Source organism: uncultured Microbulbifer sp. (assembly GCF_947504145.1).
Lineage (GTDB): Bacteria > Pseudomonadota > Gammaproteobacteria > Pseudomonadales > Cellvibrionaceae > Microbulbifer.
Genome location: NZ_CANNGQ010000005.1, coordinates 173,015 through 230,685, shown reverse-complemented (window position 1 = coordinate 230,685; position 57,671 = coordinate 173,015). Strand labels below are relative to the sequence as shown.

Here is a 57,671-nt window from a genome sequence, read left to right as displayed (position 1 = left end):
GGTTTTGGAGCCCTTGATGGTGGGCCACTGGGGAGTAAGGAAGACATCCTTAATGGCAACGGGGACACCGTCCAGCAGGCCCTTGGGATTGCCCTGCTGATAGCGTTGTTCGGATTCACGCGCATAAGCGAGGGTGGTTTCCTCGTCTACAAGGTTGTAGGCATACACCACCGGGTTGCATCGGGCTATCTGCGCCAACATGGCCTGCGTGGCTTCCACCGGAGAAAATTGCTTGTCTTGGTAGCCCTTGAGCAACTCCAGTGCAGACAGTCGAATCAAGTCGTTCATCGGCGTTATTCTCCGGTTTGTGCCATCGACTAGGGATTTTTTGTGGTCTTTTTGTGACGCTACCCCCTAATGTAGACCTAATTGACGCCGTTTCGACAAAATACGCGTCGAACAACCCGCCCCGATTCCATCTACACCGCCACCGTTAATCCCGGTTGAATTGTCCCGCAGCGCGAATCCGGCTCATTACCGGCGATACTCGCCGCGCGGTGACTTCCGGCACTTCCATCCGGAAGACTTTTCGGTCCCGCTTGCGAATCCCCCAGAGTACGCGCTGTGCGCTGCTGCGATCCCAGGCAATGCCCTGTCCGTGGATCTCCGGTGCCATTACCGTCGCGACCCAGCGCAACTCTGAACCCTGTTCAGGAATTTGCATCACATAAATCTCTGGGTGGTCATGACCCGTAAGGTAGAGGTAGCCATCAGGCCCCCAGCTACCACCAGAATTGCTCATTGGCGCAATGCGTTCCAGTACGCCCCTGGGTAATGTCCAGCGCGCCAGCACACGGAATTGATCATCCATTTTGACCACCTGGGTCTTCTCGGTTGCCCCGTAAGACTCCTGTTGGCCTTTCTGTACCTTGTCGTAATTGCCGAAGGCACCCCACCAGAATCCTTGATAGCGGTCCAGCCAGGTAAATGATCCGAGCTCAATACCAAAACTATGGCTGGCCACATGCTCCATGGTTTCCGTATCCCAGACCTCTACAGAACTGGTCATGGGCCAATGGGGATAGTTGGAATGCGATGCGTAGAGTCTGCCCTGCCACACCGTGCCGCTATCCATATGTACCAATGGGCCCTCTTCACTGACCCCATCCCACTGCAATACCGGAGTACCATCCTCCTTGCGATGCTTGCTGATGCGGAAATTATTCACCGCATAAAAATACTGCGTATCAACCGCAATACCCTGCCGTGCGTCGAAGGTATCGAACGTATCCAGTGTTACCGCGCGAACCGGCTCCGCTGCGTTCAGGGGAAGCGCGGCGAAAATCCCGAGCACAAGGAACACCGTTGTTCCGATGCACCGTGTAAATGTATTGAGTAACCAATGTGTTGCTATTTTCATGCCAACTACCCACAAATCGAAAACATAAAAAAGCCCTCCGCAAAGAGGGCTCAGGCTTTGAAAGATAAAATTCAGAAGGCGTAAGTCGCGCCCAGGTAGTAAGTGGACCCTACGTACTCATATTCCGTATTCCAGCTTTCTTCCCCACCCTGAAATTCTGTAGTGGGCTCGTTGTTCAGGTTGTTGATATCCAGATAAACAGAAAGGCTATCCGTCGCCGCGTAAGACGCGCGGAAGTCCCAGCGGCCAAATTCACCCTGATCCACATCATCGGCCATATTATCCAGACTGTTCAGATCTGTGAGGAACGATGCGTTATAGTTGTAGGTCAGGCCGGCATAGAATCCGTAATTTTCAAAGAAGAGTGTCAGGCTTTGAATCTCTTCCGGCTGCCCTTCCAGCTTGCGGTTGATTCCCAGATTGCTATCGAAGAAGCTTGCATCGATACCGGTGTAGGAATAGCTGGCTCCCAGACCACTGAACGCGCCGGGAAGGTCAACAAACTGGTGTTGCACATTGAATTCGTAACCGGATATTTCCGCCGTATCCGCATTTTTTACGGTGCGTACTGTCAGCTCTTCCACACCGTAATCCGACCCCAGATAAACACCGCCATCAATTACCTGTTCGTCGTTTACGATGATGTTATCGATGTCTTTGCGGAACCAGGCCAACGAGACCACACTGGACTCGCTTGGGTACCACTCCATGGAAAGATCGTAGTTATCTGCCTCGTAAGGCAGCAGATCCGGGTTGCCGATGGAGAGCACCGCATCGCCATCGTCGTTGATTCCGAACTGGGAGCTGGCACTGATATCGGAATAGTTCGGGCGCCCAAGGCTGGTAGTGAAGGATGCCCGGGCGATCAGGTCATCACGGATCAAGTATTTGGCCACCAGCGAAGGGAGCAATACGTCACTATCACCCTCAACAGAGATGGTGGAGTAATTACCTTCCGCATCAAGCTGGGAAGCGCTGGAAGTCACGTCGGTCTGCTCATAGCGTAAACCGGCAATCACGTCCAGGCGGTCAAAACGTACAGTATTCATCACATACGCGGCCGATGTGGTTTCTTCCACAACGCGATCACTCGCCACCAAGGCTGCCGCATTGCCACTGTCTGCTTCAAACAGCTGCGGATTGTCAGCAAACAATCCGTTGAGCGCATCCAGATCGAACCAGAGGTTATCCCGATCCATACCGTCCACGTCATTTTGGAAGTGGCCGTCGGTCACGGGGTAACCACTCATGGTGTCCCGAACGACATCGTAACTGCGGTTATTGAAGTCGAACTGCTTCTCGTTGGCGGTCACCTTCACCCCGAACTTTACGCTGGAATCGGCACCGGCCATGCTGTAAAAGTGCTCCGCGTCAAAGCGCGCTGTCTGGATATCCTGCTCTGCGCGATCATTCTGATACCCCACTGAGTCGAATCGCAGGTTTTCTGCCAAATTGTGTACCGCACCACCGGGGTTAAATTCCACAACACCTTCACCGTTCAGGGTAAAGCTATCCGGCCCCATGACAACATCATCGTCCTGGCGGAAAGACCAGTCCGAGTTGGTTTCATGCAACTCACTGCGGCTCAGGTTTACGCCATAATCAAACTTCCAGGTATCGAGATCGGTATTGCCGACGAGACTAACGTTCGCCAGCGCTTTCTCAACATCTTCACGGCGCAGGTCTGCGCGAATATAGGTCGCACCTTCAGCCATGTGAACGGTGTCGCCATCAACACTCACAATTGAATCGGCATCCTGGTCAATGCCCTGACGGAAGCGATTTCGATGCTGAAATTCTTCAAAATTACTATAAAAACCCTGCGCAAGAATATCCGTGGTTTCATTGACACGATATTCGAGCCCACCGATCAAAGTGACCCGATCGCGACCAATCACGTAGTAATTGTTTTTGGTTTGTTCCGGGAAAAATAATCCGTCGACTTCCGCCCAGTCATCCTGATAGATTCCTTGCGCCAGGTACTCCCGCTCGGTGGAAGATGCACCGAGATTCCAGCCCAGTTTTTCGGAGATCTTTCCGGATACCGCAAGGTCAATATTTTGCGGGTTTTTGCCGCCGTAATAGGGATTATCCTGATCCGCTTCTTCCAACCCCATGCGCACGTTGGCCGTTGCGTTGAAGTCGTCTCCCTCCAGCGGGCGTTTGGTCACGATATTGATCGCGCCGCCGATGCCCTCCCCATCCATATCGGCGGTTTTCGCTTTGTATACTTCAACACGCTGCAACAGCTCCCCGCCCAGCAGGTCCAGTGGCATCGAGCGGCCGCTGCCATCTTTTTCCGGCGACCCGGTGACAAAACCATTCACATTTACCCGGTTCCAATCCGGTTTGATGCCACGAATGGAAGCGAAACGGCCCTCTCCCTTTTCGATCAGAATAGAAACACCCGGCAGGCGGTTCAGGGACTCCGCCGCGTTTTTATCGGGAAGCCGTCCCAGGTCATCGGTCGCCAACGCATCCATCACTACCGGCATATCCCGCTTGATATCCAGCGCGCGGGTCCGGGACAGACGCTGGCCGGTTACGGCGACCTCTTCCAGCGCGGACGATTCAGATGGAGATGCCGGCGCTTCCTGCGCATTGGCAACATTGGTACCGGCAAGGATTGCCAGTGCGAGCGTAGACAACGGAAAAGTTTGACGGAAAGACGCCATGTTTGCCCCCAGAGAGTGTGTCGATGAAAGGTCGACGGGGTCTCATGGCCCCGCCGTGTAGTTGGCAGCACCATACGGGGGTAAAATGACAGGGGCGTGCCAGTTACATGACGTATCGATGGCTAAAAAGTTACGGAATGCGGGTAGCAAATCTCATGTATTGAGAACAATTTTCAGCTCCCGAATTCGTCCGGCATCCGCACCGCATATTCCTGAGCCAGCGCTTTCAAGTCTTCCTCGATGGTCGGGTACAAGGACACTCCGTTGGCCATCTGATCGCGGCGCAAAGCCCAGGCGCGCTTGCCTGGTACCCGCGCAGGCGCACCATCGTCCGTTTCACAGGACTCCCACAGGTGAGTCAGCGCTGCGGTCTGTCGCCGGAAATTCTGCTCGCTGCCGAAGGCCTCGGGGTCAATGATCTGCAGAAATACGGAGTTGGCTTCGTCATCTTCCACCACAGAGTCCGCGCGGCCGTATCCACCGAGGCCCATAGACAAGACTTCCAGCATCGCAGACAGAGCCGCGCCTTTATAGCCGTGATCGGCGCCACCTACCGGCAGAATACTGCCGCCGTTGGCAAAAGCCGCGGGGTCGTCAGAAAGCTGGCCATCACGATCTTTCAGGTACTCTGCTGGCAATTTCTTACCTTCGCGCTCGGCGCGCGCCACGTAGCCGCCCGCTGTGACCGACATACTGATATCAAACAGTAACGGGTAATCCGCAGCGGGTGCACAGAAAGCGATGGGGTTAGCGGAGAACACCGGTGTTTTACAGCCTTGTGGCGACACGGTCTCTTCCGCCGGTGTCGAGCAGGTCAGAATCCCCACGCAATTGCGCTCGACAATCTTGGGCAGGTACGCGGCGAGGCATGCAATATGCTGGCTGCGGCGAATGGTCGCGGTCACCGCGCCCTGCTCGCTCACCCGTGCCAACGCCTGGTCGATGGCCTGATTGACAATCCAGGGACCGGGCAGAAAGTCCGCATCCCAGTTAAAGCAGTTCCCGCGATCCGACAACACGTTGGGTTCACCTTGCACGCGGGATGCACCGCTCTCAAGCCATTTGAGGTTACTGGCAACACGGTGCATCCCGTGGGTGGTAAAGCCCATCAGGTCCGCCTGCAGGAAGGTTTCCGCCATCACATCCGCACGTTCGCGGGCGAGGCCGGTGGAGGCAAATAAATCGCTGGCAAATTGCTTGAGGTCCTGGGCGCGGTAACGTGTGGACATCGGTACTCCTTTTCGATTGAGGACGGAGGTGGACAGTAAATAAGAAACGAGCTAGTGATCGGAAACTTTTCCGCGCAGGGATTTCACTTTCCCCCGGCGGGATTTGTGCTGTAAGCGGCGCTCTTTGGATCCCCGCGTGGGTTTGGTCGGAACCCGAGCTTTCGGCGGCTTAGCTACACTGGCAACCAGTTCCTGTAACCGCTCGAGCACATCTGCGCGGTTTTTTTCCTGTGTGCGGAACCTCTGCCCTTTTATTACAACAATACCGTCCGCGGTAATCCGCTGATCGCGCAGGCCTAGCAGGCGCTCTTTAACCACCGGGGGAAGACTGGATGCCTGCACATCAAAGCGCAAGTGGATCGCGGTGGATACCTTGTTGACATTCTGCCCCCCGGCGCCGCCGGATCGCATTGCATGCATCTCCACTTCTTCAAGGGAAATTTCGATACTTCTAGAAATTTTCAACATATCAAGAGGCAGCGTTATGAGCTGAGTTAATAAGACAAACTTTCGTCTATGCTATGAGCAAAAGGCGCAAAATTATACCACCAGCGAATGCGACATTCCGGGTACCCAGGCCATGGCTGACTCCACCAACGAAACCAACGAGCAACCGGCGCACTTCAATCCACCGGTATTCTACTCCGCGACGGCCGTGTTGCTCTTGATGGTCGCCTATGCGGTGCTCGCGCCCGACAATGCCACGTCCACGTTCAAAGCACTGCAAGCGTGGATTGTGTCGCACATGAGCTGGTACTACGTACTGACCGTTGCCATCATTCTCATCGGCACCATTGCCATCGCCATGTCACGGTTTGGTGAAATCAAAATGGGGCCGGAACACGCGGAACCAGATTACGATTTCACCTCCTGGTTTGCCATGCTGTTTTCCGCAGGCATGGGCATTGGCCTGCTATTTTTTGGTGTCGCCGAGCCGGTGATGCACTACCTCAATCCGCCAGTGGGCGAAACCGGTACGGTATTTGCCGCCCGTGAGGCCATGGTGATTACCTTTTTCCACTGGGGGTTTCACGCCTGGGCCATTTACGCCATTGTGGCGTTGATACTCGCATATTTCAGCTATCGACATAAACTGCCATTGACGCTGCGCTCCGCCCTCTACCCGATGATTGGCGAGCGTATCTACGGGCCCATTGGGCACGCCGTGGACGTATTTGCGATTGTCGGCACGGTATGTGGTGTGGCCACGACCCTGGGTTATGGAGTACTGCAGATCAATGCCGGGCTCAATCACCTGTTTGGTGTACCCGTCGGGCAGATGGTCCAGGTCATACTCATTATCGTAACCACCATTCTGGCAACGATTTCCGTGGTAATGGGCCTGGACGCAGGCATCAAACGCCTTTCCCAGCTCAACATGATCCTCGCCGCAGCATTGCTGATTATGGTGTTGATTCTGGGTAGCACTGTCTACCTGCTGCAAGCGTTTGTACAAAACTTTGGCAGCTACCTTTCAGAAATCGTCAGCAAAACATTCAATCTGTTTGCCTATAAACCCACCGACTGGCTCGGCGGCTGGACCATCCTCTACTGGGGCTGGTGGATGTCCTGGTCGCCCTTTGTCGGATTGTTTATCGCGCGTATTTCTCGCGGTAGAACCATCCGGGAATTTGTGATCGGCGCCATGCTTGTGCCCGCACTCGTCACCATGCTGTGGATGACGTTTTTTGGTAACTCTGCCATTCACATGATCCTGAACGAGGGACTGACGTCCCTTGCGGAAAGCGTCGCCAAGGATCAGTCCGTGGCCCTTTTCCAGTTTTTGGAGCAATTCCCCTTTTCCTCCGTATTTTCGTTTGTCGCCGTGATCATGGTGATTGTATTCTTCGTTACATCCGCCGATTCTGGCGCACTGGTCGTCAACATGCTCTCGTCTTACGGGAAAGATGAAACACCACTGTGGCAGCGAATTTTCTGGTGTGCGCTGATTGGCGTGGTGGCCATCGCGCTGCTATTGGCTGGGGGCCTTGGCTCATTGCAGACAGCGGTCATCGCCAGTGCACTGCCTTTCTCCGCCATATTGCTGATTTCCATGTACGGACTCATCAAAGCGCTGCGAACAGACTCCGTCAAACGTATCGCTCAGTCCGCCATCGTTGCACCAATCAGCGCCCGTAATCCCGTGGTATGGCAACGCCGCCTGAAAAATGCCCTGAAGCTGCCAACTCTGGCAGAAGTGCATGAATATATCCGCGATGTGGGGAAACCCGCGCTGGAAGAGTTCGCCGAGGAAATACGTAAAAACGGCTACGAAACCACCGTGACCGAAAAAGCCAATCAATGGGTACAGCTGACCATATGTCAGGGAGACGAAGCCGGATTCGTGTACGGCATTTACCCCAAAGCCACCCTGAAACCCGACGCAAGCCACCCAGAAAAAGAACTGGCTGACGACGTCGATGACGGCTCGCCCGACACCTATTTCCGTGCAGAAGTGCACCTGTACGAAGGCGGCCAGGACTACGACGTGATGGGCTGGACCAAGGATCAGCTACTCACCGACATGGTCTCGCAGTATGAGCGGCACCTGCAATTTCTGCACACTCTGCGATAGACTCAGCAAGCTACAGAAATTGCCGCCAGACCCGAAATTTCCAATCGAGTCCCCATATGGAACTGCGCACTACCGAAGACGGCAAAGCAAAATTTGATCCACCGGTGTTCTATACCGCCACCGGCATTCTACTTCTGCTGGTCGCTTATGCGGTATTTTTTCCGGAAGACGCCACCGCGCGCTTCCAAAGCATGCAGAATACCATCGTCACCTATATGGGCTGGTACTACGTACTGATCGTGGCGATTTTGCTGGTAACCGTCGTCATTATCAGTATGTCGCGGCTCGGCGATATCAAGCTCGGAGCGGAACACGAGAAGCCCGAGTACGGATTCTGGTCCTGGCTGGCCATGCTGTTTTCTGCCGGTATTGGTATTGGCCTGCTGTTTTTTGGTGTCGCCGAACCGGTGATGCACTACATGAACCCGCCGGATGCAGACCCGGGCTCCATCAAGGCCGCGCGCCAGGCCATGATCCTGAGTATTTTTCACTGGGGTTTTCACGTCTGGGCGATTTTCGCCGGTGTTGCCCTGATCCTCGGTTACTTCAGTTATCGCCACAACCTGCCACTCACCTTGCGCTCCGCACTTTATCCGATGATCGGTGAGCGTATTCACGGGCCCATCGGCCACGCCATTGATGTGTTCGCGATTGTCAGTACTGTTTGCGGTGTGGCGACCACGCTCGGCTTCGGCGTGCTGCAGATGAACTCGGGGTTAAATCACCTGTTTGGCATTCCGATAGGGGAGATGAGCCAGGTGGTGCTGATTGTGGTTACCACCTCTCTCGCCACTATCTCGGTGGTGGTCGGGCTAGACGCCGGAATCAAACGCTTGTCGCAACTGAATATGGGGCTTGCAGCACTGCTCTGTCTGACTATTCTGGTACTCGGCAGCACTGTGTTTCTGTTTCAGGCGTTTGTACAGAACCTGGGAAGTTATCTGTCGGTGCTGGTCAATCGCACGTTCAATCTATACGCCTACGCCCCCACAGACTGGATAGGCGGCTGGACTATTTTCTACTGGGGCTGGTGCCTCAGCTGGTCGCCATTCGTCGGGCTCTTTATTGCACGTATTTCCCGCGGCCGTACCATCCGCGAATTTGCCGTGGGCACATTGCTGATGCCCACACTGATCACCATTATCTGGCTGACGGTATTTGGCAACTCCGCCATCGAAATGATCCGCGATGAGGGTCTAACCTCCCTTGCGGATACGATCCAGAAAGATCAGTCGCTGGCGCTGTTCCAATTCCTGGAGCAGTTTCCTTTTTCCCAGGCACTGTCCGGGCTTGCCATTATTCTCGTAGTGATTTTCTTTATTACCTCGGCGGACTCCGGCGCGATGGTGATGAATATGCTCTCCTCCCACGGGCGCGATGACACGCCTGCGTGGCAACGTATCTTCTGGTCCGGCATTATCGGCGTAGTGGCCATTGCACTGCTGCTTGCCGGTGGCCTGGCATCATTACAGACTGCCGCCATTGCCAGTGCGCTGCCCTTCTCGATCATTCTATTGGTGGCGATCTACGGGCTGATCAAAGCCCTGCGAATGGACTCGGCCAAAAAAGATGCCCAGTCCGCACCCGTGGCTCCCATCAGTGCGCGCAACCCCGTTACCTGGGAGCGACGATTGCGCAACCTGGTGCAGCTGCCCTCACTTCAGGAAGTACACGAGTACATTGGCGAAATCGCCGAGCCCGCCTTGCGCAGGTTCGCCGCGCAGATGCAGAAAAACGGTTTTATGGCAGAAGTCACCGAAGAGGAAAATTCAGTAATTCACCTCACCGTCTACCAGGGCGACGAAGTGGACTTCCTCTACAGTATCTACCCCAAAGCCCACCTTAAGCCGAATGCACATAACCAGGATACCGTGCTTGACGACACCTACGACGACGGCTCGCCAGATAAATATTTCCGTGCAGAAGTGCACCTGAGTGAAGGCGGGCAGGATTACGATGTGATGGGCTGGACCACGGATCAGCTACTGACCGATGTTCTCTCCCAGTACGAGCGGCATCTACAGTTTTTGCATTCACTGCGCTGATCGAAATACAGGTACAATGGCATCCTGTACATTTACTCCCCAATACCATGTACCTGCTAAAAACCGAACGCCTGCAACTGCGCGAACTCACGAGCAGTGACGAAGATGCGCAATTCACACTGACACTGGTCAACGATCCGGCATTCCACCGCTTTATCGGCGATCGCGGCGTGCGCTCACTCGAAGACGCGCGTAATTATCTCCGACGCGGCCCCATCGCCATGTATCGCGACCGCGGCTTTGGCATGTACCGGGTAGAGCTGAAAGACGGCACCGCCATCGGCCAGTGCGGGCTATTGAAGCGCGACGGTCTCGATGATGTGGATATCGGGTTTGCTTTTCTGCCCGAATATCGCGGGCAAGGCTATGCAGCGGAAGCGGCGCAGGCCGTGATGCAGTGGGGTAAACGCGATCTCGGCCTCACGCGGATTGTTGCCATCGCCACCCCGGAAAACGGTGCGTCCATTCGGCTTTTGGATGGGCTTGGTTTTCGTAGAGAAAGAATGATCAGACTTCCAGGAAGCACGGAGACTCTGGTGCTTCTTGGATGGCAGGCAGGACCTTTCCCAAGTCATACAAGCACCTATTCTCCCTGCAACCGCTCTTAACTGTCACTCCGAGATGAGAAATGACCTAGGCTTTCTGCGTATCCGAAAATTGGCCTGTATACAGTTTATTGGCCTCGATAAATCGGCTCCGGACACGGTCAATCCCAGCTTGTAGCGCAATGCTAAGGGCAGTGTCATGCGGGTTTAGGGCAGTCCAATTCCACCGCTACCATCACACTGATCCCACCAACGGAAGCGTTTCCAAGAGGGGGGCTGAGATCAGCGATGGATCAGGGTGATGCCAAGATTGATGGTCACTCGGATAGTTTTGTCTAATTTGTGGGCTTACTGGACAACTTCCCTTTCTGGTTCAATATTGTGACCCCTTAAGCAGGGGCCACGCTTATTGATCAGTGCGCGCTGGCCTGGCCAGCGCCTTGGGGGAAGCGAATGCTCTCCACCATTTCCTGTACATCACCTGGCGCTTCTCGAGTCACTTTAGCCACTGCTATGGCGACCACAAAGTTGATCACCATCCCCAGGGTGCCGATTCCCTCCGGTGAAATACCAAACCACCAGTGTTCTGCGGTGTTGGCCGCCGGATCGATGAACTTGAAGTAAACGATATAGGCCGCGGTAAACAGAATACCCGTCAACATCCCGGCAATAGCCCCTTCCTTGTTCATGCGCTTGGAGAAAATCCCCATGATGATTGCCGGGAAGAATGACGAGGCCGCGAGCCCGAACGCAAACGCAACCACCTGCGCCACAAAACCCGGAGGGTTGACTCCAAGATAGCCGGCGATACACACCGCGACTGCCGCTGCGGAACGCGCATACAGCAGCTCCTGTTTTTCGGTGATTCGCGGCATCAGATTGCGTTTCAGCAGGTCGTGAGAGATCGACGTGGAGATCACCAGCAGCAATCCCGCAGAGGTCGACAGCGCCGCGGCCACGCCGCCAGCGGCAACCAGTGCGATCACCCAGGCTGGCAGATTGGCAATTTCCGGATTGGCCAGCACCATGATGTCGCGGTCCACGGTCATCTCGTTGCGCTCATCACCGGAGTAGAACATCTTACCGTCGCCGTTTTTGTCTTCCCATTGGATCAGGCCGGTTTCCTCCCAGTTACTGATCCAGCTCGGCGCTTCGGCGTGGGCAGTACCCCGGCCGTCGGCCCCGTTGATGGTGTCGATCATATTGACGCGCGCAAAAGTGGCGATAGCCGGTGCGGTGGTGTAGAGCAGCGCAATAAACAGTAGGGCCCAGCCCGCGGACTTACGCGCATCGCGTACCTTCGGCACGGTAAAAAAGCGCACGATCACATGGGGCAGACCCGCGGTGCCAACCATCAGTGCGGCGGTGATGAAGAATACATCGATGGTACTTTTGGTGCCCGCCGTGTATTCCGCAAACCCGAGTTCCACAGACAGACCGTCGAGCTTATCCAGTAAATAGGTACCGTCTGAGAGCATTCCACCAAAACCGGCCTGTGGCAGTACGTGGCCGGTCATCATGATGGAAATAAATATTGCCGGCACCATATAAGCAAAAATCAAAACACAGTACTGGGCGACCTGGGTATACGTAATACCCTTCATACCGCCGAGCACAGCATAGAAAAATACAACGCCCATACCGATGACGACACCGGTAACAATATCCACTTCCAGAAAGCGGGAAAACACCACGCCCACACCGCGCATCTGACCAGCCACATACGTGAAACACACGAAAATCGCGCAGATCACCGCCACGGTACGCGCGGCCTGGGAGTAGTAGCGATCACCAATAAAGTCCGGCACGGTGAACTTGCCGAACTTGCGCAAATACGGTGCGAGGCACAGCGCCAGCAGCACATAACCACCGGTCCAGCCAAGCAGATACACGGTACCGTCGTAGCCCATAAAGGAGATCAGGCCAGCCATGGAAATGAAGGAGGCTGCAGACATCCAATCCGCTGCAGTGGCCATACCGTTGGCCACCGGATGCACACCGCCACCGGCCACATAGAAATCGTTGGTCGAGCCGGCACGGGCCCAGATGGCAATGGCGATATACAGCAGGAAAGTCGCGCCGACGATCAGGAAAGTGAGAGTTTGAACATCCACGCTTTATTGCCCCCTGTTCAGCTGGGCATCATCCGCAGCGGTTGCGTTTTCCATTGGCGCGGAACCGGAGTCGTCTTCCTCGTACACGCCGTATTTTTTATCAAGCTGATTCATTTTGTAGACATACACCACAATCAGCAGCAAAAAAACGTAGATGGCTCCCTGTTGGGCGAACCAGAAGCCGAGCTTGAAACCGCCCATGCGGATCTGGTTCAGTTCATCGACCAGTAATATGCCGCAGCCAAATGAAACGACAAACCACACACAGAGTAAACTGAATAACAAACGGAGATTTTCTTTCCAATAACTGGCCGCCTGCGGGCCACTGGCAAAGCTCATCGCGAGACCTCTTGTTTATTTTTATTTGATTGACCTGATACTCTACCCGGACTGATGCGGGTTTGTCATCGTTTACCATTGTTTCACCTGCCCCCTAAATAAGCCCTCCTGTGAGACCACCCCAGAGCAATTGTCACACGCGAGTCTAAGACTTTACCCCGGTGCACGGACGCTCCGGTGCCCGTCGCCCATATACAAAAAAGGCGGCAGGTTGCCCTGCCGCCTTTCTATGCCCCAGCCTATGCCCCAGCGAGTAAATCACGTATTGATCCTCACTGGACCCGCGCCGATACGTTATTTTTCTCCTCAATATCGGCCAGCGCAACCACCACCATCTCAGCGTAATCGGGATCAGCCTTTTTGAACTGCTCCAGCATCCGCACCTGAATGGTCGAGTTTGCTGTGCTGAGGCCTCCCGCTATATTGTCTACCAGCTGCTGCTTCTGGTCGTCGTTCATCAGGCGGAACAGGGCGCCAGCCTGGGAGTGATAATCTTCCTCATCCTGACTGTATGGCTTGACCCAGGCATTGTGCTCCAGTGGCATAGGCGGCTCAGCGACCGAAGGCACCGGGGCTGGCGCGCCGCGATTGATACGGTCGTTGGGGTAGAAATTCACCTCACTCCCCTGATTAGGCACCTTACCGCTTACCGGGCACATACCGGCGAAGGCGCCATCCCGCTGATAGTGGTGTACCGGGCACTTCGGCGCGTTCACTGGAATGTTATTCACGTTGGCGCCGACACGGTATCGGTGCGCATCCTGATAGGCGAACAACCGGCCCTGTAGCATCTTGTCCGGGGAGGCACCGATACCGGGCACAAGATTGCTGGGGGCAAATGCTGCCTGTTCGGTTTCGGCAAAGTAGTTGTCGACATTGCGGTTCAGTTCCAGCATGCCAATGTCCTGCACGGGTGCCTCGTCATGGGGCCATACCTTGGTCAGGTCAAACGGGTTTACCGACAGGGTTTTCGCTTGTGCCTCAGAAAGGATCTGCAGTTGTACGGTCCACTTGGGGAAATCACCGGCGTCAATGGACTCCACCAGATCTTGCTGGGCGCCAAAGGCGGGATAATTGGCCGCATCTTCACTGCGCACATTCTTGATACCCTGTTGGGTTTTCAGGTGCCACTTCACCCAGAATCGCTCGCCTTTGCTGTTCCAGAAGCTCAGAGTATGGGAACCGAACCCGTGCATATGGCGATAGCTGAGCGGTATGCCTCGGTCGGACATCAAGATGGTCATCTGATGCAGAGACTGCGGATGATTTGCCCAGTACTCAAAGCTCGCCGCCGGATCCGGCAGATTGGTGCGCGGATTCTTTTTCTGCGAGTGAATAAAGTCCGGGAACTTGGCCGGGTCGTTCAAAAAGAACACCGGAGTATTGTTGCCCACCAGGTCGAAATTGCCCTCGTTGGTATAGAACTTCAGCGCAAAACCACGCGGATCGCGCGCGTAGTCACTGGAGTCCTGACCGCCGCCCACCGTGGAGAAGCGGACGAAAACTTGAGTATCCGTTCCCGCCTTCTGCAGAAAGTCGGCAATGGTGTAATCAACCAGGTCTTTGTTAAGACGGAAAGTACCATAGGCACCGGTACCGCGAGCGTGCACTACCCGCTCAGGAATGCGCTCACGATTGAAGTGCGCCAGTTTTTCAAACACACGGAAATTGTCGAAGGTGAGGGAGCCACGCTCACCGGCGGACACACTGTTGTTATCGTCGGCAACAGGAGCGCCGGCGGAAGTTGTCAGTTTATTGCTGCTCATGGCGAATACCTCTTCCGATGACTCGCCGGTATCAAGACTACCTGGGCCTTGCGAGTCAGAGCAAAAAAGTATTCTTGCTCTTTCCCGAAAACGACGCTTGATCCAAATCAATATTGGTCGATATTTAACCAGACCAAACGTCATGGAATACAACAAAAACGCGCCACTTAATTGACAGCTCAAGCCACTGAACTAGGCTCAATGTGGGAGTTTGGTCCTTCGACAATAATCCAAAGAGAATTGCGCCATGATCATTGCTACCGATATGCCCGAAGTATCCAGCTGCGCCGCCATCGAGTGCGCCTACAATACTGATTCCGCCTGCCACGCCCGCGCCATTACCGTTGGCGACGGTGACCACCCAGACTGCGATACCTATTTCCACAATAGCCACCACACCAAGCGCGAACGCAATGCGGGCGTAGGTGCCTGTAAGGTTACCGGGTGCAGTCACAATGTGGATTTTGAGTGTGGCGCGGATCAGATCGAACTGGGATACAGTGGCGATGCCGTCAACTGTCTGACCTACGCACATTAAGGCCCGCTGTTTTGAGCTGAGACTCTCCAGCCACGCCAGAAAGCGATCCCGTTGAGAGCGAGCTAGAGCCCAGGCTTGCTCACAACGCGTGCGCCTTTCAATCCGTAAAACACAATATACAGATAGCAGACTATCGGAATGAAATAGGATGGGTGTAGCCCGAATGCATCCGCAAACGCCCCCTGAATCAGCGGAACCAATGCCCCGCCTACAATCGCCAGGCACAACAGCCCAGACGCCTGCCCCGCCTGAATCCCCATTCCCTGCAGCGCCAGACTGAAAATTGTCGGGAACATGATGGAATTACACAGCCCCACCAAAAGCAGAGACCACATGGCTACGGGCCCACTCGAGTAGATGGCCACAAGGATTAGCAAGATTGCCACCACGCCATTAAAACCCAGCACATAGCCCGGCTTCACACGACACATGACAAAAGCGCCAATAAACCGCCCGACCATGGCGCCGCCCCAGTACAGCGCAATGTAGTGTGCGGCCCTGGCTTCATCCATACCCATCACTTCCGGCAGTCCGAGGAAGTTCACCATAAAACTGCCGATAGACACTTCTGCGCCCACATACAGAAAAATACCCAGCGCGCCCAGCACCAGATGCCGATGACACCAGATGGACTTTTCTCCAATCACCTTGCCGGTATACGCTGGCAGAATGCGCGGTAATTTCAAAAACCAGAAGGTCACTGCAAGTAGCGCCAATGTGGCGGCGAGAATCAAGTAGGGCAACTGCACCGACTTGGCGGAGTGCTCGACATTTGGCGCGCCCGTGACTGCAGCGGAAAGAATCAGTGCCCCACCAAAAAATGGCGCCAGAGTAGTTCCCAGTGCATTGAACCCTTGAGTGAGTGTAAGACGGCTGGATGAGGTGGCCGCGCTGCCCATTGCGGTTACATACGGATTGGCGGAAACCTGTAACAGGGTAATTCCGGATGCCAGAACGAACAGGGCACCGAGAAAGAGCGGATACGTCTGGATTTCAGCGGCGGGATAAAAAAGCAGGCAACCCAAGGCCGCCACCAGCAGGCCGCAGACGATTCCATTCTTATACCCAATACGGCGCACCAGGGCCCCGGCAGGGAGAGAAACGGTGAAATATGCCCCAAAAAATGCAAGCTGGATCAGCATGGCCTGGGTATAGCTGAGTTCGAACACTGCCTTCAGGTGCGGCACCAGAATATCGTTCAGGCAGGTAATAAATCCCCACATGAAGAACAGTACAGTAAGCGCAGACAAGGCGAAGCGGAAATCGCCATGTCCTTCGCGGGCAGCCGGGTTTTCTTCAGGCACTGAGCTTCCATCGCTTGAGCAATTCGACCCATTCAGCATAGTTAGAGAAACTGGCGAACCTGCGGTATACACAGCAAAAAGCCAGTATCCACCGAAACGGATACTGGCTTTTGACGCGCTTAGATCAGAGCGCAATAGTACAGCGCTCTGAAATCAACGATTACTCAGAAGGCGTGTTACTCCACAGCCGCTCCAGCAAGTTGGTTTTACGCGGATCGAAGTCAAGCCACTCGCCCCAGCCCGCGGTATTGCTTTGCGGATCGTAGGCATGACCGTACCAGCCTCCGGTATCACCGGATTCCGGGTTGATCGACCAGTAGCAGCCCTGAATATTTTTCTCGACCATGTAATCGACAAACATATCCTGCCACTGAGCATCCACAACGCCGGGCTGAATATGATCCCAGCGCGCCTGATCGCGCAGCGCTGCCTTGGCCGGCCAATCGAGGTTGCCACCAAACTCACCCACGACGATGGCGTAGCCCATTTCACGCAGGTAGCCGAAGTGCTCGTCCCAACCCTGGCGCAGCAGTTCTTCATCCAGCACGATGTTACAGTCGGCATCACCGGCAGCATCACCTTCCAGGCCTTCACATTCTGGCTGCGAGACCGCATCCATAAAGCCTTTCTGCACAAACACAGACGGACCGTAGGTGTGCGGAGAATAAACCAGACGATCTTTGGGGATATTAGGCGGGTTGTCGCCCGCTTCAAACAGGTTCTCGCCCCAGTTCGGATTGGTCGCTTCGTTACCGTGCGGCACCTGAGTAATGGTTGCCGGGGTACCGTCCTGATTGCCAGCAGTGGCAGAGACACCCTGTACAAACAGCAGGGTGTTGGAATTCACCTCATCGATCGCCGCGAAGGCGTCTTCGGTCAGGCTTTTCCATTCTTCCCAGGTGTAATCCCACGGTTCGTTGTAAATATCGATACCGATGATGTTATCTACACCCAGAGCTTCTTCGAGACCCGCCAGCTCACGCAGGTTATCCAGCCACATATCGCGGTTGTATTCCTGCACATTGGTAACGGAATCCGGGTTGCCGGTAACCGCACAGGAACTGTCTTCCCGTGGGTAGTCGTACAGCTCGCGGTCCGCATCGACATAGGGTGGGCGCGCATCCAGACGGCCAGCCCGCCAGCCGATATAGTTGGAGCAGGCGTGAATATCGAGCATTACTTCGATGTTGTTCTGGTCCGCGGCGATAATGAACTCTTCCATTGCCTGGCGCGCATTGGGCACCAGCACCGACTCGTGATTTTTCAGTACTTCACCACTGCCCTGGGGATCGTCCGGATCGAGTGTTTGCGGTACAACCGGGAAGCGCACCACATTCACACCCATTGCGGTAATCTCGCTCATGGTCTGCTGGATAGTTCGACCGGTACCCGCGCTGCCGTTGGCCCAGAAGGTGTTGCCCACGTACAGTTCCATAGGCGCGCCACTGGGGTTCACTTCTGCATCGGAAGGCTCGTGACGACCTTCCAGACCAAACCAGGAACCACAATTTACCGGGATCACTTCACCGTTTTTGGTGATATTGCCGGTGTCGTCGACACGGAAACGACCACCGCTGGAAGAGCCGGACGACGAACCACTGCCGGAGCTTGAGCTCGAGCTGCTGGTTGAACCGCTTGAAGAACCACTGCCGGAGCTCGAACCGCTTGAAGAACTTGAAGAACTGGAGGAGCTCGAAGAGCTGGAGGAGCTCGAAGAACTGGACGAACTTGAAGAGCTCGAAGAGCTCGAAGAGCTTGAGGAACTGGAAGAGCCACCGGAAGACGAGCCACCACCATTCCCGTCAACCGATACTTCTGCAGGTGCTTGACCACCGGGGTTGGCAATAAACCCAACGGTCACCTGGGCACCAGGTGCAACGGTGCTGTTGTAATCGGCTGCGCTGACCACATATTGGCTCGCGCTCTGGGATTGAATAACACCGTTCCACAGATTGTTGATATCCACATCCATATTGAAGGATACGGACCAGTCGGTAAGTGGTTCGCTACCGTCGTTGGTAACAACAATTTCTCCCTGGAAACCGCCGCCCCAATCGCTGACGATAATCATCTCAGCCTCCGCTGCCATCAATGCAGAAGAAGCAGTCCCCAGCCACATTACCAGCCCCGCTTTGGCAAAGGCGCTGTATATCGAACGCCTTTCAAAAGTCGGTTTTTGCATGGAATGTATTTCCATAAGTTCTCTCCAGTCGCTGTAAAGTTTTCCATTATTTTTTGGCGAGCCCAGCGAATTTTTCATTAAAAATTCAGAAACCCAGGGGAAATTTATTTCCAAAAAAATCGCGTTCAAGAACGATTCACCTGTGAAACCCGCTCTCTTGCAACGTGCATGCGAAGAAAAACAACCCCACAAAAAGATGACTTTGAAGCCAAACTTTCAGAGTTGTGAAAGAAAATTTCTTGATAATCGGCTGAGTGTGAACCGGCGAGTGAACAGAAAGTGGAGGCTGTCACAGGCTACAGCGGCCTGCGTTAGAGTACGGAGAGGTAGATGGGACGTGGATAACAAAAAAATCCCGGCGCGTAGCCGGGATTTTTAAACACATTTACTGAGCGAAGATCAACTGACCTTTTCTCCGTGCGCCTGCTTGTCGGCGTGATAGGAAGAGCGCACCATCGGGCCGCAAGCCGCATGGGTAAACCCGATCTGTTCGGCGTAGATGCGGTACTCTTCAAACTCGTCCGGATGCACATAACGCTGCACCGGCAAGTGTTCTTTACTCGGCTGCAGGTACTGGCCAATAGTGAGCATATCGATATCGTGTGCACGCATATCGTCCAGCACTTCGAAAATTTCTTCTTTGGTTTCACCAAGGCCAACCATCAGCCCGGATTTGGTGAGTACGTCGGGGCGACGCTTTTTGTATTCCTGCAGCAGTTTCAGGGACCACTTGTAGTTGGCACCGGGACGGGACTCCCGGTACAGGCGCGGCACGGTTTCCAGGTTGTGGTTAAACACGTCCGGGGCATCCGCCTCGAGAATATCGAGGGCGATATCCATACGACCGCGGAAATCCGGGGTCAGGATTTCCACCTGCAAATTTGGAGATAGCGCGCGGGACTCCTTGATGCACTCGGCAAAATGCTGGGCGCCGCCATCGCGCAGGTCATCGCGGTCTACAGAAGTGATCACCACATAGCGCAGGCTCATGGCGGCGATGGCCTCCGCCAGCTGTTTCGGTTCTTCCGGATCCAGTGGGTTCGGCTTGCCGTGCCCTACATCGCAAAATGGACAACGCCGGGTACAGATCTCGCCCATGATCATAAAAGTGGCAGTGCCGCCGCTGAAGCATTCACCCAGGTTCGGGCAGCTGGCCTCTTCACATACAGTGGCGAGTTTCTGTGAGCGCAGGATGCCCTTGATGCGGTCCACTTCTTTGGACGCTTTTACCGAGGGTACTTTTACCCGAATCCAGTCCGGCTTGCGCAGGGTCTGGTCACTGGCGATCACCTTTACCGGGATACGCTCTACCTTGTCGCCATCGCGGAGCTTTTCGCCCTGCTGCAGGCGGCGGGTGCGTTTTACCGGGCTGATTTCCGGCACAGCCGTCTCCCCGGGGTTCACGGTGGTCGTCTTGATTTCGGACTGGTCGGCGTCAAATCGTTCAGACATTACTAGTTCCTGGTTCGGTACCCTGCGCGTTTGCGGTTACCTCAAATTTCTCGTCAATTTTCTTGTCGTCAAACAGGTGTTCATCCACCGGTTGCCAGCTGGCCTCCGGCAATGGCAGCTTGCGCTGCAGCGCGGCGACAAAACTTGTCGCCACGGCTTCCCACTGGGGCGTAGGCTGGATGATCTCCGCCATCTGCACCATCTGCATGCCCGCGTAACCACAGGGGTTGATACGCAGAAAAGGCCCCAGATCCATATCAATATTGATGGCGATGCCGTGGAAGCTGCAACCGCGGCGCACCCGCAGACCGATGGAGGCAATCTTGTTGCCAGCCCGCGGCCCGTCGGAGAGATAGACACCGGGGGCATCCGGGCGCGGCGCGGCGCTGATGCCAAATTCCGCCAGCATAGCGACGGTGGCTTCTTCCAAAGCCGTGACCAGGTCGCGCACACCGATTTTGTTGCGGCGCAGGTCCAGCAGCGGATACACCACCAGCTGGCCAGGGCCGTGATAGGTCACCTGACCGCCGCGATCCACCTGTACCACCGGTATATCACCGGTATTCAGCAGATGCTCGGCTTTGCCGGCCTGGCCCTGGGTGAATACGGGGGGATGTTCGACACACCAGATCTGGTCCCCGGCGTCGTTGCCGCGGTTGTCGGTGTAGTGGGCCATGGCGCGCCATACGGTTTCGTAATCGCGCCGGCCGAGGTTGCAGATAACCGGCTTGGGGGCGGCCATCAAATCACCATATACACGCCCGGGTGGGCAGTGAGCTCATCGGTAAGTGCTTTCAGTTGCGGTTCACCGGTGGCAACAATGTAAAAGGTTACCGAGGTGAATTTACCGTTGCGGCTGGGCTTGTGCGTCAGCCTGCTTTCATCCAGCCCGGGGGCGTGGCGGCGCATGACTTCGAGTACGAAGTCGCGTACCTGGTCATCGGTGTCACGCACCACTTTGACCACGTAGTCTTCGCACGGGAATTCGATTTTTGGCGGCTGCTGTTGTGAATCCTGGGTCATACCACTCTCTCTGGGCCGCAGATCAGAAGTGAAGACGCGGGGACAACGCCCAGCGGGTGTTGCGGCCGGGCGGCGATTATACAGTGCCGGCCGGGGACTGGACAGGGAGGAAAGATTGCAGACGAAACTGCTTTGAGACGGGGCAATGGAAGCCCGGCGCGTTATTTCGCCGGGCTAAGTCGGGTTTTCTTACTGAAAGAAGCCCATCACAAAGCGCTTGATGGAATCCCAGACACGCTTGAAGAAACCGGCTTTCTCCACATCTTCCGCCACTACAGCGGGCACGTCCGCGACGGTTTCCCCGTCCAGAGTCACAACAACCTTGCCTACCTGCTGACCTTTGGCCAGGGGGGCTTTGAGCTCACCGTCGACAATCAGGTCGGCTTTGATGCTCTCTTCACCGCCCCGGGGGATGGTGACAAATACGTCGTTTTTCACCGCAACGCCTACAGAGTCGGCTTTGCCGCCCCATACCCGCTCGGTCTGCAGTACGTCGTTGCTGCCGTAGACCTTGTGGGTCTGGTAGTAGCGGAAGCCATAGGCGAGCAGTTTCTGGGTTTCGGCCGCGCGCTTTTCGTCGCTGTCTGTACCCACGACGACAGAAATGAGGCGCATGCCGCGTTTGACCGCGGAGGCCACCAGGCAGTAACCGGCTTCTTCGGTGTGGCCGGTTTTGATGCCGTCTACCGCGGGATCGCGCCACAGCAGGCGGTTGCGGTTGGGCTGGTTGATGCCGTTGAAGCGGAAATATTTCTCGGAATACAGGGCGTAGTGACTCGGGTGGTCCTGGATCAATGCGCGCGCCAGTTTGCCCAGGTCGCGGGCCGTAGTAACGTGGCCGTCTGCAGGCCAGCCGGTGGCGTTAACGAAGTTGGAATCTTCCATTCCCAGCAGTTGGGCCTGCTGGTTCATCACTTCGGCGAACACTTCTTCGCTGCCGGAAACATACTCGGCGAGGGCAATACTGGCATCATTACCGGACTGCACGATCACGCCGCGCAGCAGATCAATGACCGGTACCTTGTCCCCAACTTTGACAAACATTTTGGAGCCGCCTTTGCGCCAGGCCTTCTCCGAAATATTCACCATGTCCTGCTCTTTGATGGCGCCTTTTTCCAGCTCTTCAGAGACGATGTAGCTGGTCATCATCTTGGTGAGGCTGGCCGGTGGGATCTGTTTGTCCGCGTCGTGCTCTACCAGAATCTGACCTGTGTGGGCATCAATCAGCAGATAGGCGGTCGCCGCAAGCTGCGGTGGCGCGGGTATCAGTGGTTTATCGGCCTGGGCAACACTGGTGCTGACAATCAGGAGCAGACAGGCAAATAAGCGTTTGAACATGAGTCTCTCTTTATTCCTTACCTACGAAAATGTCAAAAACCCGACTCCAGTCGGGGAATGCATGGGCGGATCAGTCAACCACCACCTGGGGCTGGCCAAAATTCTGTTGCTCGACAGATTCCCGCAATGCGGCCAGTGCCCGCTGCTGGGCGATGGGTCCAATACGCACCCGGTATAGCATTGTTCCGTCGCGATTCACCGGGCTGACGGATACAGGATAGCCGAATGCAGTCGCAAGTTGGCCACGAATCTCTTCTGCCTGACTGGCCGAGCTGTAGGCGCCTACCTGCAGGAAGGTATTATCCGGCAGTTTGAAACTGGCGTCTTGCGGCAGGCCCTTGCGCGCGGCGGCGTCTTTTTCTACGGCCAGGCTTTCGGAGGCACTGGGCAACGATTGCGGATCCAGTGCCACTACTTCTACGCGCGCTACGCCCTTGTCGATGTAGCCCAGTTTTTGGGCGGCAGTATAACTGAGATCAATAATACGCCCGGGCACGAAGGGGCCACGGTCATTGACGCGCACGATAATACTGCGGCCATTGTCCAGATTGGTAACTTTGGCATAGCTGGGCAACGGCAGGGTTTTGTGTGCCGCGGACATGGCGTACATATTGTAAACCTCGCCGTTGGCGGTTTTGCGTCCGTGGAATTTGGTGCCGTACCAGGAAGCGTGACCGCGCTCGCTGTACCCTTTGACGCCCTTGAGAACGCTGTATCTTACACCGTTGACCACATAAGGGGATTTATTGCCGGCGACGCCAATGGGTTCACGCACCGGTGTAACCTCCGGTGTGGCGAGCATATCCACGGGCACATCGGGGCCACTGTCGCGAACCTGATCAAAGGGCACATCTTCTTTCGGTTCCACTTTAGCCTTACCCGGATCGTGCAACGGCACGGTGCTACAGGCACTGAGCAATGCCAACGCGCAGCAGGCGCCAAGGCGAACAAAACCGGCGGTTTTAGCCGCTATTTTTCTGGTTTTCATCACTTCCCCCCGGAGCAGGTCAAACAGCGCCCGCTACCGCGTTTTATCGTACTTTCGATTTATCGTATTGCTCGTGCGAAACAGACGCCGGTCATAAAAACGCGTACCGGCTCTGAAACACAATTTTTTATCTACCACTTACCCAGCGTCTAAGCATCCCGACGGATCAGGAACGACCGCCGCGCGCTTTGATGATTTCCTGCCCCAGCTCGTACACCGCCATGGCGTAGAGGCGACTGTGGTTGTAACGGGTAATGGTGTAGAAGTTATTCAGGCCAATCCAGTATTGCGTTCCCTCCTGTGCATTCAGGGAAAACACATTGGCAGGCATCTCCTTGGTGACCTGGGCGGTGGTCGGGAAACCTTTTTCATCTAACTGGCCCACGGTCCACCTGGGTTTCAGGTCGTCGTTGACGATGGTCATGTCCGCATTGGGGCGCGGCTGGGTGATCACGGTGATCGGCTCACCGCCTTTCCAGCCATGCTCGACAAAATAGTTGGCCACGCTACCGATGGCGTCTTCGGTATCTTCCCAGATATCCACCCGGCCGTCCCCATTGAAGTCCACCGCGTAGTGGCGGTAACTGGAAGGCATGAACTGGCCAAAGCCCATGGCACCGGCATAGGAGCCTTTCAGCGTGGTGGGGTCAATTTTTTCGTCGCGGGTCAGCAACAGGTAGTTTTCGAGCTCTTTGGTAAAGAACTTGGAGCGGCGAGGGTAGTTAAACGCCAGCGTGGAGAGTGCATCGATCACCCGGTAGCTCCCCATATTGCCGCCGTAGCGGGTTTCCACACCAATAACGGCGACGATCATTTCCGGCGGTACGCCGTACTTTTCCTCGGCCGCCTGGAGTGCATCCGCGTTCTTGTCCCAAAAGTCCACACCGCTGGCGATGCGGGTATTGGTAATGAAAATTTTGCGGTATTCGTGCCACGGCTTGGCTTTTTCTGCCGGGCGCTTGATCGCTTTGAGGATCGACTCCTTGCGCTTGGCCTCTTTCATCAGCAGCTGCAGGTCATCGCGGTTGAAGTTGTGCTCGGCCACCATGTAATCCACAAACGCTTTGGCCTGGGCATTTTCATCGTGCCCCTGCTCCTGCGCGCAGGCGCTGAGAACCAGTCCCAAGCCCGCCAACAATCCTGTGGTCCACTTCAAAACAACCGCTCCTGTGTTCATAGAGTACTTCCAACTATTTTTCAGTTATTAAAATCGATGTGCTGTTGTGACTGCAATCGCGCCAAAAAGTGGCACGATACACGGGAAAAAGTGAAGCCAGCCTGAACCGCCTCACATTCAGCCACTAAATCCGATAATTAAAAACGTTTCCAATAATCAAAAAAGTACTCTGCGTCTTTCCGTACTGACCGCCATCAGAATGCCGAACCCGGCCATCAGGGTAATCACCGAGGTGCCGCCGTGGCTCACCAAGGGCAAGGGCACCCCCACTACCGGCAATAAACCGGTCACCATACCGATGTTCACAAATACGTATACAAAGAAGGTGAGCGTGATACTGCCCGCCAACAAGCGCCCGAAAACGTGCTGGGCCATAAAACTAATATAGATGCCCCGGGCGATGATCAACAGATACAGCACCAGCAGGATCAACGCACCGCGCATTCCCCACTCCTCAGCCAGCACCGCAATAATGAAATCCGTGTGGCTCTCCGGCAGAAAATCCAACTGTGACTGGGTGCCCTGCATATAGCCCTTTCCATCCCAGCCACCGGAACCGATAGCGGCCTTGGACTGGAAGATGTTCCAGCCGGCGCCGAGACGGTCCGCGTCCGGGTTGAACAGGGTGAGAATCCGTTGTTTCTGGTAATCCCGCAGGCCCCACATCCACATGGGCCAGGCCGCCATCAATGCCATCACCACTGCGCCGCCGATCATCTTCCAGCTGAGGCCGGACAGATAGAGCGCAAAAATACCCGACGTGGCGATCAGGATAGACGTTCCAAGGTCCGGCTGGCGGACAATCAGCGCCGCCGGAACCCCGATAATGACCAGAGTACCGATTACCGTGAGAAACGACGGCGGCAGGCTGCGCTTGTGCAGATACGCTGCCACCGCGATGGGAACCGCGAGTTTCAGCGCCTCCGAGGGCTGGAAACGAAACCCGCCGATCTGCAGCCAGCGCTGCGCGCCCTTGGCACCCACCCCGAAAAACAGTACCGCCACCAACAGACAGCAGCCGGCGAGGTAAAACCAGGGCGACCAGCGCCGGTAAAATTCCAGCGGAATCTGCGCGGCAATCACCATGCCCACAAACGCCAGCCCCATAAATACGGCCTGGCGTTTCACGTAATGGACTTCTTCCCCGGATGCACTGTACAGCACCACCAGACCCACGCCCGCCAGCACCATCAGCAAGAGCAGTAAGGGCAGGTCGATATGCCAGCGACGGGACAGGCTCTCCGGGCGCCGCAGACTGCTGCCGGCATCCGGCAAGCGGTGCATATAATCGCGACTAGCCACGGATACCGTCCTCCTGTGGGTGTGGGTGTGGGTGTGGGTGTGGGTGTGGGTGTACGGGAGCGGAAATGCTCATGGGCGGACGCCACACAAGACGGCTGGCGGTATTCTCCAGCGGGCGTGACATCCAGTCGAAAAAGACCTCGCGAGCCACCGGAGCGGCCACGCGACCGCCACCCTCGCCGTTTTCCACCAGTACCGATACCGCAATCTGCGGATCGTCTACCGGCGCAAAAGCGACAAACAGAGCGTGGTCCCGGTGGCGCTCTTTCAGCGCCTCCGAATCGTACTTCTCGCCCTGGGCAATACCCACCACCTGTGCAGTACCGGATTTACCGGCCACCTTGAAATCCAGCCCGGCGCCGGCTTTCTTGCCGGTGCCGTGAGCGCTGTATACCACCGCTTCCATGCCCTCGAAGACCAGGTCCCAGTACTCCGGGCGCGCGTCCACGTGATGCAATACCTCTGGCGGCTGCTCCACGCCGTCGATGGCCATCACCATCTGCGGGCGGTAGTGGGTACCGCGGTTGGCAATGGTGGCAGTCATCACCGCCAGCTGCAGCGGTGTCGCCAGCACAAAGCCCTGCCCCAGTACCGTATTCAGACTGTCCCCCGGGAACCAGGGCACGCCGCGCGCGCCGCGTTTCCACGCTCGCGACGGGAACAGCCCGGGGTATTCCCGCGGCAGGTCGATGCCGGTTTTTTCGCCCAGGCCGAAGCGGGTGGCAACGTCGTGCATATCGTCAATATTCCAGCGCGCGGCCATATCCCAAAAATAGACATCGCAGCTCTGCGCCAGCCCCTGAATCAGGTCGATATGCTTGCCGTGGCCCCAGCGTTTCCAGTCGCGATAAATCCGCGGGTCGTTGGGCAGTTTGAAATAACCCGGGTCCGCCACTTCGGTTTCCGCACTGATGACCCCCGCGGCGAGCCCCCCCAGCCCCATCATCGGCTTCAGGGTGGAACCCGGGGGGTATTGCCCCTGGATGACCCGGTTGAACAGCGGCACATCCAGGGAATCCCGCAGTGCGCTGTAATCCTTGTAGCTGATGCCGGTCACGAACAGGTTGGGATCAAAGGATGGCTGACTGACGAAGGCGAGCACGCCGCCCGTTTTCACGTCAATGGCCACCACGGCGCCACGGTTGTCTCCCAGTGCTTCAGTCGCCACCTGCTGCAGACGGGTGTCCAGATGCAGGGTCAGCTCCGCGCCGGGCTTGGGGTCGTGCCGTTCCAGTACCCGCAGCACCCGGCCACGGGCATTGGTTTCCACATTTTCATAGCCCACTTCGCCCAGCAGCAGGTCTTCATACGAGCGCTCCAGCCCTACCTTCCCGATACTCTGGGTGCCCCGATAGCGGCGTACATCTTCCTCGGAAAAGCCGGATAGTTCGCGCTCATTGATCCGCCCCACATACCCCACGCTGTGGCCGAAGAGCTTGCTCTCCGGGTAGTAACGCACCAGCTCCGCCTCCACGGAAACCCCGGGCAGGTGAAATTCATTGACGCTGATGCGAGCAATCTCGTCTTCACTCAGGCGGTAGCGCAGGGGAACGGGCTCGAACGGGCGGCGTCGCTGCAGGCGACGGTTGAATTTTTCGACATCACGGTCTTCAAGGTGCACCAGCCGGCCAAGCAACTCGATGGTGGCATCCAGATCTCTAACCCGCTCGCGTACCACGGAAAGGGTGTAACTGGGGCGGTTGTCCGCCAGCATTTCGCCATTGCGGTCGTAGATCAGACCACGGGTGGGGGGGACCGGGCGCACCTGGATACGGTTCTGGTCAGACTGGGTGCGGTAGTCCTCGTAATTGACGACCTGGAGGTTATAGAAGCGCGCCACCAGCACGCCCAGCAGCACGACTACGCCGAATATCGCCACCAGCATACGGTTGCGAAACAGCCGCTGCTCAGTGTGGTGGTCTTTGAAGCGCAGGTTTTCTGACATGGTGGTCGAAGCAGATTATTCGGTGGCGCGAAAATGACCACGAAGTGTACACAAGTTTGCCTTCCCTGCGGAGCCTTTGGCGTACCCCAGCGCCACAGGCACCGGGCACACACCATCTCTTTCAGAGTCTGGTGGCGCAGGAAAGTTCACGAAAAGCAGGATGAAGAGAGCGCAATACCAGGGCGAAAGGCCGAAGCGACACGCCATCGGCCTACTTGTGGTACGGGTGCCCCGCCAACAGGGTCCAGGCCCGGTACAGCTGCTCCGCCAGCAACACCCGCACCAGCGGGTGTGGCAAGGTCAATGGAGACAGCGACCATTTCTGATTGGCCCGTGCCACACAGTCCGCCGAGAGCCCGTCCGGGCCACCAATCAGCAGGCACATGTTGTCGCCGGACATCTGCCAGCCGGACAATTCCCGCGACAGCTGCTCGGTACTCCAGGGTTTGCCCTTCACCTCCAGCGCCACCACATGGTCCCGCGAGTTGATCGCGGCCAGCATGGCCTCACCCTCTTTCTGGCGGGCCTTTTCCACCAGCGCGGCAGAATTTTTCTGACCCCGGTTGCCCAGAGGCACTTCCACCATCTCCAGAGTCAGCTCCCGGGGCAGGCGCTTGGCGTACTCGTTGTAGCCCTCCTGCACCCAGGCGGGCATCTTGCCACCGGCGGCGACTATTCGGATCTTCATACTGGGCAAATCTTCATAGCAAGCGGACCTTTACTGGCAGACGCGCAGGATCAATCGTCGTGCGGGTCGCTGCCATCGGCGTCTTCGCGGGTGTTGGGGGTCATCGACCAGAGCTTTTCCAGGTCGTAAAAACCGCGGGTTTCCGCCTGCATCACGTGGACCACCACATCGCCGTAGTCCACCAGTACCCACTCGCCCTGCTCGACGCCCTCGACGCCGATGGGGCGGATACCAGCCTCTTTGCCATCTTCCACAACATTGTTGGCAAGGGACTTCACCTGGCGGCTGGAGGTGCCGGTGCAGATGATCAGCGTGTCCATCACGTCGCTGAGTTCGGACACATCCATCGAGACGATGTCTTTACCCTTGAGGTCTTCCAGTGCGTTTACCGCAATTGATTTGATATCAGTCATAACACCTGTATCGGGAGCTGTGACTCCCGTCTGATTGAACGGAGCCAGGGCTCCTAGTTGTTGTCGCTCTTGTAGAGCTGATGCGTTTGAATGTAGTCGAGTACTCGCTCCGGCAGCAGATACTGTGGGGAGCGGCCAGCGGCAATCAGGCTGCGAATTCCAGTAGCGGAAATCGGCAACAGCGTCTGTTCCCGCAGCAGGATGCTGCCCGCGGCCTGAGCCTTCAGGTCCGGCGCCTCACCGCGGTGTGCCGCCAGCAACTCTGCCACCTCGCCATCGCGAGGCAACTGCCAACCGGGCCGGGTCACTACCACCAGGTGGGCGAGCTGGATCAGCCGCTCCCAGTGGTGCCAGTCCGGCAACCCCAGCAGGGAATCCAATCCCATGCAAAAGCTGATGGAGACATCATCGCCCAGCTCTGCACGCAGTTCTTCCAGCGTATCCACCGTGTAGGTGGGCCCCTGACGCTGCAGTTCCCGCTCGTCCAACTGCAGGGACGGGCAGTTTTCCACCGCCAGCGCCAGCATGTCGCGCCGCGCATCGGCGGTAACGCCGGGCGCCGCACGGTGCACCGGCTGATGGGAAGGCAGCAGGCGCATTTCGTCGAAGCCCAGTACGTCTTTCAACTCCAGCGCCATGCGCAGGTGGCCGAAATGCACCGGGTTAAAGGTGCCGCCGAACAGGGCAACAGTTTGTCGCTCAGATAATGTCGAAGGCACCGACGAAGGCCGATTCATTCGCGGATCTGTCCATCCCCGAACACGATCCACTTCTGCGAGGTCAGCCCCTCCAGACCCACCGGGCCACGGGCGTGGATCTTGTCGGTGCTGATCCCGATCTCCGCGCCCAGGCCGTACTCAAAACCATCGGCAAAACGGGTCGACGCATTGACCATCACCGAAGCGGAGTCCACTTCCGCCATAAAGCGGCGCGCGCGGGAATAGTCTTCGGTGACGATGGATTCCGTGTGACCGGAGCTGTAGCGGGTGATGTGGTCCATCGCAGCATCCATATCCGCCACCACGCGAATCGACAGTACCGGTGCCAGGTATTCCGTGCCCCAGTCTTCCTCGGTGGCCGGCAGAATGTCGGCCAGGATTGCGCGAGTCTTGTCGCAACCGCGCAACTCCACACCCTTGTCACTGTAGGCCGCCGCCAGTTTGGGCAGAAACTCTGTCGCTACCGCCTCTGCAACCAGCAGGGTTTCCATAGCATTGCACACGCCGTAGCGGTGGGTCTTGGCATTGAGTGCGATATTGAATGCCTTGAGCGGGTCGGCGCGATCATCCAGGTAGACATGGCAAATGCCGTCCAGATGCTTGATGACCGGCACCCGCGCGTCATTGCTGATGCGCTCGATCAAACCCCTGCCACCGCGGGGCACGATCACATCCACGTATTCGGGCATGGAAATAAGCGCACCCACGGCGGCGCGGTCGGAGGTCGCCACTACCTGCACCGCCGTCTCCGGCAGCCCCACCTGTTTCAGACCCGCAGCGATACACGCGGCAATGGCGCCGTTGGAATGCAGGGCCTCTTTGCCACCGCGCAGAATGGTGGCGTTGCCAGATTTCAGGCACAGGCTGGCGGCGTCGATGGTTACATTGGGACGGGACTCGTAAATGATCCCCACTACCCCCAGCGGCACGCGCATTTTGCCCACCTGGATACCACTCGGACGAAATTTGAGATCGCTGATCTCGCCAACCGGATCCGGCAGTTCGGCGATCTGCCCAAGCCCCTGAATCATGGCGTCAATGCGCCCATCGGTCAGCTCCAGGCGGTCCAACAATGCAGCGTCGAGGCCGCTGTCGCGGCCATTCTGCATATCTTTGGCGTTGGCCGCCGCCAGCTGCGGTCGCTGGGCGTCCAGTTCCGCGGCAATGGCTTTGAGAGCAGCATTTTTGGTGGCAGTATCAGCGCGGGCCATCAGGCGGGCGGCAGCGCGCGCGGCGCGGCCCATGGCCTGCATCGTCTCTTCAGTCGAGGCGTGGGTAGAGGGTGCTACGGTGGAATCCAGTTCAACCCCGGTGGCACTGATACTGTTCACTGCTGATCTCCATGCAATTCACAAAAGGACGGGACTCCGCTCGGGAGCCCCAGAAAATGGCCGCGCAGTATACCGCAACCGCTGCGGGAAATTGCCGGCGGAATGCGGTTATTGGCCGGGATCTGCACTTTTCCCACCGAGTTTCTGGTGCAGGTAAGCAATTCCCAGCAGCGCCAGCCCCATTCCCATAAACGAGGCTACCCGCAGCAGCCCCTCGAGCCCGGACATATCCACCAGGAATAACTTTACGATCACCAGCGCCAGCACGGCCATACCGCCCTGATAACAGCTGCGCCAACCTCTCCAGCTGCCCAGCAGGATGCCAGCCACCGCCATCGCCAGCCACACCGCAGAATAGGTGTACAGTTCGCCAGTGGCCGCCGAGGTATCCAGCCGGATACTGCCCTGCCAGAGATGCCGGACCTCCAGCGATACCCACACAAATGCCGCCACGGCTGCCGTCAGTCCCGCCAGCCGGCGCACTGCAGGCAGATAGAACCGGCGAACCAGCAGAGCGAGCAGCGCGGCGCCACCGAACGCCGGGATCAGCATATTGAAGAGTGGCCGCTCGCCGATCGCACCCCACGCCCAGACCTCGCTCGTGGCAGTGGCGAACAGGATTTTCAGGTAGTTCACCAGCCCCGCCAACACCAGCAGGCGCCCGTAGCCGTCGTACCAGCGGGAGAAGCTGCCTGCTATCAAGGACTTGCGGTAGTACACCAACCCCAGGCCGGTAAACAGCCACATGTTGATCACCGCTTCAGTAAAGCTGTACTCCGCCGCAAACGCATTGCCGCCGTACAGCCAGTATCGGCACTCCGCCCAGAGTGCCAGCACCAGTAGATGCAGCGCGGCCGCCTCGGCCCACACGGCCAGCTGCTGGAGTGCGCTAACGCCTTTCGCCCGCGACAGAATGCGAGCGCCGAGCCAGGCACACAACGCAGAGCCCCCGTAAGTCCACAGGGACCAGTGGGTGTTTTCGCTGTAGGTGAGCACCCAGGGATTCAGGGTAAGGCGGGTCACCACGAGCAACAGCACGGCTTTCAGCAGCCACCCCAGCGCGGGCACCTCGAAGCGACGGATAACCCAGGCCAGGGATACCACTTGCAGAGCCAGCGCCAGTGTCAGGCTGGCCTGCTCCAACCACAGGCACACTGCCAGGCTGTAGGCGAAATGCGCGGCAACAAACAGCCACACCACCATACCCTTGTGCCACTGGTGCCGCGCACCGCGACTCCCCAGGTACATGAACACACCGCCGAAGACCGCCGCATACAGGCACCACCAGTGCACCGGCAGATAGTCCCCGGCCAGCACATATCCCACCAACAGGGACAGCAAAGGCGCCATCACCGCCAGCGAAGCCCACCAGTAGCGAGCCAGCCCACGGCGATAATTAAACAGGGCAAACCCCGCGAACAGCACGGCGGTGAACAGCAGATACAACAGGAAACCAGACTGCTGCTCCGCGGGCAGCGGCAGCAGACGCACGCTCTGTGTCCCCCACTGGTCCAGCCGCGTTGCCAACCAGGCCACCAGCTGACCGGCCATCAGCGCCCAGGGCACCAGCGCGAGACTAGCGTTGCGGCGCCCTGCCAGCAGTGCGACCAGCGCCAGCGAGCTCCAGACCCAGAAAGCACCCGGCTGGAACCCTTCCCGCAAAATCGACAGACACTGGGCGGCGGCCAGCACCAACAGGCTCGGCAGGATCAACGGGGTGACCTTGCTCGCCGGGTCACTGCTGTCCCCCGCGCGCGCAGCGTTCAGGCTCAGCAGCCAGTTGCCGGGCACTACGGCAATCAGCAGGTATGCCAGTGCTGCCAGATAAACACCCCGCCAGTCGTCCGCCTGGTGCCCGAACAGAGAAAGCAGCCACCAGGCCAGCGCGCCCGCCAGCACCCCCAACCACAGCCAGGTGCGGTATACATGACGCAACAGGAAGAGTACCGACACGGAAATGATCAGTGCGTAGAGCATCGCCCCCAGCACATTGCCGCCACCAGTGGAGACCAGCGCTGGCACAGAATAGGCACCGAGCATACCGATAGCGGCGAGCACCGGGCCGTGCAGTCGTGCAAGCCACATGGTCACCATCGCCACTACCGCGAGCAGACCGAATGCCAAGCCCGGTGCCATCAAGTGATAGAGGTGTACCGCCGACAGCACCGCGGCAAAAGCTGTGATCGCCCCGCCACCGGCGAGCGCGGCGAAGGTGGGGTGGCTGCCGCCGGTCTTACGCCGCAACACTTCCGAAGCGGCATACAGTGCAATTGCGGTCAGCAACCCCATGGCCACGCGCACTTTCGGTCCCAGTAAACCCTGTTCAATGCCGTAACGCGCGAGAAAAACCCCGGCGAGCGCCACGCAGGCACCGCCCAGCCAGACCATCCAGTTTTCCTGTAATCGCTCCCAGAAGCGGGCGCGGGCAGCGGCCACTTCGGGTCGGATCGCCCGGCCTCGCGGATTTTCGGGTTGCACGGTGCGAGGCTGCTGAACCTGTCGGGCGGCGACCGGCGGCCTGGCCTGCCGCGGCTGTTTTTCCGGCTCAGAAAGCGGCTCGACGGGCTTCCGGGTATTCACGGCATGGGTAGATTGCGGTACGTCGGCCTGCTGACTCTGCGCGGCGGGGTTCGGTTTGTCCGCCGTCGATCGGGAAGCATCCTGTAACCCATCGATCATCGCGCGCAACCGGCGCACCTCTCCCCGCAAGCTTTTCACTTCGGCAAACGCAAATATTCCCATAAAGGCACCGACAATGACGGTGAGAATTAGCAGCACGCCGAGCAAGGCAAAACTATCCATGGTTCCCCAGCAAAATGTTTATCGTTGTTTCAATATTTGACTTGTTCGCGGTCTATCCCCCGCTGTCCCGGCGGCGTCGCTTCCAGGTTATTCACTGGACCAGCGATCCAGATTGGCGGCAATATTCGCCAGCCGCTCCAGCGGGTCGTGGCTGGCCAGCAACTCCACCCGCGCCTGATCTTCCAGCGGCAGCAACTGCGCCAGCTGCCAGGACAACGCCTCGGCACTGTCCACCGGCTCGAATTTTAGTGCGAGGATGGCGGCGTGCTGTTTGAGCTCGTTCAGTACCGCCAGCAGGCCATCGCAGCTCTCCGGCACCGGGTGGGACTCTTCATCCGGCAGCCACTCCACCTCCGCCATCAGAAGCCCGTCGTCCTGTGCGGACGTTTCCAGCACGCGAAAGCGGGACTGGCCGGCCACATCAATATGCAGCAAACCCTCTTCGCCCTGACTCCAGTCCACAATCCGCACATACAGCCCCAGCGGCCACACCTCCGCAGCCCCCACCTCCTTACCGCTGCGGATCAGCGCCACACCAAAGCCGGTATCGGTTTTCAGAGACTCGGTCACCAGCCGCAGGTAGCGCTGCTCGAAAATACGCAACGGCAGGGTCACGCCGGGAAACAGCGCCATATTGAGGGGAAAGAGTGGGATAAGGGACAAAATTTCGACTCTCTGGCTGATCGAGGACGGGACAAAGATACCATCCCTGTGGATGGCACAAGAATAATCTCCCGACGGACAAACAAAAAATCGCGCCATCTGTTCTATGCTCAAAGCTATGTGCGGAGCTGAATTGCGGTTGTGATTCGGCGGTTGTGAAGCAAGAGGTATCACCATGCGCTGGCGTCAAGGTCGCAGAAGTTCGAACGTAGAGGATCGCCGCGGAGAAAAGTCCCCCGGTGGCGGAGGCGGCATGGGCGGCCTGGGCAATTTACTGGCCCTGGCACCGTTTCTGCTGCGCAGCAAAAAAGGCTGGCTGATCCTGCTGGCGCTGGGTGCGCTTTACTATTTCGGCGGCAACCTGTTCAGCGGCATGCCGAGTACAGAGTCCCCGAGTCTTGGCCCGGATGCGCAGACCGCGCCGGGGACCGAAGGCGCAGGCGCGGACGACGAAGTAGCACAGTTTGTTGCTGTGGTGCTGGCAGATACCGAGGACACCTGGGGCGGTATCTTCCAGCAGGCGGGCTCCCAGTACACCCCACCCAAACTGGTGCTCTACACCGATGCGGTGCGCTCGGCCTGCGGGCTGAGCTCTGCTGCGGTTGGGCCGTTTTACTGCCCGGGCGACCAGAAGGTGTATCTCGACCTGAGTTTCATGAACGAGCTGAAAAAGCTGGGAGCGCCCGGGGACTTTGCTTTCGCGTATGTGATTGCCCACGAGGTGGGCCACCATGTACAAAATCTGCAGGGTATTTCTGAGAAGGTGCAACAGGCCCGGATGCAGGCGGACAAGGTGACGTCGAACCGGCTCTCGGTGATGCTGGAATTACAGGCAGACTGTTACGCCGGTGTGTGGGCGTTTTACGCACACCGCGACCGCAATATGCTGGAACCCGGTGATATCGAAGAAGGCCTGCGCGCAGCTGCCGCCGTAGGCGACGACCACCTGCAACGCCGCGCTGGCCGCGCCGTATCCCCCGACGCCTTCACCCACGGCAGCGCCGAACAACGGGCCTACTGGTTCAATCAGGGGTTCAGCACTGGCGACGTGAACAAGTGCAATACGTTTGCGGCCCTGTCTGGGCAGTAAACTGAAGTTTGTGCCTCAGAAGGATGCGCCCGGGACCGACACCTTTGCTTCGGCTATTGTGTCTCGAAAAGCCTTCGCATGCTGGCTCCCGTGTTCGTTACGCACTAAGCTTGCCGCTCAAGAAATTATTCATCACCAATAAACAGGGAGACTCCCGTGCCAAGAGCAACAGCCCGCCACATTCTCGTAGAAAGCGAAGCCCAATGTCAGGATCTGAAAAAGCAGATTGAAGACGGTGCCGATTTCGGAAAAATTGCCCAGCAACACTCCAAATGCCCCTCCGGCCGCAACGGTGGCGATCTGGGTGAATTCGGACAGGGCCAGATGGTGCCGGAGTTCGACAAGGTGGTGTTCAACGATGAGTTGAACAAGGTACACGGCCCGGTGAAAACCCAGTTTGGTTATCACCTGTTGGAAGTCACCAGCCGTACCGATTGATATCGCGATACAGGCATCACGTAAGGAATACTGAGGCCTGAATCGAAGGTGCCGATGTCGGGGCAGTCTTACGAGACCTTCAAAAACAGGATGTTTTTGCAGAGCCCCCAGGGCAGATTTTTGCTCCTGCAAAATCTGCATTTCCGCCATCCATGGCGGTCAGATGGGGCGTTCACGGCGTGTCTCGTAAGACTGCCCCCGATAGCGGAACCGCCACGGTGCCCGATACGAAGCACCCGTGAACCACAAGACTGCGAACACATTACTCAGCGCTAGTCTCAGCCTGCCACTCAAACAGGTTCATCTCGATAAAGAAGAACGCGACCAGCCACAGGAAGGCGTCCCAGAAATCCAGGAAGCTGCCGTTGAGGCCCCAGTAGATGGCGCACAGCAGCAGGGTGAAATAGAGCAGGCCCTTGATCACCTGCGAATAACGCATAATGGAATCAGACAGCTGGTGACGCAGTTGCAGCCATACATCGAAGGCCAGGATCGATACCACCAGCAACCAGGCACCGGCATTGATCACATCCACCCACGCCAGCCACTGAATCTCTCGCCAGATCTCCGCATCGCCGACAATCTGAGCCTCGGCCAGGCGCAGCAGGCTCGCGTCTGAAAGCGAACCACAATTCGCCGCCGTCAGCGCCACATAATCATCCTGCTCCAGCACCATCGACCAGCCACCGCTGGCCGCCAGATCACAGGCAGAGCCGGATACCGGCAGCAGATGGGTCAGCGACACCATCTCTGAAAAGTAACCGTAAAACGAATACACGATAAAAACGTAACAGAACGCAGAAACCGCATTCAGCGCCCACTTGGTGCCGCCCTTCAACTTTTCATCGGCGAGCACCCAGGTCTCCAGCTCGAACACCAAAAGCAACAGTACCCAGGCCAGGGTATCAATGGAATCGTTGTACGCTTCGATGATTTTGCCAAAGCTCACGCCGTCGGCAAACACCGTACCCGCGGCTGCGTGATTCTCTACAAAAAAGGCGTAAACGTTGTAGGTCAGCAAGCAGTAAACGGTGTACTTGAAGATCTTGAACAGTGTGTAGCGGTTAAGCGGAATACCGGCCAAAGTGACCACCTCAGACATTGGCGACGCACCTCTGATAGTGAAGTTATTATTCTGTAACTGCTGCTATTCGCAACTTAGAGCGCCAATATCGAATAATAATTCGGTTTTTGCAACTGTTGATCGTCAACTTCGCCCGGCACCATAGGGCATCGGCTTGGTCTTTTTGTCGTTCTGCGTGCCCGCGGGCAGCTCACCGGGTGACTCTTCCCTGCGCTTCACCGGTGTCTCAACGCCCGCAGACTCGGGCTGTAAAGGCTGCTCGCGAACTGCCTTCTCCTGCTTGCGTTGCGCCACAGCACTCCGGCCCTCGCGGCCTGCGGCCCCGTCATCAAACAGTTTGTCGAAGCGCACTTCCGGGTCGGCCCACTCGCCATTGATGCGGTAGCTCACACTGGCCACCCGATCCACCTGCTTCTTGAACACCTTACTGATCAGATAGACTCCTGCCGCGGCAGGCAGGCCACCGGCCAGTGCCGCCACAAACGCCAGGTTATTACCTACCGGCAAGGTCGCCACCAGAGTCAGATTCAGGTCTTCGCGCTGAAGGTTTACCCGGCCAGCCATTTGCAATTCGCTGGTGGGGCCCTCCACCTGAATGGGGACGGCAATCAGCAGCTCGCCATCACCCTCGAAATACACTTCCCCGTGCACCCGGTCGAACGTCAGGCCGCTCTGTACCAGGTCAGAGAAATCCAGACGCAGGCGGCGCGCCCAGGTGTCGAAATTGAACAGGGACAACAGGCGCAGCAGAGAGGTACCGGCGTTATCGCTGGCGCGCATAAAGCGCCCGTCGCGAATGTCGATGCGAATCTCGCCATTGAGACTGTTCGCGCTCACCATGGCCGGTGAGCCCTGCCAGCGCAGTGCGGTATCGAATACCGCACTGCTGCTTTCTATCGCCGCCTCCTGGCCCCAGGCCTGCAGCACGCGACCGAGGTTTTCACCGCGCAGGCGGCCGATGAATTGCGAGGACTCACGGCCTTCGTCATCGCGCATCCACATCAGTTGCGCGCCCAGGCTATCGTCACCCGTCTTGCGTGGTTCGATAGCGATACCGCGCAAAGTACCCTCGATTTCACTCACCACCAGCCGCTGCTGCGAAGGCCGCAACTGGAAGGACCAGGGCCCCATGGGCTCCTCTCCCATCCACAATTTCTCGGTCGTGAAATCCACACTGGGCAAGCTGGTAAAGTCGAATCCCTTCCAGCGATCCTGCAGGCGAGCCGCCAGTGATGGATCACCGGACTCGTCTTCGTCCTCCGTGTTCTCGACCGACTCCGCTTTGCCCGCAAGCGCCGGCAGGCGCAGGTGGACCAGTTCCAGTTGCAGCGGGGTGGTCGCATTCAGCATGCCGCTCAGTTTGCCGGCGGCGGTCTCGCTGTCGAAATCCAGCTTCCAGTCCGCACCCAGGCCGCGCCCGAGTACGTGAATATTCTCAATCCGGGTGGTCTCGGAAATCTGCAAAAGATCGGTGCTGAGATCGAGCTGAATCGGCAGCGGCGCTTCCTTCTCCGGAGAGGTTTGCGCAACAGACTCATCCCCATAATCAGCCCCGCTGGCCGGCACTGGCTCCTCTTCCGCGGAGGGGGCGGTGTAGATCGTCAGTGCTTTTTTCCAGGGTTGCAGGTCTACCAGCGGCAGATCACCAATCACCGAAATACCCGGAGATTTCGGCAGTTTTGCTTCGGCGTTCAACCCGATTGATGCGCGCTCCAGTTTGCCGTCAACCTGCCAGATCTGTCCCTGCAAGTGCTCGCCGTAGCTGAGGTGGTAGAGGTTGCCCTGCTCGCCGATGGGCACCCGCATCACGAAGCGGGATTTTTCCCCGGCGGGTTTTGCCAGTGGCGCAGGCAGATTGACGGCCACCTGCTCCAGGTCGGAAGAGAGTTCCAGCACCGCTGCGTAGGGTTTTTCTTTGGCCGGTGCCGGGATAGTGACCAACGCGGTGTAATCCAGCTCCCCGTCCAGCCACTGCAGTTCCGGCCGCCCGCTCCACTGGCCAATACTCTCGGTCAGCGCTTCGCCGCGCACTACCACCTGGGTATCGCGATGTTCACCCTCGCCCAGGTGCTGGATGGAGGCGCGCAACGGCTTGCCCCACAGTTGGCCGCGGAAGCTGGACCCCTTGAGCCCATCGCGACTGTGGAAGCGGACATTGCCTTCGAGTTGTTCGATATCCAGCTTGAGGTTCTGCAGGGAAAGGCTCGCCCCGGAAAGCGCCAGGTCGACCTGTTGGCTGGGCTCGAATTGCGCACCACCCAGAGGCTGACTGAGCTGCAGGGTTCCCTGCATGGCGCCATCCATAGCCCAACTGTCGAAAGCATTGCCGAGGCGGTCGCGCAGCGGAGACTCCCGCAAAATCTTCAGCCCATCGGTAGCGGGGCCAGCCAGTTCGGCACGCACATCCAGCCTTGAGCCAGTAGTTTCCGGGGACAGCTGCACGGAAACGTTGGCCCCATCGACATTCCACAACTTCGCCCTGGGCGCCACCACCAGCACATTGCGATCGTTGATGCTCAGGTGCCCGTCTACCTCTTCCGCCGCCGGCCAGTCCGGCGCGTATTCCAGGCGGCTATCGCGGATATCCGCCTGCAACTGCACCGTGTGGCGGAAGTCGTGTGCCCCCAGTGCCAGCAGGTCTTCGTCGTCACCCTCGCGGTAGCTGTAACCCCGATAGATAAATCCAGCAGTGGGGATCCGGCCGTCGTTGCGCTTACCGATACTCTGGTCCAGCCACTGGCGCAGGTCATCACTCACTACCGTGGGAACCAGGTGGCGCTGCTCCTGTACCGCGACATCGCGCAATCCCAGTGCCAGAGTGAAATCTGCCGCGCGGGTGTGCGGCTGGAGGGGGATCTGCAACAGAAACTGGCCGCTGAAGTCGCCCCCCGCCGGTACAGCACTGCCCTCCGGCTGAGACACAGCATCCAGCAGGATCGGACCGGAATAGATAGACACGGCATTGTGTTCACGGTCGAGATCCCAGGCCACCGTGCCGCGTGCAGCACCGAACTCAAACGGTTTGTCGTAGAGCAGGGGGAAATGGGCACTGAAGCCGTCGCTACTCGCCAGCTCTACCCGCCCGCCCTTGCCGTTCAGAGACAGGTAGCCGTTGACGCCGGTGACCGCCGGTGCGCCGCGATGTGCCCCCGCCACCACATCACGCAGGTTGGCGGCGACCGTCAGCTCGCCATCGGTCCGCGACAGGCGCACGTTCTGCAAATCACCCGTCGGCTCCAGCGCATTGAGCCACTCGTCCGCTTTCTCGGGTATCAACTCCAGCACCCGCAGTACCCGGTGCCAGGCCTGTAGCTCTATCTGATCCACCGCCAGCTGCAGGTTGCCCTGCTGGTCACCGCTTGCCTGCAGATTGACGTTCGGGACTTCCAGCTGCTGCCAGTTGAGCCCGAGCTCCTGCAATACCAGCCCCCAGGAGTCCCCGGGCAGCCAGCGGCCGGAAATATTGCTGGAAAGTGCATTCAGGTTTTCCAGCGCGCCGGGCGCTTTGTCGTCAGGCTGAGCGTTTTCCTGCTCTCTCGCACCGGAGTCATCGCCGGTACTTTGCATCACCTGGGCAAGGCTGAGATCACCCTGCAGGCTGTAACCGTTGGTGGCATCAGAGCTGAGCCACAGCCGGCCACCGGCAAGTTTGCGCCCGGGCCAGTAGAGCTTTTCCGGTAGCGGCGATAGCTGATACAGCAACCCCACCAGGTCGGCGTCCACCAGCAATTCGTTCAGCTGTACATAGCCCTGAAGGGAAAATTCTTCGCGATTGCGCGGATTACCGTGCCCTTCCAGCACCAGACGCAGACTGTCCTCACCGGTATGCAGGCTCTCCATGGCGCCGGTAACAAACGCGCGTGCGACCAGACGGTGGAAGTCGCCGCTATTTTCCAGCTGGATTTCACGCAGATCCAGGTTGGCAGACTGGCCGTCAGTCAGGGTCAGGCCGATGCTGGCATCACGCACCAGTACCTTGGGGCCCAGCTGAAAAATCCGCGCGGGGTCACCGAGACGAACGCCGCCGTGGGTAGTGTGTTGCGATGGCGCAGCGACTTTCGGAAAACCCTGAACCTGCCAGCCGCCCTCGGTGCGCTGTTCCAACTGCGCGGAAAAACCGTCGACCTCCAGGTTTTTCCAGATCAGTTCGCGGTTCCACAGACTCGCCAGCAGATCCAGATGGAACAGGCCGCGCTCCAGTTTGACCTGCCCCGCTTCACCGATTTTCAGGCCGTCAATCTGCAGCGCCACTTCCAGCGCCTGCCAGCGCAGGGAGATATGCTCCAGTTGCACCGGCGCACCCAGGCGCTCGGAGAACCAGTGACCGATTTCCGGGCTGTATTTGCCCACCTGCGGAGACAGGATGCGGCCGGTCTGCACCAGAATCGCGAGGGATATCACCAGTACCACTACCAGCAGCCAGAATTTGCGCGCAAACCAGCGCAACCACAGCATCAGGATTCCCTCCTGAAGCCACGGGCGGACAGGTTGCGGTCGCCGCAATTGGCGCCGGTGATGCACTCACACCAGTACAATGTCGTACTGCTCCTGGTTGTAAATGGGCTCCACCTGAAACTGGATGGGGCGCGCGATAAATTCTTCCAGATCCGCCACATTGGCGGATTCCTCGTCCAATAGCAGGTCGATTACCACCTGGCTGGCCAGCACCATGATTTTTTCGCTGTCGTAGGCCCGCGCCTCGCGGATGATCTCTCGAAAGATTTCATAGCACACGGTTTCCGCGGTCTTCAACGTACCGCGACCGACGCACACCGAACAGGGCTCACACAGCATCTGGCCGAGGGATTCGCGGGTGCGCTTGCGCGTCATCTCCACCAGCCCCAGCTCGGAAACACCGGTGATACTGCTCTTGGCGTGATCCCGCTCCAGGGATTTTTCCAGGGTTCGCAATACCTGACGCTGGTGCTCAGTGTCCTGCATATCGATAAAGTCGATGATGATGATGCCGCCGAGGTTGCGCAAACGCAGCTGGCGGGCAATGGCGGTGGCCGCTTCGAGATTGGTTTTAAAGATGGTCTCTTCGAGGTTGCGGTGCCCCACAAATGCGCCGGTGTTCACGTCGATGGTACTCATCGCCTCGGTCTGCTCGACAATCAGGTAGCCACCGGACTTGAGAGTAACCTTGTTCTGCAGCGCTTTGCGGATTTCTTCCTCGACGCCGTACAGGTCAAACAGCGGGCGCTCGCCGGGATAATGCTCGATCCTGGGCGCGATTTCCGGAGCGTACTTGCTGGTGAACTTGGCCGCGCGGGCGTGCGCCTCGCGGGAGTCGATACGGATTTTTTCGGTGTGCGGGCGCGCCAGATCGCGCAGGGCGCGCATAAACAGCGGCAGGTCTTCGTAGATGATCGCCGGTTCTTTTTCGGTCTTGATGCGCTGCTCCAGCTCGACCCACAGCTTGTACAGGAAGGGGATATCCCGCAACAGCTCATCTTCGCTGACCCCTTCAGCGACGGTGCGCAGGATAAAGCCGCCGTCGCCACTGTGGCCTTCGTCGGCAAGCTTCGCGGACGCCAGGTCCACCAGGTCCCGCAGGCGCTCGCGCTCAGACTCGTCTTCAATCCGGTTGGAGATGCCGATATGGCGGGTCTGGGGCATATACACCAGATAGCGGGCGGACACAGAAAGATGGGTGGTAAGGCGTGCGCCCTTGCTGGAGATGGGATCTTTCACCACCTGTACCACCAGCGACTGCCCTTCGCGCACCAGCGCGCGGATGTCCGCCACCTCGCCCTCGCGGGACTCCATTCCGTCTTCATCCAGCGGTGCGATATCCGAGGCGTGGATAAAGCCGGCCCGCTCCAGGCCGATATCCACAAAGGCCGCTTGCATACCGGGCAGCACGCGCACCACCTTGCCCTTGTAGATATTGCCGACAATTCCGCGGCTCGCACTGCGCTCCAGGTAAACTTCCTGCAACACACCGTTTTCCACCAGCGCTACGCGGGTTTCCATGGGCGCCACATTAATCAGTAATTCTTCGCTCACTGGGCCATCACTCCTAAATCATCCCTGGGCCGGTCGCCTGGCCGGAAGTGCGCTTGTCGAATTGCCAGTAGGGAATGCCCGCACGCTCCAGAAACCCACCCAGGGTCTCCAGCGGCAATCCCACCACATTGCTGTAACTGCCCTGAATGGACGCCACCAGCAGCGCGCCCATTCCCTGAATGCCGTAGCCGCCGGCCTTGTCCGCCGGTTCTCCGGTATTCCAGTAGCCCTCGATCAGGCGCCGGTCCAGTTCGCGAAACCGCACCCGCGTCTCCACCACCTCACTGAACGACTGTTCAGCACCGGTCAGGCAGATGGCAGTGAGCACGGAGTGTTCACGCCCGGACATCAGGCGCATCATGCGGGCAAAATCAGTGAAGTCGCGGGGTTTCTCCAGGATTTCACCATCCACCACGCCGAGGGTGTCGGCCCCAAGGGACCAGGTATTCGGATTGTCTAGCAGCGCCAGGCCGGCACGGGATTTTTCCTGCGCCAGGCGCAGCACGTACTCCTCAGGAGATTCATTGGGGTCGCGGCGCTCTTCCACAGAGGTTGCTGCAGAGGAAAAAGTCACGCCAATCTGCATCAGAAGCTCCGCCCGCCGCGGGGATGCGGAGGCCAGGATCAGACGCTGCTCTGGAAGGGACTCTTGTGTCTCGAACTGTTGCACTGGCACGGCTTATGGTTATTGACTTATGGTTATCGAACAGACGAATGGGGTCGAATGAAGGCCTGATTATAGCGTCAGCGCTCGAAAAATGACCGCATTCAGTGCGCCACTTAACATTAATTTGCGCTTTGCGACTTTTCACGCACAAAGAGTCAGCGGATCTGCAATCGCGAAGCCATAACGTGCAACCAGGGTGTCACGAGCGGCCACAGCAGGGCGGTGGTGAGCGCCGGCCACAAAAAAGTGAGCCCGGGCACCGGTTTGCCCGCCAGGCTGTGCACCCAGTTCCCCAGTAACTGATGGATTCCCACCAGTACAAATACCCACATCAACTGCTGCCCCGGGTTGAATGCGCGGGTGCGGCGGTAGGTGAGCAGGCTGAAATAGGCCAGCACCGCCAGTGCCAGCGCGTGCGCGCCGAGGGTGGAGCCGGTCACCAGGTCTTCCACCAGTCCCACCATCCAGGCAAAACCAACCCCCAGCTCCTGCGGCATTCGGGTGGTCCAGAAAATCACCAGCAGCGCACAGAAGGCCGGGCGAAACCAGAGCCAGTTGGTGGGCAATGGCATTACCGCGAGCAGCAGGGCGAAAAAAATCGTCAGCAGGATAAACCAGCGATTGTGGGCTTCCATGAATTCAGTCCTGCGGCGCCGGGGCGCTGTCCAGCACCTCATCCAATTCCGCGTCAAACCCGGGCTCCAGACCACTTTCACCGGACTCCTGATCGATCACCGCCAGCACGAAACGGCTGCGATTCATGCGCCCGCGGGGCTGCACATCGACATCCGCAAAGGCGCGCCCCGGGTCGCGTTTGACCGCGGTCACCTCTCCCACCGGGTAGCCCGCGGGGAAGCGGCCGCCGAGGCCCGAGCTGAGCAGCAGATCGCCCTCGCGAATATCACTGGTATTGGCCAGATGGCGCAATTTGAGACGGTAGAGGTCACCGGTGCCCTCGGCCACCGCGCGCACGCTGTTGCGCAACACCTGCACCGGCAGTGCGTGGTTGGCGTCGGTAATCAACAGCACCCGGCTGGAGATGTTGCCCGCCTCAATCACCTGCCCCAGCAATCCACTGGCGTCCATGATGGCAGTGCCCTGGCGCAGACCGTCACTGCGCCCCTTGTCAATGATCACCACATGCTCGAGAGGATCCGGGGAAACACCGATCACCTGCGCCACCAGCACACGCTGGTCCACACTTTCGGCAGAGTTCATCAGTTCTTTCAGCTGGGTATTTTCCGCGCGGACGGCGGCGAGAAGTTGAGTCTGCTGCTCGAGTAACATCACCTGGTGCTGCAGGCGGCTGTTTTCTTCCAGCAGCTCGTCGCGAGTGCGCAGCTGCTCACCGGCCCAGCCACCCACCCGCGAGGGGGTATCGGTCAGCCAGTAAAATGGGGCAGACAAACTGGAGAGGCGCTCGCGCACCGGGTCCAGCCAATCGGTGTAGATATTGATCAGAATCAGCGCAGTCGCCACCGCTCCCAGCACAACAATGCGGGATTCCGGCGACGGGCCTCGGGTAAATAGCGGTTTAATGGGCGGCCCCCATTGACCAGTTCAGCAATGATGTTGTTATTGGCTGTTGCGCGTGTCCATGCGCGGGAGAATCGGCGGTACTCACAATCCCTGAGACCGCCGTTATTGCGACAAAACCTGGATCAGTTGGAAACCAGGTACAGACGGCTCTTGTCCATCATATCCAGCGCCTGACCACCGCCGCGGGCAACACAGGTCAGCGGGTCGTCGGCAACGATCACCGGCAGGCCGGATTCTTCCATCAGCAGGCGATCCAGATCGCGCAGCAGCGCGCCACCACCAGTCAGTACCATGCCACGCTCGGCGATATCAGAGGCCAGTTCGGGGGGAGATTGCTCCAGTGCGCTCTTCACCGCCTGCACGATACCGGTCAGCGGCTCTTGCAGCGCCTCCAGGATTTCGTCGCTGTTCAGGGTAAAGCTGCGCGGTACACCTTCCGCCAGGTTGCGGCCGCGCACATCAATTTCGCGCACTTCGCTGCCGGCGTAGGCACAGCCGATTTCTTCTTTGATGCGCTCGGCAGTGGCGTCGCCGATGACGCTGCCGTAGTTGCGGCGCACATAGTTGACGATGGCCTCGTCGAAGCGGTCGCCACCGATACGTACGGAGTCGGAGTAGACCACGCCGTTCAGAGAGATGATCGCAATCTCGGTGGTACCACCACCGATATCCACCACCATGGAGCCGCTGGCTTCCTCTACCTTCAGGCCGGCACCGATGGCAGCCGCCATGGGCTCTTCGATCAGCCACACCTCACGGGCACCGGCGCCGAGGGCGGATTCCCGGATTGCACGGCGCTCCACTTCGGTGGACTGGCAGGGGACACACACCAGGACCCGCGGGCTCGGACGCATCCAGCTGTTCTCGTGCACCTTTTTGATAAAGTGCTGCAGCATCTTTTCGGTGACCTGGAAATCCGCGATCACCCCGTCTTTCAGCGGGCGGATGGCAGTGATGTTGCCCGGGGTACGCCCCAGCATACGCTTCGCTTCGACACCCACCGCTTCCACGATTTTGGTGCCGTTGTAGTGGCGAATGGCGACAACAGAGGGTTCGTCGAGGACTACGCCGCGATCGCGTACGTAGATCAGCGTGTTGGCAGTACCCAGGTCGATGGAGAGATCACTGGAGAACATGCCCCGCAAACGTTTAAACATGGAATTCGATTACCTTAAATTCTGAAGTACAACACCCAATCTGGGTCAGGTGCCGTGAGCGCCGACTGGAGCCCCCGAGCGCCCCCGGCGGGGAAAGCGCTACAGAGTAGTTAGTCCGCGCAAATAATTCTGTGTTCCGGACGGCGTTTTCGTCCGGTCTTCGACAAATAAGCCAGACGCAATGGTGCCCTGGCCAGAATCGGCAAACTCTAACAACGGCGGGGGTTCAGGGCAAGGATGAATAATAAGGATAAAGAGTTTCCCCCACAGTTATGGTAAATTTGCGCTCCTTCTGTTCCCGCCAGCCCCTGCAAACCGGGCCTGGCCACACATTAGCCACTGAGAAGCTGGAGTCTCTATCCCCATGGCCGTGGACGCGCAAACCGTTGAAAAGCTGGCCGAACTGGCCCGTATCGCCATTTCCAAAGAAACCATAGACGACGTTAGCAGCCGCCTCGGCGACGTACTGCAACTGGTGGACCAGCTGCAGGCGGTCAATACCGACGGCGTCGAGCCCATGGCTCACCCGCTGGACGCCGTACAGGTACTGCGCAAAGACGAAGTCACCGAGCCCAATCGCCGCGAAGACTTCCTCGCCCTGGCGCCGCTATCGGAAGCGGGCCTTTACCTGGTACCCAAGGTCATCGACTGACCCACCAGCTCGCAAGCGAATACAGAATAGACAAGAAACCGGATTTCCAATGCATCAGTTGACCATCGCCGAGATCGTCCGCGGCCTGCGCGACAAACAATTCTCCAGCGTCGAGATCACCACCCACCTGCTGGAGCGTATTCAGCAGCTGGACAGCCAGCTCAACAGTTTTATCACCGTCACCGGTGACCAGGCCATCAAGGCCGCCGCCGCTGCCGACGACCGCCTGGCCCAGGGCGATGCCCCGGCCCTGTGCGGCGTACCTATTGCCCACAAAGACATCTTCTGCACCACTGGTGTGCGCACCAGCTGCGGCTCGAAGATGCTCGACAACTTCATCCCGCCCTACGACGCCACCGTGGTGAGCAACTTTCAGCAGGCGGGTGCGGTCAGCCTGGGTAAAACCAATATGGACGAGTTCGCCATGGGCTCCTCCAACGAATCCAGTTTCTACGGCGCGGTGAAAAACCCCTGGGATATCGAACGTATTCCCGGCGGCTCTTCCGGTGGTTCCGCCGCCGCCGTCGCCGCGCAACTGGTGCCCGGCACCACCGCCACCGATACCGGCGGCTCCATCCGCCAGCCCGCGGCCATGACCGGTACCACCGGCCTGAAGCCCACTTACGGCAGAGTATCCCGCTGGGGCATGATCGCCTTTGCCTCCAGCCTCGACCAGGGCGGCCCTATTGCCCGCACCGCCGAAGACGCCGCACTGATGCTGTCGGTCATGGCCAGCCCGGACAAAAAAGACTCCACCTGCCTGGACCACCCGGCAGAAGACTTCAGCGCCAAGTTGAACGACAGTATCCAGGGCCTGAAAATTGGCGTGCCGTCCGAGTACCTGAGCGACGGCCTCGATACCGAAGTGCGCGAGCGTGTACAGGAAGCGCTGAATGAATACGTAAAGCTCGGCGCCGAGCTGGTAGAAATCAATCTGCCCCACAGCAACCTTGCGGTGCCCGCCTACTACGTGATCGCACCTGCCGAAGCCTCCGCCAACCTGTCCCGCTTTGACGGTGTGCGCTACGGCTACCGCTGCGAGAACCCCGCCGACTTGCGCGACCTGTATATGCGCTCCCGCGGCGAAGGGTTTGGCGAGGAGGTGAAGCGCCGTATTCTTGTAGGCAGCTACGCGCTGTCCGCCGGTTACTACGATGCCTACTACAACAAGGCCCAGCAGGTGCGCCGCCTGATCAAGCAGGACTTTGTCGACGCCTTCGACAAGGTCGATGTCATCATGGGCCCCACCGCACCAAACCCGGCGTTCAAGCTGGGCGAAAAAAATTCCGATCCGGTGGCAATGTATCTGGAAGACATTTACACCATCGCCACCAACCTCGCCGGCCTGCCCGGCATGTCCATCCCCTGTGGTTTCGCCCGCGGTCTGCCCGTCGGCCTGCAGATCATTGGCAACTATCTGGACGAGGCGCGCATGCTGAATGTGGCGCACCAGTTCCAGCAAGCCACTGACTGGCACCAAAAAACTGCCCCTGCAACAACCCCGACAGCAGAATAAAGAAGGAGACGCGACGTGGAATGGGAAGTCGTCATCGGGTTGGAAGTTCACGTACAACTGGCCACCCAATCAAAAATTTTCTCCGGCGCCAGCACCGCCTTTGGTGCCGCCCCGAACACACAGGCCTGCGCAGTAGACCTGGCTATGCCCGGCACCTTACCGGTCCCGAACGAAGAAGCCTTCCGGTTCGCCGTCATGTTCGGCCTGGCGATGAACGCGGGTATCGGCAAGCGCTCGGTATTCGAGCGTAAAAACTACTTCTATCCGGACCTGCCCAAGGGCTACCAGACCACCCAGCTGGAAAAGCCCATCGTCGGCGAAGGTCAGATCGAGATTCACCTGGAAGACGGCAGCAGCAAGACCGTGCGCTTGCACCATGCGCACCTGGAAGAGGACGCGGGTAAATCGCTCCACGAAGCTGTTTTTGATTCTGGTCACGGCATGTCCGGTATCGACCTGAATCGCGCCGGCACCCCGCTGATCGAGATCGTGTCCGAGCCGGATATGCGCAGCGCCGCGGAAGCGGTGGCCTACCTGAAAAAGATTCACAGCATCGTCACCTACCTCGGCATTTCCGACGGCGATATGTCCCAGGGCTCACTGCGCTGCGACGCCAACGTTTCCGTACGCCTGAAGGGCGAGGAAGAACTGGGCACCCGTGCCGAAATCAAAAACCTGAATTCTTTCCGCTTTATCGAGAAGGCGATCAAGGTAGAAGCCCAGCGCCAGATCGACCTGATCGAAGACGGCGGCAAGGTGATACAGGAAACCCGCCTGTACGATGCGGACAAAAACGAAACCCGCTCCATGCGCAGCAAGGAAGTCGCCAACGACTACCGCTACTTCCCCTGCCCGGACCTGTTGCCGGTGGTACTCACCGACGACTACATCGAACAGATTCGCGGCGAGCTGCCGGAACTGCCGGATGCGAAATGCGCGCGCTTTGAAACAAATTACGGCCTGTCTGCTTACGACGCAGACCAGCTTACCCAGGAGCGCGCTACTGCCGATTACTTCGAACAGGTCGCTGCTAAAAGTGGCGAACCAAAACTGGCGGCGAACTGGGTGATGGGTGAACTGGCGGCGCTGTTGAACCGCGAGGAGAAATCCATTGCCGACTCTCCGGTTTCTGCCGAGCACCTTGCCGGATTGATTGCACGCATCAAGGACAACACCATTTCTTCCAAAATCGCCAAGCAGGTGTTTGAGGCGATGGCAAATGGTGACGGCGACGCAGATGCGGTGATTGAGGCCAAGGGACTCAAGCAGGTTTCTGACACCGGCGCCATCGAGAAGATGGTAGACGAGGTGATCGCGAACGCCTCTGCCCAGGTTGAAAACTATCGCAATGCCGATCCAGACAAGCGCCCCAAAATGATGGGCTTCTTTGTTGGCCAGATCATGAAGGCCTCCAAAGGGCAGGCGAATCCGCAGATGATCAATAAGATTCTGAAAGAAAAATTGGACGCTCTGCTCTGATTTTTGGCGCGGAGGTATTGGTGGTTCTACCCATCTCCGGCAGCGCCGCCACCAAACCGCCCGACAAGGAGCGGAGGTGGAACGGGCACAATAGAAAACCAGACCACGAAAGGAATTAACAAGTGAGCCTGAAAAAAGACAAACAAAAAGTCCTCGGTGAAGTCTTCGACGACGAGCGTATCGCCGGATTTCTGGTCGGTGATGCACCGGAAGGATTCAACCGGGATTTCTATCTGCTGGAGCGCGCCTACCGCGGCATGAAGGCAGAAAACTTTGAAACCTTCGTCCGACTGTTCAAAGAACAGAACCTGGACCTGAACAGCCAGAGCCCCGAAGGCCAGACCCTGCTCACGCGTATTGGCGAGCACAAACAGTCTGCCGAATACGTCGACATCCTGAAGGCAGCGGGAGCCGAGTAAACATGACTTCCAACCCGGCACATGGCGTACACGCACTGATCCGGGGGGCGCAGTTGCTTACCCGGAAAGAGCTGCGCCCGTTTATCATCATGCCCCTGCTCATCAACCTGGTGCTGTTTATCGCACTGGGCGCCATGATGATCAGCCAGTTCGACGACCTCGGGCGCTATATCAGCAGCCTCCTCTCCGATACCCCCGTCGACACCTCCGATATGTCCTGGTGGCGCGCCATTTTAGCCAAAGGGGCAGACTGGGCTGCCAGCGTATTCCAGTGGCTCGCGTGGCTGATCGCGATCGTCGTCGTACTGCTGTTCTTCTTTGTCTACGGCTACCTGTTCGGCATCATCACCAACATCATTGCCGCACCCTTTAACGGCTTCCTCGCGGAAAAGGTCGAAGAGCTCCTCACCGGCCACCCGCCACCCCCAGAATCCCTGGGTAGCATGATCTTCCGCACCCTCGGCCGGGAACTGCGCAAACTCATGTACTTTATCGGCTGGGGCCTCGTCATATTCGTCATCGCCCTGCTCACCAGCTGGACCGTTTTCATCCCCGCTATTCTCGGCGCACTTTGGGGCGCCTGGTGCATGGCAATCCAGTACGTGGACTACCCACTGGACAACCACCAGCGCTCCTTCAGTGAACTGAAAAGTGTCCTCATGCGCAAAAAATTCACCACCTTGGGGTTTGGTGGCAGCGTGATGCTGGCGAAGATGGTGCCGATCCTGAATATCTTCGTGATGCCCGCGGCAGTAGCGGGTGGAACGGCCTTGTGGGTAGAACGAATCTGGGCAGAAGGTGACCCGGGCCAAGGGCCGAACGGACACAGCATCCCCATCGAAAAGCCACAAGACCCAGCCACAAAAAAATGGCCCCAAAGATAAAAGCTCAATAAAAACCAGGCAGAAACAAAAAACGCGGGTATCAACCCGCGTTTTTTATTTCACAACTTATCGGCGTGGACGGCCGCCGCCACCGCTGCGACGACCGCCGCCACGATTACCACCGCGGTTACCTCGATCGCCTTTATCTCCATAGTCGCGCTTGATGTGCACCTTCGGCGGCTTGACCAACAGCTCCTCCGGCGGCACTTCGCACTTCAGTTTGTTACCCAACAGCTTCTCGATGGGCTCCAGGCGCATGGCGTCGTCTTCACAGGCGAAGCTGATGGAGGTGCCACTTTTACCTGCGCGGCCAGTACGACCGATTCGGTGTACGTAATCTTCCGGCTCTTCCGGCAGGGTGTAGTTCACCACATGGCTGATGCCGTCGATGTGAATACCGCGGCCCGCCACATCGGTGGCTACCAGTACTTTCGATTTACCGGTTTTAAAATCATCCAGTGTGCGCACGCGCTTGTTCTGCGCCACTTCACCAGACAGCAGTCCCGCGGCGATGCCGTGGGCCACCAGATTTTCGTGCAACCGGCGGCACTGGTCGCGACGGTTGGCAAAGACGATCAGGCTTTCCACATCGTCCTGCTGCACAATATTGAACAGCAGCGGGTATTTTTCGTCACCGGAAACCAGATAGACATGCTGGGTGACGGTATCGGTGGCCACGTGTTCCGGCTCGATTTCCACAATCACCGGCTCAGAAGTCCACTGCTCTACCAGATCGTCTACTTCCGGGGTAAAGGTGGCAGAGAAGAACATGGTCTGGCGATGGGTCTTGCGCGGGGTCTGGCGCACGATGCGGCGCACATCGGGGATAAAGCCCATATCCAGCATGCGGTCTGCTTCGTCAATCACCAGAATTTCGGCCTGATCGAGGAAACAATCGCGCTTGCTGACGAAATCCAGCAGGCGGCCAGGGGTGGCCACAAGAATGTCCACAAAACGCTCGTTCAATGCGGTCTGCTGCTTCTGGTAATCCATGCCACCCACCAGGGTGTGGATTTCCAGATCCGTGTATTTACACAGCCCCTTGGCGTCGTCGGCGATCTGCATCACCAGTTCGCGAGTGGGCGCGATGATCAGCGAGCGAGCTTCGCCGGCATAGCGCTCACCTTCAAACGGGTGCTTGAGCAGGTCGTCGATCACGGTGATCAGGAAGGCGGCGGTCTTGCCGGTGCCGGTCTGAGCCTTGCCCACCATGTCGTGGCCGTTCAGGGTGTGAGGGAGCGACTGGCCCTGAATGGGCGAGGCGTACTCGAAGCCAAGATCGGCTATAGCGCGCATGAGCGGCAGCGGCAGGTCCAGATCGTGGAAGCGGACCTTGCCTTCCTGCTCTGGCACCTGGAACTCATCCAGGCTCCAGGGCTTTTCAGGGGCCTTCTTGCGGGTGTCTTTGCGCTTGTCGCGACCGCCCTCCCCTCCGCCGCGGCGCCGGTTGCGCGGACGATCATTTCCGGAGCGGCCTTCTTTGCCGGTGTCTGCCCGCGCAGATTGCTTACTCGGTGCGGCATCAGGCTTCGAAGCTGCGGTTTTTTGCCCCTGTGCTGCGCTTTCGGACTTGTCAGACGAACGACGGAAAAACTTGCCTATCAAAAGATTGCTCGCTTAATTGCGCCGGGCGACCAACTGGAATGGGCCTCTCCCGGTGCTGCCAGTGACCACTAGACCACGACAACGGGTTAAATAATCGGCGAGTATATCATTTATATGGGAATGGCGAGCTATCGCCCGGCAAACAGCAATTTCTCGGTAAATCTGCCGGATCTGCGGCTCAGTCCTGCAACAGCCCCCGGTGACGGGCAATCCAGTAATCCAGGCTCACATAACGCCCGGCTCCGGTGAATAGCAGCGCCAGCAGCATGGCGAAGTAAGTGGCCGCAAACTCGATGCCGTTCTTGAGTACGGTGAAGTTACCCGCCTCGGTCAGCCACGCGTAGTTGCCATGGGCCTTGAGCAGTTCCACCGCTTTCTCCTTGCGCTCCACCCCCTCCTCGATCAGGTCCACACGCCACTCCCAGGGCATGGTCAGCGTCTGCTCCGGCAAGGCGTGCCAACCGTACTGCCAGTGCGCAGTCGCTGCGGCCACCGCCATGGTAAACATCAGGGGAATGGCGGCGAGCCGCACCCCCAAGCCCAACACCAGGGCGATACCGCCAAGAAACTCAGTGAGTGCCGCCAGCCAGGCCATCAATACCGGCGCGGGCAACCCCAGACCCCAGTCGGGATCGCCAAACCAGGCCGCCACATCGTCGATGCCGGTGATTTTGTTCCAGCCCGCGAGAATGAAAATCGGGCCCAGAAACAGCCGCAACACCAGAGGACCCAACCCATCGAAGGGCCGCAGCAAGTGCAGAAAACAACGGTAAATCCGATTGAACCCGTTGTGCGCCCCATCCATAATCCGCTCCCGTTAAAACCAACACTGATCGCCGTATTATTCTGGCCCCGCCTGGTCGCGAAGCTGGGAGTGTTATTACACTCTTGCCAGCAAGAATTCACCGCCCAAAATTCGCCCAGGCTGGCCGGAATTTCCAATCAGTTTAGCCAAGCTGTACCAACCCCATGCCCAGACTCTACAAACGCGCCACAGCCACGGAGCTGCGCCACCTCGCCAACCTCGGTGGGCCGCTGGTTGTGAGCAATCTGGCGGTGGTGAGCATGGGAGTGACCGACACCATCGTGGCCGGGCAATCCGGTGAGATGGATCTTGCGGGACTGGCGCTGGGCTCCAGTATCTGGGCGGTGTGCGCGGTGGTGCTGATGGGCATGCTGGCGGCACTATCGCCCATCGTGGCCAATTTGCGCGGTGCGCGGGACGAGGCAGGCTGTGCGCAACAGATGAGCCAGTCAATCTGGATCGCGCTGATCGGCGGTGTTCTGGTGGCCGGCGCGCTGCTGCTGGCGCCCCTGTGGAGTCAGTGGATACAGACCGAGGAGCCGGTGCGCAAGGTGATGGTGCAGTATCTGCTGGCGCTCGCTACCGGCGTACTGCCGTTTGCCTTTGGCAGCGCCCTGCGCGGTTACTGCGAGGGCATGGCACAGGTGCGACCAGTAATGCGCATCTATCTCGCCGCCGCGGCGCTGAATATCCCCCTGGATATCCTGCTGGTGTTCGGCTGGGGCCCGATTCCCGCCATGGGTGGCGCCGGCTGCGGCTGGGCCACCAGTCTGGTGTGCTGGTGTATCGCCATCGCCCTGTTCTGGCACGCGCGCAAGGACCCGGCGTATCGCGCGCTGGATCTGAAACTGCTGCCGCCGCGCCCCCACTGGGCCACCCTGAAACACCTGCTGGCGGTGGGTATGCCGATCTGTATTGGCGCAGCCAGTGAAGTCACGTTTTTCGCCAGTCTGACGCTGCTGCTGGCCTCCTACGGCGCCACCATTGTCGCCGCTCACCAGATCGGCCTGAGCATCGGTTCCACCTTCTATCTCGTTGCGCTCGCCCTGGCCCAGGCCGTGAGTATTCGCACCGCCCAGGTTCTGGGGCAACACCGTCCCAAGCGTGCACGCTTTGTGAGTATCGTCGGTGTCGGCAGCGGGCTGGTCTACGCACTGTTCACCGGGGTAATACTGATTGGCCTGCGCCATGTGTTGGTACTCGCTTACACCGACAACCCAGACATCATTGCCATCGCCAGCAACCTGCTGCTACTCGCCGCCGCTTTCCAGCTAGTGGACGTCACCCAGGCCATGGTGTGGGGCGCACTGCGCGGTTACAAGGACACCCGGGTGCCCATGTATATGCAGCTGGTTTCATACTGGGGCGTGGGGCTGACCACCGCCTACTGGCTGGGCGAGCAGTACTGGGGGGTGTACGGATACTGGACAGGCCTGTGTATCGGCCTCGGTACCGCCGCGCTATTGCTACTATTGCGGCTGCGCCAGACCAGCCGCCGCGCTCTTCTCCAAACCTGATCACCAGATTCGCCAATTGCCGCGCAAATTCCCGGGAACCGATTGGCTATACTCGCGCTCTCAGCAACCAGACCGCTGAATCATCCCGCTCGGCCTTGTCACCGGCGTCAATGATTCCGGTCACCGGCAATATCCACAAACGGAGCTTTTCATGCGTCATCGCTCTCTGAGCATTTCCCTGCTGTTCACCCTTTCCTGTTTTACGTCACCCGCAGTATTTGCCGAAGAGTCCGACGAAAATGGTGAACCGCTAGAGATTCAGGAACCGGCAGAATCGGCCCCCGAGCAGCCGCAGGAAAGTGAATCACTGCTGGAGGGCGCACAGCTGGAATCCGGAGACAGGCCGGAAAAACCAATGCCGAAAGCCAAGAGCATCGAGCTGGACAAGCCGGTGAGCGAAAAAGAACTGGTTGCACCACCGCAATCCGATACGGACGAAGCACTATCGCCCGAAGTCTCAAAAACTTTGCCACCATCTCAGCCGCCACCTCAATCTCCGGAACCGGCTGAACCCGAGACACAAGAGCCCGTGGGCCATCCACTGCAACTTCTGGGTTCGGAAGTGCCTCCCGCCACGTCCACCCGGCTGGCCTGGTCCCCCAGCCAGCACTTTGAAGGGGTGTACAGCGCAACACCGGTGCTGGTGGTCAATGGTGCAGAAGCCGGCCCGACACTGTGTGTCTTTGCCGCTATTCACGGCGACGAATTGAACGGTATCGAGACCGTGCGCCGGGTGATGTACAACCTGAATCCGAAGACTCTGAAAGGAGCAGTGATCGGCGTACCCATCGTCAATATGCAGGGGTTTCACCGCAGCTCGCGCTACCTCACCGACCGCCGCGACCTGAACCGGCACTTCCCCGGACACAATCAGGGCTCTTCCGCTTCCCGCATCGCGCGCTCGTTTTTTGATGAAGTGGTAGTGCACTGCAATGCAATTGTGGACCTCCACACCGGCTCCTTTTATCGCACCAACCTGCCCCAGCTGCGCGGAGACCTGAAAAACCCGAAAGTAGTCAAACTCACCAAGGGTTTTGGCTCAACCGTGGTCCTACACAGTGACGGCGCCAAAGGCACCTTGCGCCGCGCAGCAGTGGAAGCGGGCATTCCCACCGTGACGCTGGAAGCCGGTGCCCCCATGGTGTTGGACGAGCCCTCAGTGAGCCACAGTGTAAAAGGTGTGCGCACCCTGCTGAATCAGCTGGGCATGGTGAGTAAATTCCGCCTGTGGGGTGACCCCGAGCCGGTCTACTACAACTCCACCTGGCAGCGCGCCACCACCGGCGGGATTATTTTCAGCAAGGTGGAACTGGGCTCAACCGTGAGTAAGGGTGACCTTCTCGGCACCGTCACCAATCCGATCACGAATGTGCGCAAAGAAATTCGCTCCGAGCACAACGGCCGGGTTCTCGGCATGGCCATGAACCAGGTGGTACAGCCGGGATTCGCCGCCTACCACATCGGGATTCAGGCACCGGAGGAGCAGATTCCGGCGCCGGAGGAAGTCACTGCCGGGTCGGAGCCCATTTCGATCGATGGTTCAGGCTCCGCGGAACCGCAACGAGAAGCAGAAGCGGAAGAAGCCGCCGATGAAACGCCACTAACAAGCGGCTCCGAGCCTCCGATGGATCACGACGAAGAAAGTGAAGAGGACTGAGACCTGAGAACTAAGGTTTCGGCGAGCTCACCCGATCAATAATCGGCGTGGGATCCTGATGCAACGGCTCCGGCTGCAAGGTGACGTGATGAATGTCGAAACGCTGAATCAGCGTTTTCCGCAACCGCTCCAACACCTGCGGCCAGGCTGCCAGGTCATCCACTACGATATGCGCAGACAGGGAAATCATACTGCTGTCCAGGCGCCAGATATGCAGATCGTGCACGGAGCGCACACCTTCCTCCAAAGCCATAGCCTCACCGACCACCGGCAGGCTCAGCTCTCTGGGTACCCGCTCCATCAATACGTCCACGGCATCCCGCAACAGTTTTACGCTGGAAAACAGGATCAAAATACAGATCAGCACTGACAGCAGCGGGTCGATGGGTGTCCAACCGGTGAAATAGATCACCGCTCCCGCCACCAGAGCTGCAACAGACCCCAGCAAATCCCCCATCACATGCAGCAGTGCGCCGCGAATATTCAGGGTCTGTTCGCCCCGGTGTAACACCCAGGCCACAGCGATATTCACCAATAGCCCGATCGCAGCGATCACCATCACCATACCGCCCTGTACCGGCTGCGGATCGCGCAGGCGATTGAAGGCTGCGATGGAGATGCCAACAACAATCAGCAGCAT

The 57,671-nt window shown here is 58.2% G+C and carries 47 protein-coding genes (2 of these 47 running past the window's edge); 13 read left to right on the top strand and 34 right to left on the bottom strand.

Annotation, left to right across the window (positions count from 1 at the left end):
* The 5 genes from Q1A74_RS16755 to arfB all read right to left on the bottom strand — a co-directional run.
* Window positions 1-288 carry the 5' end (the start) of an amidase gene (locus Q1A74_RS16755; RefSeq protein WP_299598993.1) on the bottom strand. Its footprint begins 1,167 nt before the window's first position, so only the first 288 of its 1,455 coding nucleotides appear in the window; it begins with the start codon at window positions 286-288; its stop codon lies beyond the left edge, outside the window.
* A gap of 145 nt (window positions 289-433) precedes the next feature.
* Window positions 434-1,303 carry a hypothetical protein gene (locus Q1A74_RS16750; protein ID WP_299598990.1) on the bottom strand — a complete coding sequence of 290 codons (870 nt, stop codon included), beginning with the start codon at window positions 1,301-1,303 and terminating at the stop codon, window positions 434-436.
* 128 nt (window positions 1,304-1,431) lie between these two features.
* On the bottom strand, window positions 1,432-4,035 hold the full coding sequence (locus tag Q1A74_RS16745) for a TonB-dependent receptor (RefSeq protein WP_299598987.1): 2,604 nt from the start codon (window positions 4,033-4,035) through the stop codon (window positions 1,432-1,434).
* 173 nt (window positions 4,036-4,208) lie between these two features.
* The gene (locus tag Q1A74_RS16740; RefSeq protein WP_299598984.1) at window positions 4,209-5,264 is read right to left on the bottom strand and encodes an Ldh family oxidoreductase; all 1,056 of its coding nucleotides are present in this window, start codon (window positions 5,262-5,264) and stop codon (window positions 4,209-4,211) included.
* A gap of 51 nt (window positions 5,265-5,315) precedes the next feature.
* Window positions 5,316-5,732, bottom strand: coding sequence for an alternative ribosome rescue aminoacyl-tRNA hydrolase ArfB (arfB, locus tag Q1A74_RS16735; protein ID WP_299598981.1), 417 nt, complete (start codon window positions 5,730-5,732; stop codon window positions 5,316-5,318).
* 112 nt (window positions 5,733-5,844) lie between these two features.
* On the opposite strand from arfB, the gene Q1A74_RS16730 reads away from it, so the two are divergent.
* The 3 genes from Q1A74_RS16730 to Q1A74_RS16720 are packed head-to-tail and all read left to right on the top strand — an operon-like array spanning window position 5,845 to window position 10,492.
* On the top strand, window positions 5,845-7,839 hold the full coding sequence (locus Q1A74_RS16730; protein WP_299598979.1) for a choline BCCT transporter BetT: 1,995 nt from the start codon (window positions 5,845-5,847) through the stop codon (window positions 7,837-7,839).
* 56 nt (window positions 7,840-7,895) lie between these two features.
* Complete coding sequence (locus Q1A74_RS16725) at window positions 7,896-9,884, top strand: choline BCCT transporter BetT (protein WP_299598976.1); 1,989 nt, start codon at window positions 7,896-7,898, stop codon at window positions 9,882-9,884.
* A 47-nt stretch (window positions 9,885-9,931) separates the two neighbouring features.
* Window positions 9,932-10,492: a GNAT family N-acetyltransferase gene (locus Q1A74_RS16720; protein WP_299598974.1), complete on the top strand. Its 561-nt coding sequence runs from the start codon at window positions 9,932-9,934 to the stop codon at window positions 10,490-10,492.
* A gap of 350 nt (window positions 10,493-10,842) precedes the next feature.
* Here the strand turns inward: Q1A74_RS16720 and Q1A74_RS16715 are convergent, their stop codons facing one another.
* The 3 genes from Q1A74_RS16715 to Q1A74_RS16705 all read right to left on the bottom strand — a co-directional run bounded on the left by Q1A74_RS16715 (window position 10,843) and on the right by Q1A74_RS16705 (window position 14,648).
* On the bottom strand, window positions 10,843-12,543 hold the full coding sequence (locus Q1A74_RS16715; RefSeq protein WP_299598971.1) for a sodium:solute symporter family protein: 1,701 nt from the start codon (window positions 12,541-12,543) through the stop codon (window positions 10,843-10,845).
* Between the two features lie 3 nt (window positions 12,544-12,546).
* Complete coding sequence (locus tag Q1A74_RS16710; RefSeq protein ID WP_367275420.1) at window positions 12,547-12,882, bottom strand: DUF4212 domain-containing protein; 336 nt, start codon at window positions 12,880-12,882, stop codon at window positions 12,547-12,549.
* Between the two features lie 272 nt (window positions 12,883-13,154).
* Entirely contained in the window at window positions 13,155-14,648 is a 1,494-nt protein-coding gene (locus Q1A74_RS16705; protein ID WP_299598968.1) for a catalase, read from the bottom strand.
* Between the two features lie 247 nt (window positions 14,649-14,895).
* Between Q1A74_RS16705 and Q1A74_RS16700 the strand changes: the two genes are divergently transcribed.
* On the top strand, window positions 14,896-15,186 hold the full coding sequence (locus tag Q1A74_RS16700; RefSeq protein ID WP_299598965.1) for a DUF1540 domain-containing protein: 291 nt from the start codon (window positions 14,896-14,898) through the stop codon (window positions 15,184-15,186).
* A 62-nt stretch (window positions 15,187-15,248) separates the two neighbouring features.
* Here the strand turns inward: Q1A74_RS16700 and Q1A74_RS16695 are convergent, their stop codons facing one another.
* The 16 genes from Q1A74_RS16695 to Q1A74_RS16620 form a co-directional block, all read right to left on the bottom strand.
* Window positions 15,249-16,490, bottom strand: coding sequence for a sugar MFS transporter (locus Q1A74_RS16695; RefSeq protein ID WP_299598962.1), 1,242 nt, complete (start codon window positions 16,488-16,490; stop codon window positions 15,249-15,251).
* A gap of 160 nt (window positions 16,491-16,650) precedes the next feature.
* Window positions 16,651-18,672 carry a cellulase family glycosylhydrolase gene (locus Q1A74_RS16690; protein ID WP_299598960.1) on the bottom strand — a complete coding sequence of 674 codons (2,022 nt, stop codon included), beginning with the start codon at window positions 18,670-18,672 and terminating at the stop codon, window positions 16,651-16,653.
* A gap of 399 nt (window positions 18,673-19,071) precedes the next feature.
* On the bottom strand, window positions 19,072-20,124 hold the full coding sequence (gene lipA, locus Q1A74_RS16685; protein ID WP_299598957.1) for a lipoyl synthase: 1,053 nt from the start codon (window positions 20,122-20,124) through the stop codon (window positions 19,072-19,074).
* Entirely contained in the window at window positions 20,117-20,866 is a 750-nt protein-coding gene (gene lipB, locus Q1A74_RS16680; RefSeq protein ID WP_299598954.1) for a lipoyl(octanoyl) transferase LipB, read from the bottom strand. Before lipB ends, lipA begins: the two co-directional genes overlap by 8 nt.
* Complete coding sequence (locus tag Q1A74_RS16675) at window positions 20,866-21,147, bottom strand: DUF493 family protein (RefSeq protein ID WP_299598951.1); 282 nt, start codon at window positions 21,145-21,147, stop codon at window positions 20,866-20,868. Before Q1A74_RS16675 ends, lipB begins: the two co-directional genes overlap by 1 nt.
* Window positions 21,148-21,336: 189 nt before the next feature.
* Window positions 21,337-22,485, bottom strand: coding sequence for a D-alanyl-D-alanine carboxypeptidase family protein (locus Q1A74_RS16670; protein WP_299598948.1), 1,149 nt, complete (start codon window positions 22,483-22,485; stop codon window positions 21,337-21,339).
* A 70-nt stretch (window positions 22,486-22,555) separates the two neighbouring features.
* Entirely contained in the window at window positions 22,556-23,473 is a 918-nt protein-coding gene (locus Q1A74_RS16665; protein ID WP_299598945.1) for a septal ring lytic transglycosylase RlpA family protein, read from the bottom strand.
* Between the two features lie 166 nt (window positions 23,474-23,639).
* Window positions 23,640-24,629 (bottom strand): lytic murein transglycosylase B, encoded by a 990-nt coding sequence (gene mltB / locus Q1A74_RS16660; protein ID WP_299598943.1) that lies wholly within the window; start codon window positions 24,627-24,629, stop codon window positions 23,640-23,642.
* A gap of 177 nt (window positions 24,630-24,806) precedes the next feature.
* Window positions 24,807-25,952, bottom strand: a complete 1,146-nt coding sequence (rodA, locus tag Q1A74_RS16655; protein ID WP_299598940.1) for a rod shape-determining protein RodA — start codon at window positions 25,950-25,952, stop codon at window positions 24,807-24,809.
* Entirely contained in the window at window positions 25,945-27,897 is a 1,953-nt protein-coding gene (gene mrdA, locus Q1A74_RS16650) for a penicillin-binding protein 2 (RefSeq protein WP_299598936.1), read from the bottom strand. Before mrdA ends, rodA begins: the two co-directional genes overlap by 8 nt.
* Before the next feature lie 211 nt (window positions 27,898-28,108).
* The gene (gene rlmH / locus Q1A74_RS16645) at window positions 28,109-28,585 is read right to left on the bottom strand and encodes a 23S rRNA (pseudouridine(1915)-N(3))-methyltransferase RlmH (RefSeq protein ID WP_299598932.1); all 477 of its coding nucleotides are present in this window, start codon (window positions 28,583-28,585) and stop codon (window positions 28,109-28,111) included.
* Window positions 28,586-28,635: 50 nt separating this feature from the next.
* Window positions 28,636-28,998: a ribosome silencing factor gene (gene rsfS / locus Q1A74_RS16640; protein WP_299598928.1), complete on the bottom strand. Its 363-nt coding sequence runs from the start codon at window positions 28,996-28,998 to the stop codon at window positions 28,636-28,638.
* A gap of 53 nt (window positions 28,999-29,051) precedes the next feature.
* Window positions 29,052-29,735, bottom strand: a complete 684-nt coding sequence (gene nadD / locus Q1A74_RS16635; RefSeq protein ID WP_299598926.1) for a nicotinate-nucleotide adenylyltransferase — start codon at window positions 29,733-29,735, stop codon at window positions 29,052-29,054.
* Window positions 29,732-31,018, bottom strand: a complete 1,287-nt coding sequence (locus tag Q1A74_RS16630) for a glutamate-5-semialdehyde dehydrogenase (RefSeq protein ID WP_299599277.1) — start codon at window positions 31,016-31,018, stop codon at window positions 29,732-29,734. Before Q1A74_RS16630 ends, nadD begins: the two co-directional genes overlap by 4 nt.
* 138 nt (window positions 31,019-31,156) lie before the next feature.
* A complete protein-coding gene (locus Q1A74_RS16625; RefSeq protein WP_299598924.1) occupies window positions 31,157-33,850 on the bottom strand; it encodes a DUF2339 domain-containing protein in 2,694 nt (897 codons plus the stop codon).
* Between the two features lie 87 nt (window positions 33,851-33,937).
* Window positions 33,938-34,513, bottom strand: a complete 576-nt coding sequence (locus Q1A74_RS16620) for an LON peptidase substrate-binding domain-containing protein (RefSeq protein ID WP_299598921.1) — start codon at window positions 34,511-34,513, stop codon at window positions 33,938-33,940.
* 175 nt (window positions 34,514-34,688) lie between these two features.
* On the opposite strand from Q1A74_RS16620, the gene Q1A74_RS16615 reads away from it, so the two are divergent.
* Entirely contained in the window at window positions 34,689-35,603 is a 915-nt protein-coding gene (locus Q1A74_RS16615; protein ID WP_299598919.1) for a neutral zinc metallopeptidase, read from the top strand.
* Between the two features lie 156 nt (window positions 35,604-35,759).
* Window positions 35,760-36,041 (top strand): peptidylprolyl isomerase, encoded by a 282-nt coding sequence (locus tag Q1A74_RS16610; protein WP_299598917.1) that lies wholly within the window; start codon window positions 35,760-35,762, stop codon window positions 36,039-36,041.
* A 262-nt stretch (window positions 36,042-36,303) separates the two neighbouring features.
* On the opposite strand, the gene Q1A74_RS16605 is transcribed toward Q1A74_RS16610, so the two are convergent.
* The 7 genes from Q1A74_RS16605 to Q1A74_RS16575 form a co-directional block, all read right to left on the bottom strand.
* Entirely contained in the window at window positions 36,304-37,143 is an 840-nt protein-coding gene (locus Q1A74_RS16605; protein ID WP_299598914.1) for a hypothetical protein, read from the bottom strand.
* A 105-nt stretch (window positions 37,144-37,248) separates the two neighbouring features.
* Complete coding sequence (locus Q1A74_RS16600) at window positions 37,249-41,580, bottom strand: YhdP family protein (RefSeq protein ID WP_299598911.1); 4,332 nt, start codon at window positions 41,578-41,580, stop codon at window positions 37,249-37,251.
* 66 nt (window positions 41,581-41,646) lie between these two features.
* Entirely contained in the window at window positions 41,647-43,134 is a 1,488-nt protein-coding gene (gene rng / locus Q1A74_RS16595) for a ribonuclease G (RefSeq protein ID WP_299598908.1), read from the bottom strand.
* A gap of 13 nt (window positions 43,135-43,147) precedes the next feature.
* A complete protein-coding gene (locus Q1A74_RS16590) occupies window positions 43,148-43,804 on the bottom strand; it encodes a nucleoside triphosphate pyrophosphatase (RefSeq protein ID WP_299598905.1) in 657 nt (218 codons plus the stop codon).
* Between the two features lie 152 nt (window positions 43,805-43,956).
* Window positions 43,957-44,436, bottom strand: a complete 480-nt coding sequence (gene mreD, locus Q1A74_RS16585; RefSeq protein ID WP_299598902.1) for a rod shape-determining protein MreD — start codon at window positions 44,434-44,436, stop codon at window positions 43,957-43,959.
* Window positions 44,437-44,440: 4 nt separating this feature from the next.
* The gene (gene mreC / locus Q1A74_RS16580; RefSeq protein WP_299598899.1) at window positions 44,441-45,292 is read right to left on the bottom strand and encodes a rod shape-determining protein MreC; all 852 of its coding nucleotides are present in this window, start codon (window positions 45,290-45,292) and stop codon (window positions 44,441-44,443) included.
* 170 nt (window positions 45,293-45,462) lie between these two features.
* Complete coding sequence (locus Q1A74_RS16575; protein WP_043318714.1) at window positions 45,463-46,497, bottom strand: rod shape-determining protein; 1,035 nt, start codon at window positions 46,495-46,497, stop codon at window positions 45,463-45,465.
* A gap of 364 nt (window positions 46,498-46,861) precedes the next feature.
* On the opposite strand from Q1A74_RS16575, the gene gatC reads away from it, so the two are divergent.
* The 5 genes from gatC to cysZ all read left to right on the top strand — a co-directional run bounded on the left by gatC (window position 46,862) and on the right by cysZ (window position 51,447).
* Window positions 46,862-47,149, top strand: coding sequence for an Asp-tRNA(Asn)/Glu-tRNA(Gln) amidotransferase subunit GatC (gatC, locus tag Q1A74_RS16570; protein WP_299598893.1), 288 nt, complete (start codon window positions 46,862-46,864; stop codon window positions 47,147-47,149).
* Between the two features lie 49 nt (window positions 47,150-47,198).
* Entirely contained in the window at window positions 47,199-48,665 is a 1,467-nt protein-coding gene (gene gatA, locus Q1A74_RS16565; protein ID WP_299598890.1) for an Asp-tRNA(Asn)/Glu-tRNA(Gln) amidotransferase subunit GatA, read from the top strand.
* Window positions 48,666-48,680: 15 nt separating this feature from the next.
* Complete coding sequence (gene gatB, locus Q1A74_RS16560) at window positions 48,681-50,144, top strand: Asp-tRNA(Asn)/Glu-tRNA(Gln) amidotransferase subunit GatB (RefSeq protein ID WP_299598887.1); 1,464 nt, start codon at window positions 48,681-48,683, stop codon at window positions 50,142-50,144.
* 122 nt (window positions 50,145-50,266) lie between these two features.
* Window positions 50,267-50,563, top strand: a complete 297-nt coding sequence (locus Q1A74_RS16555; protein WP_299598884.1) for a PA4642 family protein — start codon at window positions 50,267-50,269, stop codon at window positions 50,561-50,563.
* Between the two features lie 2 nt (window positions 50,564-50,565).
* Window positions 50,566-51,447 carry a sulfate transporter CysZ gene (gene cysZ, locus Q1A74_RS16550; protein ID WP_299598881.1) on the top strand — a complete coding sequence of 294 codons (882 nt, stop codon included), beginning with the start codon at window positions 50,566-50,568 and terminating at the stop codon, window positions 51,445-51,447.
* 66 nt (window positions 51,448-51,513) lie between these two features.
* Here cysZ and rhlB read toward each other — a convergent pair whose 3' ends face one another.
* Window positions 51,514-53,052 carry an ATP-dependent RNA helicase RhlB gene (gene rhlB, locus Q1A74_RS16545; protein ID WP_299598877.1) on the bottom strand — a complete coding sequence of 513 codons (1,539 nt, stop codon included), beginning with the start codon at window positions 53,050-53,052 and terminating at the stop codon, window positions 51,514-51,516.
* A 178-nt stretch (window positions 53,053-53,230) separates the two neighbouring features.
* A complete protein-coding gene (locus Q1A74_RS16540; protein ID WP_299598874.1) occupies window positions 53,231-53,857 on the bottom strand; it encodes a DoxX family protein in 627 nt (208 codons plus the stop codon).
* 164 nt (window positions 53,858-54,021) lie between these two features.
* Between Q1A74_RS16540 and Q1A74_RS16535 the strand changes: the two genes are divergently transcribed.
* Window positions 54,022-55,374: an MATE family efflux transporter gene (locus Q1A74_RS16535; protein ID WP_299598871.1), complete on the top strand. Its 1,353-nt coding sequence runs from the start codon at window positions 54,022-54,024 to the stop codon at window positions 55,372-55,374.
* Between the two features lie 151 nt (window positions 55,375-55,525).
* Complete coding sequence (locus Q1A74_RS16530) at window positions 55,526-57,031, top strand: succinylglutamate desuccinylase/aspartoacylase family protein (protein WP_299598868.1); 1,506 nt, start codon at window positions 55,526-55,528, stop codon at window positions 57,029-57,031.
* A 10-nt stretch (window positions 57,032-57,041) separates the two neighbouring features.
* Here the strand turns inward: Q1A74_RS16530 and Q1A74_RS16525 are convergent, their stop codons facing one another.
* On the bottom strand, window positions 57,042-57,671 hold the 3' portion of the coding sequence (locus tag Q1A74_RS16525) for a cation diffusion facilitator family transporter (RefSeq protein ID WP_299598865.1). The gene runs 279 nt beyond the window's last position; the window shows 630 of its 909 coding nt (coding positions 280-909); the start codon falls outside the window, past its right edge — the gene reads right to left on this strand; its stop codon occupies window positions 57,042-57,044.

Excerpts from the sequence above, each read along its gene's own strand:
- Q1A74_RS16745 (WP_299598987.1), bottom strand. The coding sequence starts at position 4,035 with ATGGCGTCTTTCCGTCAAACTTTTCCGTTGTCTACGCTCGCACTGGCA.
- Q1A74_RS16740 (WP_299598984.1), bottom strand. The coding sequence starts at position 5,264 with ATGTCCACACGTTACCGCGCCCAGGACCTCAAGCAATTTGCCAGCGAT.
- arfB (WP_299598981.1), bottom strand. The coding sequence starts at position 5,732 with ATGTTGAAAATTTCTAGAAGTATCGAAATTTCCCTTGAAGAAGTGGAG.
- Q1A74_RS16730 (WP_299598979.1), top strand. The coding sequence starts at position 5,845 with ATGGCTGACTCCACCAACGAAACCAACGAGCAACCGGCGCACTTCAAT.
- Q1A74_RS16725 (WP_299598976.1), top strand. The coding sequence starts at position 7,896 with ATGGAACTGCGCACTACCGAAGACGGCAAAGCAAAATTTGATCCACCG.
- Q1A74_RS16720 (WP_299598974.1), top strand. The coding sequence starts at position 9,932 with ATGTACCTGCTAAAAACCGAACGCCTGCAACTGCGCGAACTCACGAGC.
- Q1A74_RS16710 (WP_367275420.1), bottom strand. The coding sequence starts at position 12,882 with ATGAGCTTTGCCAGTGGCCCGCAGGCGGCCAGTTATTGGAAAGAAAAT.
- Q1A74_RS16705 (WP_299598968.1), bottom strand. The coding sequence starts at position 14,648 with ATGAGCAGCAATAAACTGACAACTTCCGCCGGCGCTCCTGTTGCCGAC.
- Q1A74_RS16700 (WP_299598965.1), top strand. The coding sequence starts at position 14,896 with ATGATCATTGCTACCGATATGCCCGAAGTATCCAGCTGCGCCGCCATC.
- Q1A74_RS16690 (WP_299598960.1), bottom strand. The coding sequence starts at position 18,672 with ATGCAAAAACCGACTTTTGAAAGGCGTTCGATATACAGCGCCTTTGCC.
- lipA (WP_299598957.1), bottom strand. The coding sequence starts at position 20,124 with ATGTCTGAACGATTTGACGCCGACCAGTCCGAAATCAAGACGACCACC.
- lipB (WP_299598954.1), bottom strand. The coding sequence starts at position 20,866 with ATGGCCGCCCCCAAGCCGGTTATCTGCAACCTCGGCCGGCGCGATTAC.
- Q1A74_RS16675 (WP_299598951.1), bottom strand. The coding sequence starts at position 21,147 with ATGACCCAGGATTCACAACAGCAGCCGCCAAAAATCGAATTCCCGTGC.
- Q1A74_RS16670 (WP_299598948.1), bottom strand. The coding sequence starts at position 22,485 with ATGTTCAAACGCTTATTTGCCTGTCTGCTCCTGATTGTCAGCACCAGT.
- Q1A74_RS16665 (WP_299598945.1), bottom strand. The coding sequence starts at position 23,473 with ATGAAAACCAGAAAAATAGCGGCTAAAACCGCCGGTTTTGTTCGCCTT.
- mrdA (WP_299598936.1), bottom strand. The coding sequence starts at position 27,897 with ATGTCAGAAAACCTGCGCTTCAAAGACCACCACACTGAGCAGCGGCTG.
- rlmH (WP_299598932.1), bottom strand. The coding sequence starts at position 28,585 with ATGAAGATCCGAATAGTCGCCGCCGGTGGCAAGATGCCCGCCTGGGTG.
- rsfS (WP_299598928.1), bottom strand. The coding sequence starts at position 28,998 with ATGACTGATATCAAATCAATTGCGGTAAACGCACTGGAAGACCTCAAG.
- nadD (WP_299598926.1), bottom strand. The coding sequence starts at position 29,735 with ATGAATCGGCCTTCGTCGGTGCCTTCGACATTATCTGAGCGACAAACT.
- Q1A74_RS16625 (WP_299598924.1), bottom strand. The coding sequence starts at position 33,850 with ATGGATAGTTTTGCCTTGCTCGGCGTGCTGCTAATTCTCACCGTCATT.
- Q1A74_RS16615 (WP_299598919.1), top strand. The coding sequence starts at position 34,689 with ATGCGCTGGCGTCAAGGTCGCAGAAGTTCGAACGTAGAGGATCGCCGC.
- Q1A74_RS16605 (WP_299598914.1), bottom strand. The coding sequence starts at position 37,143 with ATGTCTGAGGTGGTCACTTTGGCCGGTATTCCGCTTAACCGCTACACA.
- Q1A74_RS16600 (WP_299598911.1), bottom strand. The coding sequence starts at position 41,580 with ATGCTGTGGTTGCGCTGGTTTGCGCGCAAATTCTGGCTGCTGGTAGTG.
- mreD (WP_299598902.1), bottom strand. The coding sequence starts at position 44,436 with ATGGAAGCCCACAATCGCTGGTTTATCCTGCTGACGATTTTTTTCGCC.
- Q1A74_RS16575 (WP_043318714.1), bottom strand. The coding sequence starts at position 46,497 with ATGTTTAAACGTTTGCGGGGCATGTTCTCCAGTGATCTCTCCATCGAC.
- gatC (WP_299598893.1), top strand. The coding sequence starts at position 46,862 with ATGGCCGTGGACGCGCAAACCGTTGAAAAGCTGGCCGAACTGGCCCGT.
- gatA (WP_299598890.1), top strand. The coding sequence starts at position 47,199 with ATGCATCAGTTGACCATCGCCGAGATCGTCCGCGGCCTGCGCGACAAA.
- cysZ (WP_299598881.1), top strand. The coding sequence starts at position 50,566 with ATGACTTCCAACCCGGCACATGGCGTACACGCACTGATCCGGGGGGCG.
- Q1A74_RS16540 (WP_299598874.1), bottom strand. The coding sequence starts at position 53,857 with ATGGATGGGGCGCACAACGGGTTCAATCGGATTTACCGTTGTTTTCTG.
- Q1A74_RS16535 (WP_299598871.1), top strand. The coding sequence starts at position 54,022 with ATGCCCAGACTCTACAAACGCGCCACAGCCACGGAGCTGCGCCACCTC.
- Q1A74_RS16530 (WP_299598868.1), top strand. The coding sequence starts at position 55,526 with ATGCGTCATCGCTCTCTGAGCATTTCCCTGCTGTTCACCCTTTCCTGT.